The organism is Jutongia hominis (assembly GCF_014384965.1).
In the GTDB taxonomy this organism is placed as follows: domain Bacteria; phylum Bacillota; class Clostridia; order Lachnospirales; family Lachnospiraceae; genus Butyribacter; species Butyribacter hominis.
Genome location: NZ_JACRSW010000015.1, coordinates 1 through 57,671 on the forward strand (window position 1 = coordinate 1; position 57,671 = coordinate 57,671).

The following is a 57,671-nucleotide window of genomic DNA, read 5'->3' on the forward strand; positions in this document are numbered from 1 at the left end:
GCAGGTTAATAAGAAAGTGTTGAAGGTTGTAGAACGTGTCATGAGAAAAGAAGCTGTATATGGGATAGATGGATTTCCACCTGCGTGTTTAGGAATATGGCATCAGCCGAAACGTCCGAACATTAAAAAAAAATAAAAGGTTATTGAAAATAATGTTCAAATTGTTGTACAAAATAAGCTTAGAAAGGCGGGAATTGATATGAAAAATAAATTTATAACAACAGTGGTTGCGACAGCATTGGCATTAACAATGACATTTTCATTGGCTAATGGAATGGATGTTAAAGCAGCAGAAATCACAGAGGATTCTTTAGTCGCAGCAGAAGATACTAATGTTGGAAATGAATCGGTGGATATCCAGCAACAGGAACCTGTAGAAATTTCAGAATTGGAAACAACCGAAAATAATGACTTATCGAAATCGTCAGAAAGTATTACAGTAGATGAAAGTATTGCAGAGGATATTTTGGCTACACAAGCTGATACTGCGGTTGTAGTCGGTACGGTTAGTGACTATTTGACAGCAAAGGGCGATGCAAAACTTTATAATATTAATTTGCCAGCAGGGGTATATTTGCAAGCACAGTTAACAACGCCTGCTAATGCAGATTTGGATTACGATTTGTATTTATTGGATGCAGAAGGCAATATTTTAACGGGCTCAGATTATTATACTTATATTAATGGCACCGCAGGTACATTGCCGGAAGCGTTAGGCTATATAACATCAGGTGATACAGCAACATATTATTTGTATGTATTAGCATCTGAGGGCGGAAGTGTAAGTGAATCATTCACATTGGATTATTCAGTAAGTACAGCGTGTGATTCTTATGAGATTGACGAGTCTGTAAGACAGGCATTAGCATTTACATATGGAGCAGGAGGGGCTTATATTGAATCAAGAAATTTAAGTTCTCCGATTGATAATGATTGGTATGTAATTACAGTGCCAAGCAGTAGAATTTATGACAAATTAAAAATTTCTGCTACTACAGCTTCAACAAATACCTGTTCTGTAGAAGTATATCAGAATGTTGCATCAGAAGGGTATCAAATGAAACGAGTAGGCAGCGGAAACACTATTTCTGTTTCGTCAGGAAAATATTATATTAGAGTTTCCAATGCAAAAACTATGGAGAATTTTGATGATTTGGACATTCAGAATTATAAATTGTCTATTACTCCTATTTTGAAGGCTACAGGTATTGTTATAACTGATCTTAAAGGTTCAGAAGGGTTAAATAAGGTTGTTAATTATCCTGGATATGGAGCACATTTCAGAACGCAGGGATCTGGAACATTAACTGTTTATGGAGTGCTGACAGCAACAGACAGTTCGACGGGTGTAACGTATGCAGTTGGGGGAGAGCAGATTAACGGATTATATTATAGTCCGGCATGGGAGGCTAATAATACCTCTGCGAATGCAATAAGGCGAGGTACAGGCACTACAGATTCAAGTGGTAAATTTGAAATTGATATTTCTTTACCACCTGGAATTGGTGTATATTCGTATTATGGTTCAACATCCACTCATTATTTTGATATATGTGGAGTTTCTGTATCGCCAAGTGATGATAGTAGCATAAGTGCTTCAGAGACTATTTTCCATTTGGCATATACTATGTATCATCCGTTTTAATGTGTAAATTGTAACTAAGAAAATATAAAAATAGGTTGTCACACGATTTGGTGTGTCAACCTATTATGCAAAATACAGGAGGGTTAAAATGAAGATAGCTACCCAACATTATCAGGACAGCGTGATCACTCCGTATGGTAATAATCACTGGAATGGAAAAGAGAAAATTGATATTTCCAAGGAAAAAGATGATGCGGTTATTCTGGAAATAAGTGCAAAAGGTAAAAGAGCAATACAGCTAAAAGAGAAAAACGAATTTGAGCAGGATATTGTTCAAGTGGATAAAAGTGCAGATGATTTACCAGCATATTCAGGAATGTATGATGTTGACAAGACGATATCGTCTTCTCTTGAAAATTGTAGCAAAGAGGAACAGGGATTTGTATATGATATTATCCGCGAAAATTTTCTTATTGGAAATGGCAGCTCTATGAGTGAGGAGGAGCGTCAGGCTAATATATCATTAGGAATGAAAAAAGCGGAATATGCTGCAAATAATTTTATATCAGAAGATAAAAAAAGTTCCTTTTTGGATGCAATGGAATCTATAGCAAAGCTGGCAAGTGCCGGAAGGATGAATGCAGATGGAAATATGGATTACGGGGTAAAAAAAGGAAATTATTTAGGACATGGTAGTAATCTTGTTTACACTACAGATGGTCTTGATATGATGAGGTCAATGGATTCAGGTGCATATGATGAATATCAAAGGATCAGTAGAGAAAGTAGTAATTCTGATAGACAGCTTAACACTTTAAAATACTTGACAAATTGGTATTCTAATGCTGTAACGAAAAATCCGCATATGGTAGAGAAATATGAAGCTAAATCGGATGAGTATATTGAAAAAAATGTAAAAAATCAAAAAGTAGATTCAACTTTTTCGGATTTGAAAACAGAAAGTAAGTCTGCTTTTATTGAAAGTTTGAAAGCATTTCAAGCACAGAATCCTAATTTCTTATCCAATATCGTTAATAAGGAATTGTCAAGAAAGTATTGGGCATATGGTATTATCGCCTAAGGGTGAGGATAAATATGAGATGAAGTATGTTCCGGAAGATTTTGACAGGTATGATCAAGGATTTTTTGGAAGAGCGAAACCAGAATATATTATTGTTAAGGGAGAGTGTTTGGAAAAATTAAAACAGCAAGGGTATGAAATGGACTGTTGGCAAAAAGGTATTCCGTTGGCGATAAATAATAAACATCCTGATAGCATAAAATTAAAGGGATTTTGACAGAATATGCAAAATATTACACGAAAATGTCAAAGGATTACAGTTTACCAAAACCCATAATAGTTTCTGATATAATGCGATAAGTCAGAAAGGATGATGGGGCTATGGGGAAAAGAGAGCACATATACGAAATTATTGCAGAGAATATCAGAAAAGAACGCAGAAGGCTTGGAATTACGCAGGCAGAGCTTGCAGAACGGGCGGATGTATCATTGGATACTATCAAAAGTGTTGAAAATGGCAGAAGGGCAATGAGTCTTGATACATATTTGAATATTGTTCATGCATTGGAGTCATCGCCTACGGTTCTGATGAGCCAGCAGCACCCAGAAAAACACATTGAGCGTTTTGCATTTATGATGAATCGGTGTGACGAAAGAGAAATAGAATTTGCATTACATATGATTGAACAAATATTAAGAGGACAGGAAGATTATCTGAGTGAATAGACGGGTAGTTATCCTGTCCTTTGTCTATGACTCTTTTGCAAATTTTTCAGCGAGATGGTATATGATTTCTTCAATGGTGGGAGTTTCATTTTCACATGGAAAGTCTGTCCAGAAGCGTTGCATTTGTGGATCAGGGCTTTTTAAAGCAATAGAAACTGCCCGCCCAATTTCCTGTTGGACTTCTTCTTTTGTGATTCCTTCTTTTTCGGCAATGATTTTCAAATATTTATCAACAGAGTATGTGTTTTTATCATTCATAGTGTTGTTGTGAATCCTTTCTGAAAAGGGTATCTGCGGGCAAATTGTCAGGTGATTGAATTGTCCCGGTTGAATACCATAAAAGTAAAACAGATAATCCGTTCTATATTACATAATAACCTTGAGAGCTGTTTTCTATGCAGATTATGGCTATTTTCTATTCTATCATATACATACAGTATGGTGCATACACGCACCATATCATTATAGGACACTCTTGCGTAGAATACAAGGAGGAGGTCTTTGTAATGATAGTATATGACAGGTTATGGATTACACTCAAGAAGAAAAATGTTAGCCAGTATGCACTAATTAAAGATTATGGAATAGATAAAGCACAGTTACAGCGATTGCGAAAGAATATGGTCGTAAAAACGGTAATCCTAAACAGATTATGTTCCATACTTGATTGTAAGATAGAGGACATCATGGAGTTTGTGCCGGATGAGGATATTAAGTAAAGAGATATTTCCAAAATGTAATGAGAGTTTGGAAATATCTCTTTTTTAATCCGCAAATATTTATATTCTTGGTATTAAGGTGTACAATATTCCACCTGAAATAGCTGGTTTAGTCACTCTTACAAAAGATTCACTTACGGTACAATGAATACAGCTTAAGCAAATATATAAGGTGCCGGAAAAGAGTGGAAGGTGTACTACGATATTGTTAATAGTGGAGAAAGAATAAAAGAGTTGCGTGCGGCAAGAAGAATGACAAGACAGCAGCTTGCCGAGCAGATTGGATTGTCAGTGGATGCTCTGCGGAAAATTGAAGCTGGTGTAAATGGAGCAAAAATAGATACGCTGATTAGTATTGCTGAATTGTTTCATATAACGTTGGATTATCTTGTGTGTGGGTGTGAAAGAAAGGCAGAAGTCGATGATCTGCTGGTTGGTCTGAAGGAGAAGGAAGTACAGTTTATCCGGAATATGGTATTAAATGCCGTTGACAATATGAAGCTTCTGACAGAATAAAAAAGTCGGATTGCATTTTTGATAATGCAGTCCGGCTTTTTTTATAAGGATTTGGAACAGGTGGGAGTGTTACTCTTAGTTCAAAAGAGTGTCGGTTACTGTAGAAGATGCGTGGTGTCAGTTATACTTTGTTCAGGTTCTGAGAAAAGAACCGTTGAATATTGAAAACAGAATAGGACACGCATATCCCACGAGCTTATATCGCCTTGTCTATGACAGGGTGGCAGAATCCCATTTCGTGCGATGACTATCCTCAGAGCTGTAGCCGATTATGAGAAACGTAACAGCAGGAGCCTTTAAGGATAAGAGCAGAGGGTTGTGCCTACCGGGTTAGCAGCCGGAGGTAATGAGATAATAAGTGCACCTGAATTTCAGCAAAACGCATTTTCAGAGAGTGGCTACTTTCGTAAGTCCAGATGGGCAGGAAACTACGAAGTGATTGTGGCTGGCAAAGGATATGTTACCCGATACGGGGATGGTTAAGAAACCGGGAAGATAGTATTTTATCTTCCCACACAAACTGATTTATGGTCACCGACAGAAAAGAAATGTTTAGGTGTGATGGTGTGGAGAGTACAGATAAGTCAGCTTATGTGAGGAGATAAAGTGCGCACAGTATCAAATCAATATTATTTATAAGGAGATTTTAAGATGGAAAGAGCAATTATATATTGTGCAAAAACAGGATTAGAGGCTACAGATCATTTTGTGCCGGAGCTGCTTGAAAAGTATTGTAAGGATAATGGCTATGAAATTGTAGCTATGCTTTCAGAGCCTGCTTCTACAGAAGGAGTTTCATTTCCGATGAAATATGCCTTTATCGGTTTAAATATGGAGGAAGATGTTAATACAATCATAACACTTTCAAAGGATATGATTGGTGCAACAGATGAGACCGTTATTGATACACTTGGAAAACTCAGCGAATATGATATCTATGTGGAGGATATTAATGGAGAACTTGAAGAGTGTTATGAGATGATGTACAAAGAGCCTGTTCAGGAAAGTGATATAAGAGGGCTGGTGCTTGATACGGTATCAAAGTTCTATCATAACATCAGGGACGGCAGATAGGAGGCAATATGCAGGATTCCAGAGAAAAAAAGCAATGTCTGATATTTGTAAGGAATAATGCAAATGATACAGCTGACCGTATCGAGGCATATGCAAAAAAGTCCGGCATGAAAGTTGTTGAGACAATTTTTAATACAGATAAAAAAGCGGTTGAACGATTAAGATATTATATTGAAAGAGATGTCATTATCTGTGTGCTGGTAAGAGATGTGGTAGACATTTCAATGGAACTTAATGAGATTAAAGCTGTAATGACACTTGCAGCGGAACATGGAATCAGTATTAATGCAGAGAGCAGGGGCTATGAACCTGCTCTCATTTCTTATGAATGATATGACAGAAGAAAATAGAAAATTAAAACTGATTATATTTCCGGGCGAAACAGTAGTGATTGATGAATATGGGAAACGGATTGTTGCCTGTCCGACAGAGGATGAGGCAGAAGAATATATCAGGGAACAGGAGGAATGACATAGATGAAACTGAACAGGGGCGACATTGTTATTGCAAATCTGGAGTCAGTAAGTAAAGGGAGCATTCAGAAGTATACAAGACCTTATATTATTATCTCAAATAACAAAGCAAATCAGTATTCACCGGTTGTCACAGCAGTAGCCATGTCCACAAAAACATGGAAAAAGAAATATCTGCCAACCCACTGTCCAATACCGGCTGCAAAGGTAAAGGTTACTGACACAGATTTTGAGGTATTTGACAGTATGGCATTATGTGAGCAGATTGTATCCATTGATGTAAATGTCCAGATTGAGAGGGTAGTTGCTTCAATTTCAGATACAGAACTACTTGATAAGATTACAGAATGTGTAAAAATCCAGATTGGGGCATATGAAAAGTACAATTAAATATTACCGGGGCATTTGCTCCGGGTTACATAGCCACCTGTATTTTATGGGTGGCATTTTTACTGAAAGGGGGGATAGATTTTATGACAGCAGAAGAATACAGAGCACTATTAGATGTGGATTTTAACAATGTAAAAATAGAAGATCTGACTGATATTAGAAAAATTAAAATAGATAAAAATCAGCCACAGAGTAAGAGGCAGGCACAGTTCTTAAAACAGGTGGGAAATCCATATATGCTGCGTCGTGGAAGTATGATGATTAAGGTAAGCTTTGCGAATAATGGACTGTCGATGGAACAGGCATTTGAAAATCTGCTTTTGAATGTCTGAAAATTTGTGGTGGAATTTCAAAGTGATATGTGCTATGATGTTTTTGGTATAAAAATTCTAAATTAGTGCATATCACCTTATTGAAAAGTTATCTTCTAACTTAAACAACAATAGGAGGATGTGCATATGAGTCAGATAAGTCAGATCAAAAAGATCTATCATGCAGCCATCTATGTTCGTTTATCGAAGGAAGATGGCGCTGTTGCTTCACATGAAAAAACTGAGAGTAACAGTATCGCAAATCAGAAATCACTGATTAGAGATTTTCTCGAAAACAAAAATGATATTGAGGTTGTGCAGGAGTATGTTGATGATGGTTTCAGCGGCTCTAATTTTGAGCGACCGGCATTCCAGATGATGCTTGAAGATATTAAGAAAGGCAAAATTGATTGCGTTGTCACTAAGGATCTGAGCAGATTCGGAAGAGAATATATAGATTCAGGTATGTATATTGAGCGATTATTCCCTGCTATGGGAGTAAGATTTATTGCAATCAATGATGGTATTGATTCCGGAGAGGCAAAGTCGCAGTCAGATGAGATTATTATTCCATTCAAAAATCTTATTAATGATGCTTACTGTCGTGATATTTCAATTAAGATACGTTCACATCTTGAAATTAAGAGAAAGCAGGGAGATGTAATCACGGCATTTGTGCCATATGGATACAAAAAGAATGATAAAGATAAGCACAAACTGGAAATTGATGTATATGCAGCAAATGTTGTGAAAGATATTTTCAGAATGAAGTTGCATGGAAAAAGTCAGGATGCAATTGCATGTGAACTTAATTCATCAGGAATACTTCCACCGGCTGAGTATAAAGCAAGCACAGGAAGCAATTATCAGACATGCTTTAAGACAAAAGAAAAGTCGGAGTGGACTTCAGTCATGGTAAGGAGAATCCTTACAAATGAGGTTTATATAGGTAATCTCGTACAGGGAAAACAGACAACACCGAATCACAAGGTCAAAAAGACCATAATCAAAGAAAAATGCGAATGGATAAGGATTGAAAAGAACCATGAGCCGGTTATCACGGACAGGGATTTTGAAGTAGTACAGAGATTGCTTGCAATGGATACAAGAACATCACCGGACAGAGAGGAAGTTTATCCGCTGTCAGGGGTAGTTACCTGTGGCGGCTGTGGGATTCCCATGGTAAGAAAAACTTCAAAAGTGGGTGGTAAAACTTATGCCTATTATCTGTGTGCAACCCATAAGGATTCAAAGCAGTGCAGTTCCCACAGAATTTCCACGGATAAGTTGGAAGAAGTGGTGCTAGAGCTTTTACAGACACACATTGATAACATGATTGACCTTAAAAGAATTCTTTCTTTTATCGGCAACGTGCCGTTTCAGCAGCTTGATATGAAAAAGCTTGAGGAAAGGCGTGAAAAGAAACAGGCAGAAGTAGACAGATGTGCAGATCTCAGAGGAATGCTTTATGAGGATATGAAGGATGGTATTATTTCAAAGGAAGATTACAAGGAACTTCATGCAGCATATGAGCAGAGAAAAAAGAATGCTGAGATTGCTATTCATCAGATTGAATTGGAAATGGATGATGTGTTGAATCGTAAGAGCAAAGGCTTTGTATGGCTTGATTATTTTACGGAACATAAAAACATTGAGAAACTCACGAGGGAAGTGGTTGTATCTCTTATCCGTGAAATAAAGGTATTTGATAAGAATCACATTGAAGTAGTGTTTGACTTTGATGACTGCTACAAGGAATGTCTTGATGTAATAGAAAGTCAGGGACATTTTGTTGAAGTGGACAGTACGGGAAAACTGAATATCAGATTAAAGGAGGCTGTGTAGTATGGCAAGAAAGAGTAGAAAAAATACGCCGATTGCAGTTGCAGAGCCAACTGACAATCTGACAACAAAAGCAGTTTTAAGCCTGGATAAGGAGGCAAAACCATATCAGGTTGGAATCTATGCGAGACTTTCATTCGAATCAGAGGCGAATAAGGAAAGAGATACTGTAGATACACAGATTGCATATATCAGAGAGTTTATTAATGGGCAGGATGATATGGTAGAAGTTTGTGTGTATGCTGATATATCTGTTACAGGAACAACTTTTGAAAGACCGGAATTTGACCGTATGATTCATGATATCCGGGCAGGCAAAATCAATACTGTTATTACTCGTGATCTTAGCAGACTTGGCAGAAATTATGTGGAAGCAGGCAACTACATTGAGAGGGTATTTCCTTTTCTTGATGTGAGATATATTGCTATCACAGATGATTTTGATACTGCAAGACCGGGAACTGATTTATCCGTACCGTTTAAGAATATTGTGAACGAATATTATTCCAAAGACCTTTCAAAGAAAGTAGAGACCGGAAAGCATAGTATTTGGGCACAGGGCGGCTTCAGCGAGGGAACGCCACCATATGGATATTACAGGGCTACAGATGGTTCAAGAAAGCTTTTGATTGATGAAGAGGTATCTGACAATGTAGTTAGAATTTTTAATATGTTTTTGGATGGGAAGGGATATGCTGGTATTGCAAAGACTTTGCAATACGAAGGAATTCTTTCACCTCCGAAATACAGATTCTATAAGTCAGGAAAGATTGAACTTGCTGAAAAAGCAAGAGAATGGCACTATTCGCATGTAAAAGAGATACTCCAAGGGGAATATTACATTGGAAATATTGTTCATGGAAAGCAAAGGAAGGCTCTTGATACCGGGAGAAAGAATGTTAAAACAGATGCATCAACATGGCAGCGAATAGAAAATGTTCATGAACCAATAATTGATAAGGACACTTTCTACAAAACAAGGGAGAGAATGGAGCATATCAAAAAGAAGCATTTAGAAGCATCAAAACCTAAAGCTGATGTTCCAAATAAGCCGGATAATATTCTGGTATATAAAACAAAATGCGCCTGTTGTGGAGGCAGTGTATTGATTGGCAGGCATCACACTTATTCAGAAAAGTTCTATTATAAGTGTAAGAACCGTAGAAAATTAGCTAGGCTATGTGAAAATAAGTACTCTTATGATTATTCTGAGGTTATGGATAGTGTTTTTTCTGTTATCCGTCAGCATATGAGTTTGTGTGTTGAGAAAACAAAGTTTGTTCAGAAGATGAACAGCAGAAAAGAGAATGTTCTTCAATATGATATTTATACCAAGCAGATAGCAAAACTTCAAAATGATGTAAGAAGAATTACCGCTAACAAAAGTGGTTTGTATGAAGATTATAGGGAACAGTTAATCACTGCGGAAGAACTGTGCCAGTATCAGAGAGAATATGAAAGCAGAGTAAATGAGATTGAAGCGCAGATTACTGAATTGCTTCATCGAAGAAGTCTGTATGAAAAAGAATTTCATATTGATGAAGGATGGGAAGAAACTGTCAATAAATATATGGCTAAAAGAAAACTTACAAAGGAGCTTGTGGATGCTTTTGTATCGGAAATTGTTTTTTATGATGGCAATATAGAAGTTAAGCTCTTGTATGATGATTTCCTAAAGGAGTTGCTTAAAGTGGCAGAAGAAAGAGAGGTGAGCAGCAATGGATAAGACGATAGCTCTCTATATGAGATTATCAGATGAAGATGACAACTTGGCTGCTCATGAGGAAAGTAACAGTATTTCCCATCAGCGAAAGTTAATGCTTGATCATATCCAGAAACTGCCTGAACTAAAGGACTGCAACATAATGGAATTTTCAGATGATGGATATTCCGGAGCAGACTTTAGCAGACCTAATTTTGTAAAAATGATGGATCTGGTAAAGGCTGGTAAGATTCAGGTTATTGTGACGAAGGACTACAGCAGACTCGGACGAGATTATCTTGAAGTTGGTAACTATATGGAATGTATATTTCCGGTTCTTCAGGTAAGATATATCAGCGTGAATGATAATTACGATTCTGCTAACAGCTTTGGTTCAACCGGAGGTATGAGTGTTGCACTGAAAAATCTTGTGAATGCATTGTATTGTAAGGATGCATCAAAAAAGGTAAGAGCCGCTAAGGCAGTGTTGGCTAAGCAGGGAAAGTACATTGCTGCATTTGCTCCTTTTGGATACCAGAAAAGTGAAGATGATAAGCATATGTTAGTGCCTGACCCAGTAACAGCACCTGTTGTCCAGCTGATATTTGAACTGGCTATTAAAGGCATGAAATACACCGAGATTGCAAATTATCTGAATAATAATGGATATGATAGCATATTTGAGTATTACCAAAAGATTGGAGTTAAGAGATGTTATGAAAGGGATATTGGTGAGCACATGTGGAGTGCCAGTACAGTAATGGAGATTTTATATAATGAAGTCTATATTGGTTCTGTAATCAATAACAAGACGGCTGATAATATTGATACCGGTCATCAGGTTGTGCAGAGAGATAAAGAGGACTGGATAATTGTTGAAAACTGTCATGAACCATTAGTTTCTGTGGAAGACTTCAAGCTTGCTCACAAGATGATAGCAAGACGAGAAGTGACGAAGAGAAAACCAAATGGAAAGTGGCGTAAATCGTATATTCGCTGTGGAATATGTGGTAAGGGACTTTATAAATACGGAAATAAATCCTCATACAGATGCCACAACGGTCATGTGTCACGTATTAGAGGTGAAGAACTTGAGGCGACACTTCTAGACATTGCTAGAAATATGGCATTGGCTCAGTTGCAGGAATTTGAGTTGAAAACTGATGGCGGTAATTGTCCAGATAATCTTGAAAGGGAAATCGAATCACTTAAAAAGTCAAAGGCACACTATGCAAAGCTAAAGTTTGAGATATACGATGATTATACAAAAACAAATATCACTCGTGATCAGATGGCAAAAAAGACTGCAGAAGTTAAGCAGAAAATCGCAGAGATAGAAAGTCTGATTACAGAGAAGCAGGAAACACTTGATATGCAAAAGGATCTCTTTCTTGATGCAAAGCAGGAACAGCTAACAAAGCTTAGTAAGTTGGATGAGTTTGATGAAGAAGTAATCAGATATCTCATTGATTATGTGTTGGTGTATGATAATGAGCATATTGAAATCAGATGGAACTTTGATGACTTTCAGGCTGGATGATGGTATAATCAGTAGTAATAGCGAGAAAACAAAATTATAAAGAAGTAACATGGGGAATCTTGCTAAAGGTTCCCCATTGATAAAAAAAATTAATTTTTTTTTGTTTCTTACTTGACACGAGCAGAAGCTCATCACAGTTCTGCCAATACCTATCAAAAAGTAATGCAATATTTTAGACCACGTTTGTTTTTAGGTATGACGGCAACACCGGATAAGCGAACGGACAATGATGCAAACGATAATATATATGAAATATTTCATCACCAGATTGCTTATGAAATTCGTCTGCAACAGGCGATGGAAGAGGATCTGTTATGTCCGTTTCATTATTTTGGAATTACAGATTTATCGGTTGTGCAGGATACGAAAGCAAAGAATATTTTGGAAGAAGAGTTTAATAAACTTATATGTGATGAGCGTGTGAAACACATTATTGAGCAGTCAGAGTATTACGGATATAGTGGCGATCGCGTAAAAGGATTGATTTTTTGCAGTCGTAAACAGGAATGCAAAGAATTATCGAAGAAATTTAATGATCTGGGTTATCGCACAGTAGCACTTAGTGGTGAGGATTCAGAAGAAGTAAGACAAAATGCATTTGAGCGATTAGCAATGGAGGAAGGTGAACAGACGGATAAAACAAAACCGTTAGATTATATTTTCTCTGTTGATATATTAAACGAGGGTGTAGATATTGTTGAAGTAAATCAGGTTATTATGTTGCGACCAACACAATCGCCTATTGTTTTTATTCAACAGTTAGGAAGAGGATTACGTAAAGCAAATGGCAAAGAATATGTTGTAATCCTTGATTTTATTGGTAATTATAATAATAATTTTATGATTCCGGTAGCATTGTCAGGAGATCGTTCTTATAATGCCGATACGATTCGTAAATATGTGATCAGTGGAAATAGAACCATTCCAGGGGCTTCGACAATTCATTTTGATGAAGTAGCAAAGAATAAAATATTTCATTCGATTGATCGCATTAGAGGGATAAAGTCAATTATTCGTGAAAGTTATATTTCGCTTAAAAACAGACTTGGGAGAACTCCACGTCTATATGATTTTTATAGTAACAATGAGGTAGATCCATTGGTTATTATCAGGGAATATAAAACATATTATGGATTTTTAGAAAGTATGGAGAAAGCGAATTATTGTTGCACATTGACAGAACAAGAGAAGTTGATCCTTGAATATTTATCGAAAACAATATTAAGCGGAGTGCGTCCTGAAGAACTCGAAATCCTTCAACTGTTATTACATCAAAATGCAATTTCTATAGAAACTTTTCAAAAAATATATCAGGAAAAGTATCGTAAAAATATTATGGAGGATCAGGTTAATTGTGCACTAGGAGTATTACAGGGAAAGTTTGTAAGTAATGAGAAGGAGTATCAAAAATATGAAACTATAGATATGATATCGTGTGATCAAACAAGCCGGATTACCAGAGTGTCTAAGTATGGGGAACTACTTAGAAATGTTGAATTTAGAAGTCAGGTGGAAGATATTATCAAAGTAGGGTTGGCACGTTATCATGATAAATTTATGAATACAAATGAAGTTGTTTCACCATTTGTATTGTATGAAAAATATTCGAGAAGAGATGTAAGTTTGTTGATGAATTGTGGAAAAGATTTGTCATCCGTTATGTTTGGAATGAAGCGTATTCAAGAAGACGTTTTTATCTTTGTTACATATCATAAAGAGAAGGCAGAAGATGAACGCAATTATGTAGACGGTAAACCGGATTATGCGGACGTATTTGAAGATAATATGATTTTTAAATGGGATTCCAAAATCGGAATGGGTATGGAAAGTACTTATATGAAAGATGTCATAACAGCACCAAGAAAACATTTATTTGTAAAGAAAAGTGATGCAGAATCAAACTTTTATTATATGGGAACATTTGATATTATAGATGTAAAAGAAGCTCGTAAGGAAGATAACAAAGGAAAATTAAAACCAATCAGTAAGGTGGTTGCCAAGATGCATCATCCGGTAAGGGATGATTTACTATGTTATATGCAAAGTAATATCGAATAGAATCATACAGAGGACAAAAGGCGGGTAGCAAGGAAGCGATTTTGGCTATTCGTTAAGACCGAAATATTTTCGTTTCCCATATATAAATGCATCAGATAATAGAGCATTATTATAAGATAAAAGAAATGAATTGAGAATACACTACAAGGAGTATACGAAATGAAAACAATAAAGGTAGTTGCTGCAGTGATCCAAAGACAAAAGAATGATAAAAAAGAAATATTTGTAACCCAGAGAGGATATGGAGAATTTGCAGGCGGCTGGGAATTTCCGGGTGGAAAGATAGAGGAAGGTGAGACACCACAAGAAGCATTGATCAGAGAAATCAAAGAAGAATTGGATGCAGATATTCTGGTTGGAGATCTGATTGATGTGGTAGAATATGATTATCCAAATTTTCATTTATCAATGAATTGTTATTGGTGTGAATTGAAATCAGAGCATGTAGAGCTAAAAGAGCATGAGGATGCTAAATGGCTTGTAAAGGAAGAACTTACTACCGTTGATTGGCTACCGGCAGATATTACGTTGGTAAAGAAGATAGTACAAAGTAGAAAGGCATTCCCATGACAAACTCCACCCCTTCAAACCAACCCCTCCCCACCCCTTTCATCGAAGCCCTCTACTCCCAAGAATTCCCTGACACCATGTCCTTTGACGCTATTTCCGCAAAGCTGGATTCCATGGGATCACATCCTGCGATCGCGCAGCTAAGACAAAAATTTTGCTATCAAGTGGCATTTGTGCTGACAGATGGCTTTACGCAGTATGAGCAGATATCTTTGGAAATGGAAGAGGGCTCTTTGCCGAAATCGTTTTATGAAAATATCAAAAAGCTGGATGCAGTATCAACCGACAGCTTTTTTTTCGAGGCATTTTGGTCTTACTTGCAAAAAGAGTACAATAAGTGCAAAGACAATATTCATAAGCTTTGTCATGTGCAATGGAAGCAGGATATTTTAAAGGAAGATCAGGTGCTTGATTATCTTTTGGTTCCATTTCAAAATGCATCGGATGAAATCTGGAATTTTATCATGGATGAAGTAAATAGTATGCAATGTGAAGAAGGAATACCGGAGTTTTGCAAGGCGCTTTCTTTGTATTACCGCAGTCGTGACAATGATGTGATAATAGAGGGATTGCTTGCATTTATGCGGAAGTTTCCGAACTATCGTGCTCCAAATGAATTGCTTGGATATACATACTATAATATGGCAATGTGGAACAATGCAATTGCTTGTTTTGAAAGAGTGCAGCAGGAATATTATTTCTTTCACGAAGACATTTACTGGATGCTAGCCTGGTCGAATGGCAAGATTAAAAATTATGCAGACGAAGAGAAATATTATCGGATGAGCTATCAGCTTGCTCCTGATATTCCATTTACTTTGAATAATCTGGGATATTCTTTGTATAAACAGAAAAAGTATTTAGAAGCGAAAGAGCTGTTCGGACAGTGCCTGTATGCGAATAAAGATCTGCCATATGCTGCGAATAATTATGTGCGTGTTTTGATTGCACTTGGTAGAAATGCAGATGCAAAGAAATTCGTAAATTCTAAAAAATTTAAGATTGCAAAAGCGATTCAGGAGAGAGTAAAGAGACTGGATGATCACAATGTCCGGCTAAATAAAAAAGATCTGTCGGTCAAGTCCGATACAATTATAGAATCTGATTCCGATACTGCCGATCTTTTTGGAATAACTTCATCAGAGGATGAAATAAAACGTTGTCAGCAGCTTTCGAATGAAATGCAGCTAGAGGATAAAACAAAATACCAGCGTTTTTCTAATGAAAGATCACCATTAGAAGGTGAAATAAACCATCAACAGCATCCGAATGAAAGACAGTTAGAGAGCAAAACAAATCATCACCAGCCTTTGAATGAAAGACAATTAGAAGCGACAGCAAAACACCGGCAGCCTTCGAAAGAAGTGCAGTTAGAGGATGAAGTAAAACATCAGCGTTTTTCTAATGAAAGGTCATTAGAAGGTGAAATAAAACATTCCCAGCCTTTAAATGAAAGACAGTTAGAAGCTACAGCAAAACACCGGCAGTTTTCAAAAGAAAAACTGTTAGAAGAAGAGCTGACAGCTAGAATAGAAAGCGGGATGCAGGTATTTGGGAAACATCTTAAAGTCTATAAACGCAAAGGGGAATATGGACGACAATATAATATTCCTGTAGGAAGACTTGATTTATTATGCGAGGATGCAAATGGAAATTTATATGTTGTCGAATTAAAGAAGGATAGTGGATATGACGATGTGTATGAGCAGATTACACAGTATCTTGCATGGTTTGAACAAAGTGAAAAGTTCAAAGGAAAGAAAGTATATGGAATTATTTGTTTGAATCATCCGACACAGGAACTTCTTTCAAAAGTACATGCCGATAAAAGAATCAGAATATTTGAATATCAAATCTCGTATACAGAGTTATAATCTGATTCTTGTAACCGGTTCAGAAAAACAAGCTTCCCCGATTTATAAGAAACCTGAATATTTCACAGACAAAACATGAAGTATTCAGGTTTCTTAAATTTTTGGGATTTTTGCATTATAAAGCGTTACATTTGACACATTTTAGTGTATGGTAGATGAATACGATTATTATGTTTTATAGTGTATAGCAAAAGAGACAAAGAAAAGTTGACAGTATATTATTCAAAACTGATATAAAAGTATCAAACAAATATCCCCTACACTCCGGTAATTCATCCCGGCTGATAAAAATGATGGAAGGAAAAGGTATCTTTATAAGAAACTGTTAGATAAATGGGGGAATAGTCTGTTATAAGATACCGGGTAGAAAAATGAAGAAACATGTAAAACGCTTAGAAGCCATTATGCTTGGAATAACGATGCTTTTTTCTATGCCATTTTCCGGTACGGCAATGGCAGCAGGCAAGACAAGTGCGAACCAAATGACAGGCAAGACACATACTGCTCAGACAACAGCAGTTGAAGATGCAGAATCACCAAAAACAACATTTCCGGTTCATGTGATCCATAAGACAGGAAATGACAAGGAAAATTTTGTCATTGTGATCATGGGGGACGGATATACGGCACAACAGCAGGACCAATTTGTGAAAGATGCGACTCAAAAGGCACAGGGAATGCTGACATGGTCGCCTTATAAAGAATATTCTGATCGTATCAATATTTATGCAATACAGACCGTTTCAAACGAAACCGGGATAAGCGAATATGGCGGAAAGAGTGTAGATACATATTTTCACCTTCGGCTATTTGGAAAAGCGATTGGATTTTCCAATGGTGGTGATCAAAAAGCGAAAGATTTGAGGGAGGAAATGGAAAAAAAGTATTTAGACGCAGGAGCCAGTGTTGGAACAATTCATATACTTTCCAATACAAATGGCGATTTTGGAGCATCGATCAATTCACTTTTTTCATTTTCAACGAATTCAGAAGATAACAGCAGTGGTACTGCTATGACTCATGAGGTTTCTCACAGTATTGGCGGTCTGGGAGATGAGTATGAGCGATATACCAATAAGCCAAATACTTCTGCCACTTCTGACGCAGATAGTATTAAGTGGAGTAAATTGCTGGGCTTTCGGGGAACCGGGATCACAATGGCCGGAACCGAGACAGCGTTTGCACCAAGTCGTGAATGTATGATGAGATGGGCAGGACAGCCTTTTTGCGAAGTATGTAAAATGGAGCTGGCAAGAAAATTAAATAATACGGATTATGTCAGTTGTCCTCAGAAGTTATATGTAGCTGATCCGGAGATTTCAACCCCGCATAGTCGAACCGGTACACTGGATCGTGATAGCGAAAAATACAGGATTAGTGAGAAAAACATTACAAAAGCAAATGAAAAAGATTTGGAATTTCGTACTGTTGTGCAAAATATGGTCAATCAGGAACAACATCTGAAAATGAGCTTTAGTATTAAAGATGCAAATGGTATTACGATCAAATATCAGGAAGAAAAAGAATTTACAATACCGGCACTTAGTAATTGGTATGATCCGGATGCAGCGCGAGAGTCTCTTTCCATTGTTTTTAGCAATGTCTCAGGTTTGGTCAAAGGTGATATATTAGAGGGAAAAGTGATTGATATTGATACAGGAAAAGTATTGGCCACAGATAAAACAGCCGGGCAGACCTGGAATACAGTCAATATTCATTATCAGTTGAAGAATGCAGATGGAACAAGCAGTGTGATCCCGGATGCAGCAACAGCTATGGTATATGTACCTGCAAATACAACATATGTTTTAAGAAAACCGGATCTGTCGGATTATACTTATGTGGGAAATAGTGTGAATCAGGACCGGATTACTGTGACAGAAGCAGAAACCGATGTTACATATTATTATCAGAAAAAGAAAGATTCACAGGTAACACCAGGCGAGAATCCGACTGTGTCCCCAACAATTGCACCAAGTGCTAGTACAGTACCGACTACATCACCAATGGTTACACCGGGAGAGACAGCACCGCCTGCATCCCCAACAGTCACACCGGGAGAGACAGCACCGCCTGCATCCCCAACAGTCACACCGGGAGAGACAGCACCGCCTGCATCCCCAACAGTCACATCGGGAGAGACAGCACCGCCTGCATCCCCAACAGTCACACCGGGAGAGACAGCACCGCCTGTATCACCAACGGCTACACCGGGAGAGACAGCACCGCCTGCATCCCCAACAGTCACACCGGGAGAGACAGCACCGCCTGCATCCCCAACAGTCACACCGGGAGAGACAGCACCGCCTGCATCCCCAACAGTCACACCGGGAGAGACAGCACCGCCTGTATCACCAACGGCTACACCGGGAGAGACAGTTCCGACCGTATCGACAAAAGCCACAGAGCAATCTAAGGATGGACAGAGTGTAACAATATTGGCAAATAAGAATACGTCACAAAAGAAAGCAGAAATCCTTGTTATAATAAAGTCTTCTTTTGCAAAGAAATATGCAAAGAATAATTATAGCTTTGTAAAGAGAGCGATTGAAAAAGTAGAAAAGGAGACTGCGAAGCAGAGAAGGAAGGTTGTTATAAAAGTTAGATTTAAGATGCAAAACAGAAAGAATCTGAGATGCAGATTAGATCGCGCAACATTGCATTATTTGACAGATAAAAAGATCCGGGAACTACAATGGGACAATGGAAATATGCGACTCACACTGGATTTAAAGGCTTTGAGAACGATTAGGAAACAGACCGCAAAAGAGGTGTCCTTGACCCTTAAAAAGATAGGTTCTAAAAAAATTCTGTCAAAGATAAAGAAAACCAACAGAAAACGTTTTGCGTATGAGTTTTCTATTATAGATGCAAAGAAGAAAAAAATAAGTAGTATCAAAAAAGGGAAAATTACGATAGAACTCGGTTATCAGCGATCACATACAGATAAAAAAAGTAAGATGTACGTATATCAAATGAATAAAAACGGATCTGCTGTTAATATATTAAAATCACACAATGATGTTAAAAGAAAGAAGATACGATTTTGGGTAAATCATCCCTGTAGAGTTGTGATTGGTCGTAAGATATAATGTTTTAGCAATAAAAGAAAAGGTATCATGAGGCAGTAAAAACGATTCATGATACCTTTTTTAAAAGACGGATTTTATATCATAATGGCAGAAGTGCCATAAAAGTGACCGATGAAAGATTAGACATTTAGTGTTGTCAGATCTTTTGTCATCTGGTCAAGTTCTTCAATGATTCGACCAATCTCGGCAGTTGTTTTTGTGTTTTCGGAGGTGATTTCATAAGTTTCGTTTGAATGAGCAGTAACTTCTTCTGTAGCTGCCGATATTGTTTCTATACCGGAAGCAATAATATTATTTGCGTTAGTAAGTTCTGCAACAATGGATTTCATTTGTGCTGCTTCTTCATACACCATTGTGGTTTTATCTGCGATGGCTGAAAAGCTCTTTGCCGTGTTGCTTGCAGCTTTATTTTGCTCCTTTGCATTTTCAATCATTTGAGCAATAACACGAATCACTTCTTCTAATTCTTTAGAAATATTTTCAATTAATGTAGTAATATCAACTGTTGCATCTTGTGTTTGAGTAGCAAGATTTGAAATCTCGGAAGCAACAACGGAAAATCCCCTTCCTGCTTCTCCGGCTCTGGCTGCTTCAATACTTGCATTTAATGCAAGTAAGCTGGTTTGTGTAGTGATATTATCGATTAATTCAATGATAGAGTGCATTTGAACGGTATATGTGTTAAGTTCTTCAAGCTCTTTTGAAACATTTTCATTTGCATCATTAGATATCTTTGTGCGATCAATTAGTGTATCAATATTTTCACGGGAAGAATTTAATTCAGCACGCGTATCCTCTAACGCTTCTGTCATAACAGAAGATCTGTTTTTGACTTGTTCTATTGTATTCTGAATCTGATTTGTTTTTTCCAGCTGTAATTGGATCGATTCAGCAGTGTCTGTTGTTCCTTGCGTAACTTCCTGCATTGATGCCATTGTATGATTGGTAGATGCTTCCAGTATATTCATCTTTTCGGAAACAATCCCTATACTTGTTGCAAGTTGTTTTGATGCAGCCATGAGCTGATTCATCATATTTGAAATTTGCTCTTTATCCTGCTCCATGGTTTTTAGTTTTTTATCATTAGAGGTATTGATATTGTTTGCACTCACGATCAGATAAAGAGAAAACAGAAGATAAGATGCAATTCGGATTTCAATATTCGGCAAATCATTAGATGTGTAATGATTGGTGAAAAAGCCATATACAATCTGAACAATATTAGCAAGAAATGTTGCTGACATATAAAGTGCACTCAATCGGGGACTGCCATAACAGATTAACAATGCTGCTATAAGCAGAGAATAGACATATGCTACCGGTGAAAATGTTGTAAAAATGATAAAACAATAAAAAATACCAAAGCCGATTGGCAACATGATCTTGATCTTTTCAGATTCCGGGTTGTGTTTGTATTCTACAACGGTTACAAGAAAAGGAAGTAACGCTAAAATACAGAAAATAATATAATAGGAAATGGTACGGCTGCCTTTTAGAACTTCTAGCAGATAACATATGACAAGAATAACATTCATTAATCCATAGCCTAGCAATATAGAAATATTAGATCTTTTGATATCAGAATAGTTTTGAAAATTTGAAATATGCATTTAAGTGCCTCCTCCTTATATAAATAAAATTTTTATAAATTATATCATATCGAGAAAAAAGACACAAGGTAATCTCTTGAGGATAGTGTTTTTATTGAATTTATGACGCGTAATATGCTATAGTTTAATTAGGATAAGAAGGTTAGCCTGTAATAGGCATATCAGAGTATGAATAGCAAAAAAATGGAGTAAGCAGAAAGGAAGAATGTTATGGCTGATTATATTTTAAGCTGTTGTTCTACAGCAGATCTGACAAAGGAACAATTCGAAGAGATGGATGTAAAATATATTTGTTTTCATTATGAAATGGATGGAAAACAATATGCAGACGATCTCGGTCAGACGATGCCGTTTGACCTGTTTTATCAGAAAATGGCACAGGGGGCAGATACAAAAACATCACAGGTCAACGCAGAAGAGTATGAGGAATATTTTGAAGGTTTCTTAAAAGCTGGAAAAGATGTGTTGCATTTGTGCCTGTCTTCCGGCATTTCCGGTACGGTTAATTCTGCAAATATTGCAAAAGAAAAATTGTCAGAGAAATATCCTGACCGCAAGATCTTCATTGTAGACTCGCTCGGAGCTTCTTCCGGTTATGGACTGCTTATGGATACACTTGCTGCAATGCGTAAGGATGGTAAGACGATAGAAGAACTATATAACTGGGCAGAAGAATATAAGCTCAATGTGCATCATTGGTTCTTTTCTACAGATCTTTCATTTTATATCAAGGGTGGCAGAATATCAAAGACCGCAGGTGCGATCGGATCGCTTCTAAACATCTGTCCGCTGTTAAATATGGATTATTTGGGAAGATTGATCCCAAGATTTAAGATCCGTACCAAGAAAAAAGTTATTCGTGCGATCGTTGACAGGATGGAAGAAAATGCACAGGATGGACTGGATTATTCCGGAAAATGTTATATTTCACAATCTGCCTGCATTGAAGATGCCAAAGAAGTTGCAAGATTAGTCGAAGAAAGATTCCCAAAGCTTAATGGCAAGGTAAAGATCAATTATATCGGTACAACGATCGGAAGTCATACCGGCCCGGGAACGGTTGCGTTGTTTTTCTGGGGAAAGAAACGGGAAGATTAGAGAGCGTTTGGGAGATAGAAAATTTCAGAACATAAGTTTTACTTGCGAGGTGTTTTTATTGGACTCCTTATTTTTTATAATACAATTAAATAAAAAAACAAGAGAGAAATTGCTTATATGAGGATTGGGGGTCGTTAACATGAAGAATAATTCAGGAATGCCGGTATTTTTAGGATTGATAGGAATTATTGTAATGATAGCTGTGTTCAGTGCGATCGGAGACGCAGATAGAGAAAACTCAAAATGCCTTTACACAGGTTGCGATAATGAACGTGCGGAAGATAGCATTTATTGCTATCGGCATAAATCGTCAGGTAAAACGTATTCTGATCATCATTCATCTTTCCAAAGCAGTCCGTCTCCATCTGCTCAGCCAACAGAATCTCCTTCTTATGGAAGTGCAAGAAATAACGGCAGTTCATATAGCAAGTCATATTCCGGAAAAGGAAAAAACAGCATTAATTCCGATATGTATGATTATGATAATCCGGACGATTATGCAGATGATTATGCTGAAGATTATGCTGAAGATGAATTTGGAAATGATAAAAGTGAATCTGCTTATGATTATGGATATGATGAAGCCTATGACGACTGGGAAGACGAAATGGATGATTAGTCTGACAAAGTAATCATCGTTGAGGTGTTTTCATTTCTCAAAACGAAGAGAAAAAGATGCATCTTTTGAAAAGTGAAGAACTTGTAGAAGATAAAGTCGGATAAGAGAAATGAAAAATGGAGGAGATTATGGCAAAAAGTACGAATCAGAAATTAAAATTACTATATTTAATGCAGATCATGCTGGAAAATACCGATGATGAGCATGGTTTGAGCATGGCAGAGATCATTGACAAATTAGCAGCGTATGACATTAGTGCGGAGCGAAAAAGTATTTATTCGGATTTTGAATTACTGCGGTTTTATGGGATCGACATTCAGCGGGAACAAAGAGACCGTACTGTGTACTACTATGTTGGCGCACGAGAGCTGGAACTTGCAGAACTTAAGCTGCTTGTAGATGCAGTACAGTCATCAAAGTTCATTACAGAGAAAAAATCCCGCCAATTAATCAAAAAATTAGAGCGATTTGTCAGCAAATATGATGCACAGAAACTGAACCGACAGGTCTATGTGCATGGCAGGATCAAGACGATGAATGAAAGTATCTATTATAATGTTGACATTATACATAGTGCAATTGATAAAAATGTGATGATAGAGTTTCAATATTATCAATGGAATGTGGATAAAGAAATGGAATTGCGTCATGATGGGGCATTTTATCAGATTTCACCGTGGGGGCTTGTCTGGGATCATGAAAATTATTACATGGTTGGTTATGATAGTGTCGCCGGTATTTTGAAACATTTTCGTGTTGACAAGATGATCAGGATCGGACTGCTTACAGAACCAAGAAAAGGACGTGCGCAGTTTCAAAAGATGGATATTACAGCTTATACCAAGAAAAGATTCAGCATGTTTGATGGAGAAGTGCAATCTGTCACGATGATCTGTGAGAATCAATTTGCCGGAGTGATATTAGATCGCTTTGGAAGAGATGTGCAGATGCGAAAAGAAGATGACAGCCATTTCAGAGTAACTGCAGATGTTGCCGTCAGCAATAATTTCTTTGGCTGGCTGATCGGATTGGGAGCAGGAATTAAGCTGATCGAACCGGAAGATATTGTAAAGAAAATGCAGGACAGAGTATGTGAACTGTACCGGGAATATGTAGAAGAGTGAAAATCATTGTGTATTCTAATCAAACATGGTAGAATGAAAAGAGCAGTTAAGCACTGACAAATATGGAGAAAAGGACAGGATTATTATGTTATTAGAAGAATTAAGACAAAAAGTCGTTGAGTATGGAAACAAGCTGATATCATCAGGACTTACGATTGGTACAGCAGGTAATATCAGTATGTATGATCCGGAGAGCGGATATATGGTGATCAGTCCATCCGGTGTGCCTTATGCACAGACGAAAGCAGAGGATGTTGTTGTGATGGATCTTCAGGGAAATGTGGTTGACAGCAAATGTAAGCCATCAAGCGAAAGCGGACTTCATGCAGCATTTTATTTAGAGAAACCGGATGCACGTGCAGTTGTTCATGCACATTCTATGTATTGTACAACACTTGCCTGTGCAGGAGTGGATCTGAAAGCAACACATTATGCGATCGCAGATGCAGGTGTTGCAACGGTTCCAACCGTTCCGTATGAGACATATGGTACACCGGAACTGGCACAAAAAGTTCGTGATTGTCTCCGCAAGTCTGACAGCAAGGCACTTTTGATGGCAAATCATGGTATGGTAGCATATGGTGATTCTTTAGAGAAAGCATTTGCAGTTGCCCTGACATGCGAATGGTGTGCACAGGTTGAATGGCGTGCGATGGCGATCGGTACTCCGAATGTTTTATCGGATGAGCAGATGGCAGAAGTCATTGAACATTATAAGACATACGGACAGGCAAAAGACAGTGACAAACAGTCACAGGGTTATTTTGGTTAATTGCTGCGAGTTGCCTTGTTTATTATTCACTTGAATCATAGAATACATTAGAATATAAGGTGTCAGAAATTTTAGAAGATAAGCTGTATCATTTGGAAACAAAGGTTTTGCAAAAGATTTTGTTCTGTTGTAAAACCTTTTCCGAAGCGAAATCGGATATTTGAAAAAGTTTTTGACACCTTATATTTTTTATAAGATGTACCCACGGTATCTTCTCAAAATGAATTTTTCGGCAGTATATCAAAAATCCATCTTGAAACTTTTCGTTCAGAAGATTCCGAGAGTATATTAAGTATATTGGGGGATCAACATGAAAAGAACGTATAAGGAAAAACGGAAAAATAAGCATATCATAGCTGTAATCGGTCTTATTTTTGCAATGTGTATTGGAAGCGGAATGTTTGGCATGTCCGGCACGGCAGCAACAGCCAGCCAGATGAATGCAAAGACGCCTCTTGCCCGGCATGGCAGGCTTTCTGTCAAAGGGGTGGATCTAGTCGATCAGTCGCAAAAGAAATTTCAACTGCGTGGAGTCAGTACGCATGGCATCAACTGGGATGTTGGCTCGCCTTATGTGAACGAAGCGGCTTTTCGTACACTTCGTGATGACTGGGGAGTTAATGCAATCCGTCTTGCTATGTACACCTCTGAATACAACGGCTACTGTTCCGGCGGAGACAAAAAAGCCCTTCGGACAAAAGTGGAAGAGGGAGTACAATATGCGACAAAGCTTGGTATGTATGTGATCATTGACTGGCATATCCTGAGTGATGGCAACCCGAAACAGCATATCAAAGAAGCAAAGCGTTTCTTTGCAACAATGGCAGCCAAGTACAAAAAGCAGAAAAATGTTCTTTATGAGATATGCAATGAACCAAACGAATGCAGTTGGAAAACGATCCGGTCTTATGCGCAGTCGGTGACTAAAGTGATTCGGAAAAAGGATGCAAAAGCGATCGTGATCGTAGGAACGCCTACATGGTCACAGTTAGGATCGGATGGCACGCATGTGGAGGTCGCAGACAGTCCACTCAAAAATGTAAAAAATGTGATGTATTCTTTGCATTTTTATGCAAATGAATGGAGTCATAATAAATATCTGCCTGCTAAGTTAGATCTTGCGAGAAAAAAGGGGATTCCCGTGATTGTCACGGAATTTGGTATGACAGCAGCAAGTGGAAATGGTGCAATCAGTACAAGTTCCACCAGCCGCTGGCTTACAAGACTGGATAAAAGAAATGTCAGCTATTTTTGCTGGAGTCTGTCGAATAAAAATGAATCCAGCGCATTGCTTCGGCCGGGCTGCAAAAAGACCGGTGCATGGACCAAGAAAGACTTGTCGAAAGCCGGACAATATATCCGTAAAAAATACCGTCAGAGAAGATAGGAAACTGCTTGTACAGTAGTGGCACATAGAAAACTGCTCGTACAGTAGTGGCACACCAACAAGAATTGCTATTGCAATTCTTGCAAAGTTTAATGTTCCATTAAACTTTTGACAAAGTGCAGGCTTTGCACTTTTTTAGTTCCTTTTTTCTTTCTTTTCTTTTTCGTACAGTTTTAATTCATTTAAAGCTTTACCACCAAGTGGATACAGGATTATTACATTAAAGATGGTCATTAATCCGATTCCGACATCTCCCAGATCCCAGACAAACGTATAGGCGGCAAGTCCACCGATAAAGAGCATGATCAAGGCAAGAACCTTATAGGCAGTCTGCCAGATCCATTTGTCACCAAATAAATAAGAGACATTGCTTCTGGCGTAGAAAAGAATGCCAAGGAACGTCGACAGACTAAACAGAAATAAGGTTGCGGCAATAAAAATAACACCGAAATCTCCAAGATGGTATTTCATTGCAGCCTGTAAAAGATCCATGCCCTGTAATCCTTTGACGAGTTTTTCGGGGGCAAGAAGCATGATCATGGCAGTACAACTGCAAATAACGATCGTATCGATAAAAACACCGAGAGCCTGTACCAGTCCGGCTTTGACCGGCTGGTCACATTCTGCTGCGGCTGCGGCACAGGGAGCAGAACCCGAACCGGCTTCATTAGAAAAAAGTCCTCTCTTAATACCATTCATCAAAACTGCACCAAAACCGCCGGCAGCTACCTGACGCAGGCCAAAAGCCTCACGGATAATCCGCGAAAAGATACTTGGGAGCAGATGAATATGCAAAACGATGATCAGAATCGTGATCGTAAAATAACAAACTGCCATAACAGGAACCATCATATCTAATACTTTTACCGTTGCATTTTTGCGAAGGACAATGATGGCTGACAGGATCACCAATACAACAATAGTGTAGATTGGCGGAATCGAAAATGCATTTTTGAAAGAAGATACAACCGAATTGCTGATAACCTGGCTGATACCGCACCAGCAGATCAGACCGGAAATCGCAAACAGTACAGAAAGCAGATTTCTTTTCTTATGCCGTTTCTGTTTTTCTTCTATAAAAGCATGGATATAATATGCCGGACCGCCCCGGTATCCGCCATATAAAGGATCTTTTTGTTTATATAATTGTGCTAACGTTGCTTCTATAAATGCAGTCGAAGAACCGATCAAAGCCGTGATCCACATCCAGAATACCGCACCTGCGCCACCTGCAGAAATTGCGGCAACCACACCGACAAGATTTCCCATGCCGACACGGGTAGCCGTTGAGACTAATAGCGTTTGCAAAGAAGACAGACTGCTTTTGTCCGCTTTCTTTTCCAGCAAAGATTTGATCATATCAGGAAATAAACGGATCGGTAGAAATTTTGTACGGATCGTAAAATAAATGCCGGTTGGGATCAATAATAGGATTAAAAGAGAAATGCCGAGTGCTCCACCACCAGGTAATGGCAATGTGAACAGATCTCCCCAAAGAAATGAATACACTTTTTCAATAATTGTAATAACCATAAATAAAAAATACCTTTCTGTTTTTTGTGCAGCATATTCTCTTATTATATAATTGATTTTGCATTCTGTACAGAAGAATTTGTAATCATTGCTGTAAATTGTATTAAAAATGATTACTATTTCAAAAAGCAATAGAATAACTGATTACTGTTTCAAAAAGCAGCAGAATATTTAAAAATCTATTGCATGAAAAGAACCAGATTGTTTTACATGATACTGTAATAAAAGATCAAAACATTTAAAAATCCATTTCGTCAAAAGAATCCGTATGCAGCAAAAAATGATTTCTATGACAGATAATGATCTGTTCTTTTTGCATCTTGCTGAGTTCATTAGACAATGCGCTGCGGTCCAGATTCAGATAATCCGCAAGCTGCTGGCGGTTAAATGGAATGTCAAAAGAAAGACTTCCCTGTCTGGAAGCTTCGTATGACAGATAGGAAAGCAGTCTTGCACGTATGGTTTTGGCAGCAGTATGAAAACTTCTGCGGGAAAGATGCAAATTTTTTTGTGCGAGGATCGCTAAAAGGTTACGGATCAATTTGTTGTGATGCGGGCAGGAACGTTCGCAGGTTGTCAGTAAATGAAGCATATTCAGGCAGAGAATACGACTGTCTTCTATCGCGACGATATTGACCATAAGCGGTTCACCGGGTACACAGGCATACGTTTCGGCAAAAATGTTTCCGGGGGTGATCATGCTGAGAATCGTTTTGTTACCCCAGAGATCATCATGCTCAATCGAAAGTTTTCCTTGCAAAAGGACTCCGAGAGAGGAGATCGGATCGCCCATCCGATAAACAAATTCCCCTTTTTTAATAAATTTTTCTTCTGACCGAAGGCAGGGTAAAATGGCTTCGATTTCTTCTTCTTTCAGCCCTTTCCAGAGAGGGGTTGTCATTAAAAAATCAATGTTTTTCATAAAAATCTCCTGTTTGTTGTTATAACAACATTCTTGTTGTAAGAATTATGACATAATGCAGCTATCAAATCAATCACATTTTCATGCGAAAGACAGATCAGACAACAGATCAGGCAAATTCTACCTGACGTTACAAAAGCGGATGAAACACTGCTTTTGTAAAAAGTGAAAGAATAAATGCTTTTTAGGGCATGATACTATTTGTCAAAGCATGAATCCAAAGAAAGGATAGAAAAAATGGAAAAAAAGATGTTTTGTTTTCAATGTGAACAGACAGCAGGATGTACAGGTTGTACCGGCAGTGCTGGAGTTTGTGGTAAAGATGCCAAAGTAGCAGCGTTACAGGATCAGTTGACGGGAGCCATGATCGCCTTAGCAAATACTTGCAAAGGATGTCCAAACGAACCGGAGACAGACCGCCTGATCATTGAGGGACTTTTTACAACGATCACAAATGTGAATTTTAATCAGAATACCATATTTGAAATGATCCAAAAGGTCCACAATAGGACACAGGAGCTTGCAAGTCAGTGTGGCTGTATGTCAGCTACGGATTATGATATGAAGCAGATATGGGATGCCGATGAAGATATTCGTTCCCTGAAATCCTTAATTTTATTTGGAATCCGTGGTATGGCTGCGTATGCTTATCATGCAGAAATGCTTGGATACCGGGATGAAAAAGTCAATGCATTTTTCTATAAAGCATTACAAACGATTAGTCAGGAGTTTGGCATGGAACAGCTTTTGCCGGTTGTTCTCGAAGTAGGAGAAGTCAACTTGCAATGTATGGCATTGCTCGATCAGGCAAATACCACCAGCTATGGAACACCTGAACCGACCAAAGTAAGTTTACAGATTGAAAAAGGACCGTTTATTGTGGTAAGTGGTCATGACCTCAAGGATTTAGAACTGCTTTTAGAGCAGACAAAAGGAAAAGGGATCAATGTGTATACACATGGTGAAATGCTGCCGGCACATGGTTATCCAAAACTGAAAAAATATGCTCATTTGAAAGGGAACTTTGGAACAGCATGGCAGAACCAGCAGAAAGAATTTGCAAATGTACCGGGTGCATTTCTGTTCACAACAAACTGTCTGATGCCAGTCAAACCAAGTTATGCGGATCGTGTCTTTACTACAGAAGTAGTATCATATCCTGAGATCGTACACATTGATGATAAGAAAGATTTCACACCGGTCATTGAAAAAGCATTAGAACTTGGCGGATATCAGGAAGATCAGGAACGAAGCGGTATCAATGGCGGTAAATACGTGATGACAGGATTTGGTCATGGCACAGTGCTTAGCGTTGCTGATAAAGTCATCGAGGGCGTAAAAGCCGGAGATATCAGTCATTTCTTCTTAGTCGGTGGCTGCGATGGTGCAAGAGCCGGAAGAAATTATTATACAGACTTTGTCAAAGAGACACCAAAAGATTCGATCATTCTGACTCTGGCATGTGGAAAATATCGTTTTAATGATCTGGATCTTGGCGAGATCAATGGTCTGCCACGCATTATGGATATGGGACAGTGTAACGATGCATACAGTGCCATTCAGGTTGCAATCGCACTTTCGAAGGCATTTGAATGTGATGTCAATGAACTGCCACTTTCGATGATCCTTTCCTGGTATGAACAGAAAGCAGTTTGTATTTTGCTGACACTGATTCATCTCGGAATCAAAAATATTTATCTGGGACCGACACTTCCGGCATTCCTGTCACAAAATGTGTTGCAATATCTAGTAGAGCATTATGCAATCTCGCCTACCAGCACACCACAGCAGGATCTGAAAAAGATTTTAGGATAGAGCAAAGAGAAAAAAAGATAGGCTAAAAGTATATAGGCTGAACATGACAGACCGGAAAACAAAAGTATTGACAGCCGGGAGATCGGATTACAGGGCTTCCTGAAAATAGATTACGGCAAAAAGAAAGTAATCGGATAAAAAGTATTTAAAATAACCAAAATAAGGAACAGACTTTTCAATGTTTTCTGTAGCAGGCAGAATGATATTGGCGGTCTGTTCTTTTTTTGAGAAAGGATATTGAGCAGTTCAAATTTACAAAGACGAACAAAAAATGTATACTATATAGGATAAAAAGCAATAGAAAATCGCAACGATTACAATGTCTGGGAGAACAAGATGTTTAATATAGAAGAAGAGTTAAAAAAGCTGCCGGCAAAGCCCGGTGTTTATCTGATGCATGATAAAAAAGATGCGATCATCTATGTCGGGAAAGCGATCAGCCTCAAGAACCGCGTGCGACAGTATTTTCAAAGCAGCCGTCGTGTTACACCAAAGATTCAGCAGATGATCTCGCATATCGATCATTTTGAATATATCATCACCGATTCGGAAGTGGAAGCTTTGGTATTGGAAAATAACCTGATCAAAGAACATCTGCCAAAGTATAACACAATGTTAAAGGATGATAAAACCTATCCGTTTATACGGGCAACGGTATATGAAGATTATCCGCGCCTGATCTATTGCCGCCAGCAAAAAAAAGACAAATCACGTTATTTCGGACCGTTTACCAGTCAGGGGACGGCCAAGAATGCGATAGAAATGGCGCAAAAGATCTATCATGTGCGTACCTGTAACCGGGCATTGCCAAAAGATGAAGGAAAGCAGAGACCTTGCCTGAATTATCATATCAAACAATGTGATGCCCCTTGTCAGGGCTATATTTCCAAAGAAGAATACCGCAAAAATTTTGACAAGGCACTCAAACTGTTAGAAGGAGATTATCGCGAAGTGATCGAAGTCTTACAGGAGAAGATGCAAAAAGCTTCCGAAAATCTGGAGTTTGAGGATGCAGCGAATTATCGTGATTTGATCGAAAGCGTGAAAAAAGTAGAGATTCGCCAGAAGATTACAGACTTCGGCGGTGTAGACCGGGATATCATTGCCGTTGCATCTACGAATGAAGAAGCAGTCGTACAGGTTTTCTTTGTCCGGGAAGGAAAAATGATCGGCAGGGATCATTTTTATCTGAAGGGAATCGGTGGGGACGGCAATGATGAGATCTTGCAGGCATTTGTCAAGCAGTTTTATGCCGGAACACCTTTTATTCCGCGTGAAGTCATGGTAGAATATGAGATACAGGATAGTCATCTGATCGAAGAATGGCTGACACAGCGAAGAGGAAGTAAAGTCAGCGTGATCGTTCCACAAAAAGGTCAAAAAGAGCGTTTGATGGAGCTTGCACATAAGAATGCGGCAATGGTTCTGACACAAGACAGCGAAAAGATCCGTCGGGAAGAAGAGAGAACCTCCGGTGCAATGGCACAGATATGCGGCTGGATGGGCATAGAAGAAGTCTTACGTATTGAATCGTATGATATTTCTAATATCAATGGTTTTCAGTCAGTCGGTTCGATGGTAGTCTTTGAAAACGGCAAACCAAAGAAAAGCGATTACCGGAAGTTTCGAATTAAGACCGTACAGGGCCCGGATGATTATGCAAGTATGGAAGAAGTGCTGAGTAGACGTTTTCAGCATGGTTTGGAAGAAAGGAAGAATCTCAAAGAGAAAGACTGGAACACCGATCTTGGAAGCTTTACACGTTTCCCGGATCTGATCATGATGGATGGTGGAAAAGGCCAGGTGCACATTGCACAGCAAGTATTAGACAAACTTGGGTTAGCAATTCCTGTTTGTGGTATGGTAAAGGATGACAAGCATCGTACCAGAGGATTGTTCTTTCAGGAAAGAGAGATCCCGATCGAGACTGACAGCGAAGGATTTCATCTGATGACCAGAATTCAGGATGAAGTACATCGTTTTGCAATCGAATACCATAGGTCGTTACGAAGCAAAACACAAGTCAGATCAATCTTAGATGATATTCCGGGAATCGGCGAAAAGAGAAGAAAAGCCCTGATGCGCTATTTTAAGGAATTAGAAAAAATCCGCGATGCATCGGTAGAAGAGCTGGCACAGGTGGATACCATGAATGAACGGGCTGCAAAGCAGGTGTATGAGTTCTTTCATAATAACAGACAGAGTAGTGCTTTTATTGAGGAAGAAAAATAAAAACACGCAGATCAAAAGCCGATGAAGGACAGCAAAAGCAGGGCATGCCAAAAGCAGATACAAGAACAGCAAAAATAAAGCATGCCAAAAGCAAGATCAAAGAAAAAAGAATAAATTTACAAAAAAAAGAAATAATGCGTTACCGGAATCTTCTGAATAGAAAATTCCGAGAGTACATAATAATGTACTTTCGGTATCTTCTCCAAACGAACCCTTTCGGCTGGATTTTCGATATACTGCTTCCATTTTCTCGTCGTACACACCGTGTACGCACTGCAAAAATGTCATTGTATAACAAAAATCCATCTCGAAATATTTCGTTTAGAAAATTCCGAGAGTACATAATAAAAGAATGGAGGAAAGATTATGCAAGGTAGTGGATATAATGTAACATTAAAGGAATTAGCAGACAAATTAGAGTTAGAGAATTGTACACCGGATCTCGATATCGATCATGTCAAGATCACACAGACAGAAGTCAATCGTCCGGCATTACAGTTAGCAGGTTATTTTGATTATTTTGATTCCAGCCGTATCCAGATCATCGGTCATGTAGAACATACTTATATGCAAAAGATCGGTATTGAACGAAGTGTTGAGGTAATGGAACGCATTATGTGTGGCAGTGAAGAATCACCAAAGCCTCCATGTATCATTTATTGCCGTGAGATCTGGATCGAAGATGAGATCGTCGAACTGGCGAACAAATACAATGTACCGCTTTTGAGAAGCCGTAAAGCAACTTCTCCGTTTATGGCAGAACTGATCCGCTGGCTGAATACAGAACTTGCACCAAGATGTTCGGTACATGGTGTATTGGTTGATATCTATGGTGAAGGTGTTCTGATCATGGGTGAAAGCGGTATCGGTAAATCAGAAGTCGCATTAGAGCTGATCCATCGCGGTCATCGTCTGGTATCGGATGATGTTGTTGAGATCAAGAGAGTCAGCGACAGTTCTTTGATCGGAAGTGCACCGGATATCACAAGACATTTTATTGAATTACGAGGTATCGGTATTATTGATGCCAAGACATTGTTTGGTGTAGAAAGTGTAAAGGATGAGCAGGAGATCAATCTGGTCATTAAACTGGAAGAATATGACAAAGAGCAGGAATATGACAGATTAGGACTGGAAGAGCAGTATATTGAATTCTTAGGCAATCAGGTCGTATGTCATTCGATTCCGGTTCGTCCGGGACGAAATATCGCAGTTATCTGTGAATCGGCAGCAGTCAATCACAGACAGAAAAACATGGGATATAATGCAGCATTGGAACTTTATAACCGTGTTACGAGCAATTTGCAGGAGAAAAGGTCTGAAAAGGAGTAAGGGAAGCATATGTTATTTATAAAATCGGATGAATTGAAAACAGGGATGCGCCTGGCAAAGCCCATTTATAATAAAAATGGTGTTATGCTGTATGAACGTAATTCGAAACTGACCAGACAGGGGATTGTCAGCATTCAGAACTTTGGATTGATCGGTGTCTATATTCTTGAGCCTGCAGAGCCGGTTCCGCCAATGAGTGAAGATGATATTGAGTTTGAGCGTTTTCAGGCAATGGCGATCTTTACAATACGTGATATCCTTGATGATGTGGCAGCACAGAAAGAACCAAAGGGGATGTATCCTTTTGCGAATCAGGTGATCAAGAAATACGGTTCTTTATATCACAAGATTAATTTTGTACAAAACTTACGCAGTACAGAAGATTATGTTTATAAACATGCATTGAACACAGCTATTTTATGTGCATTGATCTCGAAAAAGATGGAACTTGATTTTAAAGCACAGCTTGATGTGGTCGTTGGAGGTATTCTTCATGATATCGGTGAACTTATGATGCCGCTTGCACTGCGCAAGATCAAGAAAGAAGAGAGGTCAGAGGAGGATGAAAAGAAGATCAATACCTATTATTATGCAGGATATCAGTTGATCAACAAAGATTATGAGCTGGATGCAGGGGTAAAGAGAACAACAACACTTGCGATGCGTGATCTGTATCAGATTGGAGATGCAGATGTTATTCAAAATACCAAAAAGATCAATGAGGTAGAAATCTTAAAAGTAGCTTCCGTATTTGATACGATGACAGCGATGAAGTTTGAAGAAGAACCGATGTCAGAGATTACGGCACTTCGTTACCTTTTAGACGGAGCAAACGGATACGATCAGCTCGTTGTGCAGGCGTTGGTCGACAGCATTAATGTGTTGCAGCCGGGTGTCTGTGTTGATCTGAGCAATGGAGACAAAGGTCTGGTAATTACAGAAAATCCGACCGATATCTTACATCCGTTTGTATTATCATTCCGTGACAACCAGATCTTAAATCTTGCAGACAGTTCGGTTGCCAGTGGAGTACATATTGTAGATATCATGAAAACAATGGATAACCGTCATATTGTCGATCATGAAGCTTTAGCAAAGTATAAAGGTGAAACCGTACATTTAGGTGAAGCCCGTACTAATAAACATTATTAGTGACCTGGTATAAAAGCAGCACTACAAAGTATAAACACAAGAAACAGTAGTGCCGGACAGAAACGGCATGGTACATAACCGGAACACGGTATGACGAAACAGTTAGCAGAATGGAGAACGAAGATGTATATCATAGTGGGACTTGGAAACCCGGAAAGTAAATACAATGGAACAAGACACAATATTGGTTTTTCTGCGATCACAGCGTTAGCAGATGCAAACAACATTTCACTGGATATGAAGAAGCACAAAGCACTTTGCGGCAAAGGTGTGATTGCCGGTCAAAAGGTGCTTTTGGCAGAACCATTGACCTATATGAACCTGAGTGGGGAAAGTGTCAGAGAGTTGGTTGATTATTATAAGGTCGATCCGACCGATGAGTTGATCATTATTTATGATGATATCAATCTGGCTCCGGGAAAGCTTCGTATCAGAGAAAAAGGAAGTGCAGGCGGTCACAATGGGATCAAGAATATCATTGCACATCTGGGAAGTCAGGAATTTCCGAGGATCCGCATCGGTGTGGGAGAGAAGCCAAAAGGCTGGGATCTTGCCGATTATGTTCTGGGGCGTTTCGCCAAAGAAGAAGAACCGGTGATCCGGGAAGCATTAGAAAAAGTAGTACAGGCGTGTGAAGTCATGATCACGGAGGATACCCGTACCGCCATGAACCGGTTTAACGGATAAAGAGGGGAAAAATGAAAACGTTATTACAGCCTTTACAGGAGATAAATGCATATAGCAGTGCCAAAGAATGCATAGACAGAGAACGTCTGCCTATGCATATTTCAGGTTGCATGGATTCGCAAAAGGCACATTTTATTTACGGACTGTCAAAAGAAAAAGGATGGTCTGTTATTGTCGTGCAAAATGAGATCAAAGCCAGAGAAATGCTTGAAGACTATAAGATGTTTGATAAAAATGTATTGTATTTTCCGGCAAAGGATGTGATCTTTTACAGTGCCGATGTACATGGAAATGCAATCACGGTCGAACGTCTGAAAGCGATACAGGCACTTTTGGCACAGGAAAATGGAACGATCATCACAACAATGGATGCTGGAATGGAGCATCTTTTCGACCTATCGGTTTATCAGAGAGCCATGCAATTTGTGACGGAAGGCGATACGATGGATCTTGAAAATTTTATTGTCCGAATGATCGACATGGGATACAAAAGGCAAAGTCAGGTCGAAAATCCCGGTGATTTTTCTGTGCGTGGTGGGATTGCGGATATTTTCCCAATTACGGCAGACTGTCCTTATCGTGTAGAACTTTGGGGAGATGAGATTGACACGATCCGTTCGTTTGATGTCGAAAGCCAGCGTTCGATCGAAAGGATCGAGAGCCTTATGATCTTTCCGGCTTCTGAATTTATTGTGACAAAAGCACAGATCACAGAAGCATTTGCAGCAATGAAAAAGGATCAGAAAAAGAATATCGAGCATTTTCGACAAGAGAAAAACCATGAAGCCGTCAACCGATGCAATGAGATGATCAAAGCGTTAGAAGAAGAGTACCGGGAATATGGACAAAGAGATGGCTTAGAAAGCTTTGTTCCGTATTTTTCAATCGGACAGGGCAGTTTCTTTGATTACTTTGATCGTCAAAATACACTGTTCTTTGTTGATGATGTACAACTTTGCATGGAGAAAGCAGAAGCAATTGAAACGGAATTTCGTGAGAGTATGGAAGGCAGACTTGAAAAGGGATATATCCTGCCAAAGCAGATGGAACTGTTATATAGTGCAGAGTCGGCACTTGCTATGTTAGAACAAAAAAGAACAATTTATCTGACCATGTTAGACACACTGCCAAAGAAGATCAAAGTCAATGAAAGTTATGCATTGCATGTACAGACGATCGGTTCTTATAATAAACATTATGATCTTTTGATCGAAGATCTGAAAAAATGGAGTGAGACCGGTTATCGTGTTGTCGTTCTTTCGGCTTCCAGAACGCGTGCGGAGCGTATGAGCCGTGACCTGAATGCAGAGGGAGTGGCATCTTTTTACCGGGAAACACTGGATACGACCTTGTCGGCAGGACAGATCATGGTATCGTATGGATATCTGCGCAAAGGTTTTATTTATTCGACAGCAAAATTTGTTATCGTAACAGAAGGAGATGTCTTTGGCGCAAAGACCAGAACGAAGAGAAAACGCCAGAAAAAATATGACGGCAAAGTGATCCAGAGTTTCCATGATCTCAACATTGGTGATTATGTCGTACACGAGAATCATGGACTGGGCATTTACAAAGGAATTGAAAAAGTACAGGTTGACCGTGTGGCGAAAGATTTTATTAAGATCGAATATGGAGATGGCGGTAATTTGTATGTTCCGGTATCTGGTTTGAATGTGTTACAGAAGTTTGCAAGCCAGAGTGCGAAAAAGCCTAAACTAAACAAGTTAAATTCAAACGAATGGAAAAAGACAAAGTCGCGTGTGCGCACCGCAGTACAGGAGATCGCCAAAGACCTGGTGCTTTTGTATGCCAAGCGACAACAGATGCAGGGTTATGCGTTTAGTCAGGATACACCGATGCAAAATGAGTTTGAAGAACTTTTTCCATATGAAGAGACACAGGATCAGTTAAAAGCGATCGAAGATACCAAACGGGATATGGAAAGCACGAAGATCATGGATCGCCTGATCTGTGGTGATGTCGGTTATGGCAAGACAGAGATTGCGCTGCGAGCTGCGTTCAAAGCAGTCAATGACAGCAAGCAGGTCGCTTTTTTGGTTCCGACAACGATCCTTGCACAGCAGCATTACAACACCTTTATGGAACGACTCGGTGATTTCCCGATCACTGTGGAGATGCTGTCACGTTTCCGTACACCGGCACAGCAAAAGAAAGCATTGGAAAGACTCAAAAACGGAGAAGTCGACATTATCATCGGAACACATCGGCTTTTGTCAAAAGATGTTACATTTAAAAATCTCGGACTTTTGATCGTGGATGAGGAACAGCGTTTTGGTGTGACGCACAAAGAAAGAATCAAGCAGATGAAAGGAAATGTCGATGTTTTGACATTGAGTGCGACACCGATTCCGCGTACTTTGCATATGAGTCTGGTCGGTATTCGTGATATGAGTGTATTGGAAGAACCGCCGATCGATCGTCTGCCGATCCAGACATTTGTTATGGAGCATAATGAAGAGATCATTCGTGAAGCAATCAATCGTGAATTAGCCAGAGGCGGTCAGGTATATTATGTATATAACCGTGTCAGAAATATTGACGAAGTAACAGCAGAGATCATGAAAATGGTACCAGATGCTAATGTAGCGTTTGCACATGGTCAGATGAGTGAGAGAGAACTCGAAAATATTATGATGGCATTTATCAATGGTGAAATTGATGTGCTTGTCGCAACGACGATCATTGAAACCGGTCTGGATATTTCGAATGTTAATACGATCATTATAGATGACGCGGACCGGATGGGATTGTCACAGTTATACCAGCTTCGCGGACGCGTAGGACGATCGAACCGTACTTCATATGCATTTTTGATGTATAAAAGAGATAAAGCACTCAAAGAAGTCGCACAAAAGAGACTTGCAGCGATCCGTGAGTACACCGAGCTTGGTTCGGGTATTAAGATTGCCATGCGTGATCTGGAGATACGAGGAGCAGGCAATCTGCTTGGGGAAGCACAGTCCGGTCATATGGAAGCAGTTGGTTATGACCTGTATTGTAAAATGTTAAATGATGCAGTCCGTCGTCTGAAAGGTGATCCGACGATTGAAGAAGAATTTGAGACAGAGATCGATATTCAGGTAGAAGCTCTGATCCCGGCTAAATATATACCGAGCGAATATCAGAAGTTAGATATGTATAAAAAGATCGCAGAGATACAGAATGAAGAAGATTATCGTGATATGCAGGAAGAACTGATCGACCGTTTCGGTGATATTCCGAAAGTGACACAGAACCTGTTATATATTGCAAGGATCAAAGCAAAAGCACATCAGACAGGGATTGAGCAGATTATACAAAAGCCAAATGGAATCCGGTTCTTTTTGCATGAAAGCCGTGTTGTGGATGGGCAGAAAGCAGCAAAGATGTTAAAAAGCTACAAAGAAAAGCTGCGCTATATGCCATCCGAAAAGCCGTATTTTATTTATCTGATCGACCAGAATCAAAAGAAAATGCCACGGACTACCCGATATACATCGGGGGTGGCAAAAGTGCAAAAAGTAAAAGTTAACACAACGCAGGAACTTTTTGATATGATAGAGAAAGTTATAGAAGACATAGGAGGAATTTATGAGAAGAACGAATAGAATAGTCGCGTTGCTTTTAGCAGGCGTTATGGTGGCAGGAAGTATCACAGGATGTAGCGGCTCAATAAAAAAGAAGAGCGCAAAGTTAGAAAAAGGAGATATTACGGATAGCTCCATTGTGATCACAGTAGGAGATCAGGGGATCAAGTACAGCGAAGTGAAAAATTATTGTTATTTTTTAAAGAACCAGTATGAAGGCAGTTTTGGAGAGAAAATCTGGTCATATTCCGTTGGAAAAGATACAACGATCGGAGATGAGGCGAAGGAAGAAGTTATTAATATGGTTACACAGCTCAAAGTGATCAAAGCAGCAGCCGAAGAACAGAAAGTCAAGCTGACTAATGATGAAAAAGACGAAGCAGTCCAAAAAGCCGAAGAGATGATCCAGACCGCAACACAGCAGGATAAACAGGAATACTATCTCTCTGTACAGAGCTTATCGGACATTTATGAAGAAAATGCACTGGCAGATAAGATGTTTTATGTTGCAACAGATGATGTGGATAATAATATTTCCGATGAAGAAGCAAAGCAGATCAAGATCCAGTATCTTGAAGTGATCACAAATGGTACCAATGCATCAGGTAAAAAAGTGGAGTTGAATGAAAAGGAAAAAGTTACGGCGTTAAAGAGAGTACAACAGTTAAAAACACAGCTTACACAGGCAGACGATTTTCTGACTTTTGCGAAAGCTAATACCGATGCAGCAGATGCAGAGCTTACGATCGGAAGAGATACGACGAAGCTTTCGAAAGAAGCCATCGATGCAGCTTTTGCATTGGAAAAAGGACAGATGAGTGATGTGATCACAGGTTCCGATGGATATTATATTATCAAATGTATCGAAAATAATGATACCGATGATACGCAGGCAAAGAAAGAAGAGATTATTGCCTCACGACAAACAAAAATGTTTAAGAAAAAATATGCACAATGGCTTAAAAATTATGATATAAAAATAAGCCAAGCATTTTGGAAAGTTTTACAAATCTAAATTTTTTCTAATAAAGACAGTTGTTGGAGAAATTATTGGTATTATAAGTTTACAGCTATTAGGAGATTTGTTATACTATTATGGTATCTGCGTATAGACAAAAGAAAAGAAACATGTGGATATATATCATAGTGAAGCAGTAAAAATCGGCTGCAAAGTCTTTTATACTGCTTTTTGCGTTAGAATGCATGAATGTAAATGTACTGGGAAGGGAAGGTGATATCGTGAAGGCGGAACATATCAACCCATTCATAATATCAGTCTGTAAAGTGATGAAGGATATGTGTATGTTGGATCTTAAAATAGGTAAACCGTCCATGTCGAATGGATCATATCCTGCGGAGACATCGATCATTAAGCTTGGCATTGTAGGAAACCTCGAGGGCGAAGTTGTTTTGAATATTGATCATCCAACCGCATTACAGATTGTATCAAAAATGATGATGGGGCCGGTAGAAACGATTGATGCGTTAGGACAGAGTGCGATATCAGAACTTGGTAATATGGTAGCCGGCAATGCGGCAACTGTATTTGCAAACAGTAATATTATGATAGACATTACACCGCCAAGTTATTATGCGGGAGCAGATTACAAGGCAACTGTACCGGAGTGGTTTAGTATTCCGTTCAGCTCGGATGCAGGCAATCTCTCTATTGATATTTATATCAAAGAATAACAAAGTAACAAGTGCAAAGTCATCGCCTTGCACGCTGGAAATGGTGAAAGCAGATCTTGTTATAATACAAATACGAGAGGAGACAGTTTCCGGTTTATTAAAAAGGCGTGTTAAGTATAGAAGAAACGATTGGGCAAAACTTTAGTTTTGCCCTTTTTTGAAAGAGTCATATAAGCATTAGAGAAAGGAAGAAAGCTATGGCAACCTATAAAAGATATCGAAAAGAAGATCAGGTATCCTATTCTTTAGGCATCACTTTGACTTTTGAATTGCTCAAATTCAAGAAAGAAAGTGTAACAAGGGTATTTATTCATTCAGGAATGAAAAAAGGGGATACACTTGATAAGCTGACCTTGCTTTGCAAAGAAGCTAACGTGGAAATGGTCTATACGGATAAGATCTTTCATGTATTGTCGCAGAAAGAAAACTGTTATGTGATCGGCGAATTCCATAAGTTTACATCAAAACTTTCAACACAGAGAAACCATATCGTGCTTGTCAATCCATCCAATGCAGGTAACATGGGAACGATCATGCGAAGTGCATTAGGTTTTGGAATGAACCAGATGGCGATTATCCGCCCGGCTGTTGATGCATTTGATCCGAAAGTCGTCAGAGCATCTATGGGAGCGATATTTTCAACCGATTTTGTATATTTTGATTCATTTGAAGAATACCAAAAGGTGTATGGTGAAAGAGAATTATATCCATTTATGCTGGATGCGAAGTGCAGCTTGCATGATGTCCGCCCGAAAGGACGTTTCTCATTGATCTTTGGTAATGAAGCAACAGGACTTCCTGCAGAATTTTCAAAGATCGGACAAAGCGTGATCATTCCACATTCAAATCGGATTGACAGCTTGAATCTTCCGATCGCGGCAAGCATTGCGATGTATGAGGCAACCAAAAAAACTATATTAGAAATTTGACAAGTTTGATATATCATGAATTCGCAATGCAAGAGAGCTAGTTTTAAACTCACAAATACGCTCCTGCGGAGCTTTCCATTCTGCTACGCAGAATAATTTGTTCGTTAATTCGCCCAGAAAAGCAAATGCCGGCTTTGCCGTCGCTTGCTTTTCTCATTGGCTCATTATATCATGAATTCGCAATGCAAGAGAGCTTGCTTTCTTGCACCGAATTCATGAACGACAAAATCGTGAAGCACAGAGTGCGGCAAGTGCGAAGCACTTGGATTTTGGAGTTAATTACTAGAAATTTGACAAGTTTGATATACTATATATATGCAGAAAATAATTAAAATGATCATAGAAAGGAAGAAAAACAATGGCAAAAATTGATATTATTTCAGGTTTTTTAGGAGCAGGAAAGACAACTTTGATCAAAAAGTTAATTGCAGAGGCTTTTCCGGGAGAGAAACTTGTGCTGATAGAGAATGAATTTGGTGAGATCGGTATTGATGGCGGATTTTTGAAAGAAGCAGGTATTCAGATCACAGAAATGAATTCCGGCTGTATTTGCTGTTCTTTAGTCGGTGATTTTGGCAAAGCATTAAAAGAAGTTTTGGAAAAATACACACCAGACAGAGTAATCATTGAGCCATCAGGTGTCGGTAAACTTTCTGATGTCGTAAAAGCAGTACAGGATATCGGTGATTCTGTAGTGATCAACAGTACCGCAACTGTTGTAGATGCATCAAAGTGCAAAATGTATATGAAGAATTATGGTGAGTTTTATAACAACCAGATCGAATATGCCGGAACGGTTATTTTAAGTCGTACACAGAATATCTCAGAAGAAAAGCTTGAAACCGTTTTGAAAATGATACGTGAAAAGAATGATGAAGCATCTGTGATCACAACTCCGTGGGATCAGATCAATGGTAAGAATATCTTAGAAGCCATGGAAAAGATCAATTCGTTAGAAAAAGAACTTGTAGATGAGCATGAACATCATCACCATCATCATGATGGTGATAAATGCTGCTGTGGACATGACCACGACCATGAGCACCATCACGATGAAGAATGCGGACATGATCATCATGACCATGAGCACCATCACGATGAAGAATGTGGATGCGGACATGACCATCACGACCATGAGCACCATCACGATGAAGAATGCGGATGCGGACATGATCATCATGACCATGAGCACCATCACGATGGAGAATGCGGATGCGGACATCATCATGAACATGGACATCATCATGCAGATGATGTATTTACGAGCATGGGAATTGAGACGGCTCACAAATTCACTGAAGACGAGCTGTCTGCGATCATTGATCAGTTAGCAAAAGACAAGAAGTTTGGCGAAGTACTACGTGCGAAAGGAATCGTGCCGGCAGCAGAGGGAGAGTGGTTCCATTTTGATCTTGTCCCGGAAGAGACAGAAGTACGTCGTGGTGCGGCAGACTTTACAGGACGAGTTTGTGTGATCGGTTCTAATCTGGAAGAAGATAAGATCAAGGAATTATTTAAAGTATCATAATAAATGACCAAAGACAGCTTTTTAGCTGTAACAGAAATGGAAATGAGGTTATCTATGTTTGGAAAGAAAAAAGAAGAAATGATGGTATATGTCATCATGGGATTTTTAGAGGCAGGAAAGACCAGCCTGATCCGTGACCTTTTGACGGATGATATGTTTGATGATAAAGCCAAGACATTGATCCTTGCGTGTGAAGAAGGCGAGGAAGAGTATGAAAGTGCGATGTTAGAGAAAACAAAAGCGGCCTGCGAGTATATCGAAGACGAGGAAAGCTTCAATGGCAAAGTAGTCGAGAAGTTTTTGAAAAAACATCGCCCGGACCGGATCATTATTGAATACAATGGAATGTGGCCGACAAAGCATATCCCGGAAATGTATGACGAGTTAGAAGAAATCTGCTTTGACAGAGAAGTTATCTTTCAGACGATTGATGTAGCAAATGATGAGACATTCCAGATGTATATGAAGAATATGCCATCTATGATGGTAGATCAGTTCAGAATGGCAGAAATGATCATTATCAATCGCTGTACACTTCAGACAAATAAAAATGCGATCCGTGGAAGCATAAAAGCGGTCAATCCAAGAGCACAGATCGTATATGAGTCAGAAGACGATGCATTCTATGAGATGAAAGATGAAATGCCATTTGATATCAATGCAGATATTATTGATATTTCGGAAGATGATTTTGGTATCTGGTATATTGATATGTTAGATCATCCTGAAACTTACACCGGCAAGACCATGCGTGTGTCCGGTATGATCCAGAAGCCACCGGGACTTCCAGGCGGCTTTGCGGTCTTTGGACGTATGGCAATGACATGTTGTGCGGATGATGTGCAATATATGGGATTTTTGTGTAAAGCCGATGACTGGGCACCATATAAGAACCAGGAATATGTAACCGTAGTTGCAAGACTCGAATTCAAATATATGAAAGAATATGGTGAAGAAGGACCGGTCTTTTATGCGGAATCGGTTGAGAAGGCGCAGAAACCAAAAGAAGAACTGGTATACTTTAATTAATAATGAATAATAGGAACACTGCTAAAAGCCTGTACAGATAACAGCCTTTTGGCAGTGTTTTTTGCTGAACTAAGAAAATGTCCGGTCAAGTCAACAAGAGATGAGAATTAAGAAAATGTCCGGGCAAGTCAGCAAGAGTTGAGAATTAAGAAAATGTCCGGGCAAGGCAGTAAGAGATGAGAATTAAGAAAATGTCCGGGCAAGGCAGTAAGAGATGAGAATTAAGAAAATGTCCGGGCAAGACAGCAAGAGTTGAGAACTTAGAAAATGTTCGCATAGGACAGCGAGAAATGAGAATATACGATCAGGGGGAAGCCAGCTGTAAAAGGGATCGGATCAGGACTAAGGATAACGGACCGAGTAAGATCCCGCCGATACCAAAAAGCTCAATTCCGATAAAGATTGCAGCTAACATGACAAAAGCATTCAGATGCATACCATCTCCAAGCAGTCTGGCTTCTAAAATCTCACGGATCAGTAAGGTGATAATGTAGGCAGTAAAAAGAATGGATGCATTCAGATATTCTTTTGAAAGGAATAGGAAAAAGCCCCATGGCAGCAGGAACATACCGCTTCCAAGAACAGGAAAAGCATCTAAAACAGCGATCGCAACGCCAAGCAGCAGAAAGTATGGGTTGTGTATCAGGAAAAAAGCAAGAGAGCAGACGATACCATTTAACAGAAGAATGATCCCTTCGGTTTTCAGGTAAGTAAGTCCGCTCTCTTTTACGTTTGTCAGTACAAAATGAACCGGAGTAAAATAGCGGCTTTTTCGAAACATATCATGTAAAGGTTTCATTTCCCGTACCAGAATGATCATCGAAACGCATACAATGATAAGAAAAGCAAATATATGAAACGATTGCGACAGCATATAATAGAGGCATTTCCATATGTTGTTATTCATAAATTTTGTTGTGTTTTTTCCGATTAAAGCCATTTGCTCGTATAAAAAAGTCTTTGCCGTGCCAAAATGTAAGTTGAAATGATGATCAATGCAGCGGCCAAAAGAAGCACAACGTGTTTCAAAAAAGGAAACTGCAGTCTGATGATAAACAGGTATATTGGTGAACAACAACCGGATCTGTGTATATAACTTGTAAATAACCGCACCAAAGAAAGCACTGATTCCACCAAAAAAGAGGATAAGTGTACCATAATGTGAAAAGAAACGCGGAAATTTGCATACATTGTGCAAATATTCCATGACAGGCCAGAGCATACGCATCAAAATATAAGCAAGCAAAAAAGGGAAGAGATAAGGCAGAAGAAATGTCATAAAAAGGTATACGGCAACTGAGATGCCAACCGTTATCATAAAATGACGAAAAAGAGATGTAGTATGCATAATGACCTCATTTCCTGTTGCGGATTAACAAAATGCTTCTTTTTTTAGTATGTAATCTTTTGGGGTTCATTATGTAATAGAGAAGCTGGAAATAGATAACAGAAAAATAAAAAAGAGACGATTCTTATCAACATATTTTGTTCTACAGTTCCAAAAAAGACAATATAAAAGGACCGCCGGGGAAGCGATCCTAATAAGGAGAAGGTATGAAAAAAATTTAAGCACTTATCAAATGTTTTCTTCATCTGATAAATTCATTATATAGAGCAAATGTGAACTCTCAATGATACACTTATGAAGAAAATGTAAACGATTTACGTTTATTTGTGAACGATATCACACCTTAAAGCGGTATCCAACACCCCAGATAGTTTCAATGTATTGAGGCTTCGATGTTGTTTTTTCAATTTTTTCACGGATCTTTTTGATATGAACCGTAACCGTTGCAATATCACCAACCGATTCCATTTCCCAGATCTCTTTGAAAAGTTCTTCTTTTGAGAATACATGGTTTGGATGTTCGGCAAGGAATGTCAGCAGATCAAACTCTTTTGTCGTAAAGATACGTTCCTCGTCATTCAGATAGACACGACGGGCAGTTTTATCAATCTTTAAACCACGGATCTCGATGATCTCGTTTTCCTCTTTGCCGGAAGCTGTCAGTCTCTTATAACGTGCCATATGTGCCTTGACACGGGCAACCAACTCACTTGGGCTGAATGGTTTCGTAATATAATCGTCTGCACCAAGTCCAAGACCATGGATCTTATCAATATCATCCTTCTTGGCAGACACCATAATAATTGGTGTGTTTTTCTTATCGCGGATCAGTTTGCAGATCTCAAAGCCATCCATATTTGGAAGCATCAGATCCAGCAGGATCAGGTCAAAGTCCTCATTTAATGCAAGTTTGGAACCTTCCAGTCCGTCATTACAGATCGTAACTTCAAAGTTACTTAATTCTAAATAATCTTTTTCTAATTCAGCGATCGCTGTTTCATCCTCAATGATCAATATCTTGTTCATAGGCACCTCCGTTATTTTTTGTATCTTTCCTTAATGTAAAATAAAAGCAACTTCCGATTCCTTCTGTACTGTCAACCCATACCTTTCCACCATGGTCGGAAATGATCATCTTAACGATGGCAAGTCCTAAACCACTGCCCCTTTTTGAAGAGTTGCGGGAAGTATCTGCACGAAAGAAACGGTCGAATATATGCGGTAAATCCTTTTTGGCTATGCCAAGTCCATTATCTTCAATCTGAATCTGTATATATTCAGGTCGTATGGTTGGGAATTTATCGGTTCCATCCTCATTTATCTGACGATAAAGAGGTTGTTTGCTGTTTTGCACAGGCACATCTTTAATATGGATCGTAATATGCCCATTTTCTTTTTTGCTGTATTTGACAGCATTGCTGATCAGGTTGTTGATCACACGTTTGAGCTGTTCGGGATCGGCAATGATCTGTGTATTCTTATCTGTATCGTTGATGTAATCCAGATGGAAATTCTGCGATTCAAGGTCAAGAGAAAACTCATCAATGCAATCTGTAAAGTAGTTTTCCAGATTGACGGAAATAAAATTATACGGCAGAGAGTTTTGCTCTACTTTGGAATAGACCGACAACTCATCGATCAGATAAGTCATATCATTGGCTTTTGCGTAGATTGTCTGCAAATATTTCTTTTGCTTATCCGGTGTATCTGCGACACCATCCAGTATTCCTTCGGTATATCCTTTGATCGCAGTAATCGGTGTTTTAAGATCATGCGATATACTACTCATGATCTCGCGGGTATTATCTTCAGACTGGATTCCTTTGTTGACGATCTCTTTTAAATGGATACGCATCTGTTCAAGGTCTTTACGAAGCTGACCAATCTCATCCTGCGATGTGACCGGAACCGGATCTTCAAGATTACCAAGCCCAATCTGGGCGGTTGCGAGCCGCAGCAGTTCAATCGGGCGTAAGATACTTTGCTGGATCCAGATGGTTGTAAACGTTGTTGTAATCAGCATGATCAGCAGAAAAGCAAGGCAGATCTGTTTGAAGAAATGGTGAAGCCAGTTCTTCGTAACAGAACAGTCGGTAAGGAGTAATGCCCGCCCTTGCGCACCATCCGTAAAAGTAAAACGACACTCACGGATAATCTGACTGGAAGTTGTATCGGCTGATAGCCTGCCGGTATTATTTGAAAAACTGACTGTATCTGTTCCGGCAAGTTCTTTGAATTGTTTTGTGTTGCCAATATAGTAAGGTGTTTCATTGTAAAGTACAACAAGACTTGTTTTGGCATTAATGAGATGCTGCTCTATATTTTTACAATCTTTTTTACCGATAGTAACGGTATCTGATGTATTTAAAATTTTCAAGACTGTATCATAGTCATATTCTGTCAACTTTTGATAAAATGCCAGCGGATCGCGGATCAGCTCATAGCTTTGAAGCTTATGATCCGATAGACAGAATTCTTTTTCGAATGCAGTTGTCTGTTGTTTTAAAATAACAGTAATGCAAAGAAACATGATCACAATCGGAAATGTGGTTACAATCAGAAAGACCACAAGCAGTTTGCTGCGAATTTTCATATATCTTCTCCGATCTAATAAGCATTTTTATTTACTTTTCTGCCAAAGAAAGTCAGGAAAAGTATTTTAAAATCCAAAAACAATGTCCAGTTCTCTACATAATAAAGGTCGCATTCAATTCGCTTTGTGATAGAAGTGTCTCCACGATAGCCATTGACCTGTGCCCAGCCTGTCATGCCGGGGCGAACCTGATGCTTGATCATGTAACGAGGAATCTCTTCCTTAAAACGGTCTACGAAGAAAGGACGTTCCGGTCTTGGCCCGACCAGACTCATATCTCCTTTTAATACATTAAAAAGCTGTGGAAGTTCATCCATATTGGATTTACGCAGGAATCTTCCGATTGGTGTAATGCGTGGATCGTTCTGAGTTGTCCAGGCTTTCTTCTCTTCATTTTCCTTTTGCACACGCATTGATCGGAACTTGTACATATTGAATTCATGGTTATGCAAACCGATACGTGTCTGTTTAAAGATCAAAGGGCCGGGATCCGTGATCTTTAAGATACAGGCAATAATGAGCATCGGAATTCCAAAGATTATTATTGCTACTAATGAACCAAAGATATCAACGCATCGTTTAATCGTAGAGTTAAAGGAGCTGCTTAAAGGAACATGCCGTACATGGATGACAGGCAGTCCGTCAAGATCCTCTGTATAAGGTTTGGTAGGGATCACATGATTATAATCAGGAATAAACTTTGTATGCACACCGGATTTCTCACAGATCGAAACAATATGCTCCAGTTTTGAATATTCATTGATACTTAATGTGATCGCAATTTCATCATATTCATTTGTTGCTAAAAGGTCTGCCAGACGATTCGTTGATCCGATTACTTCAATATTACGGTAAGTCGTGCCGGTACCGGCATGATCATCCAGAATACCATGGATTTTATATCCCCATTCAGGATGGGAACGCAGACGGTCGATATAACCCTGTGCAGTACGGCTGAAACCAACTAAAAGAATGTGTTTTAGATTTTTACCGGAGCGTCGCATTTGTTTTAAGATACGAAGAACGCAAAGCCGGAAGATATAATCTACGACTAAATTGGTTCCTGCAAAAATGATCAGAAATAATCGTGCGATATTTGGCTCTTTTAATAGGTAGAGAGCCGCAACACAATAAACAACGCCGAGGACATTTGCTTTGATCAATGCCCATAGTTCGGCACGTCTGCCGTTTGTACGCTTAGGATCGTACATCCCAAATAAACGATACATGACCAGATAACACGGGATGATCAATATGAGCATTCGCAGATAATCACCCCAGGGCCGCATATAGCCGATCGGTGGTGAAATGATATGATGCTTGATCAACGGGCTCCATGTATCATCAAATCGAAGATCGTAAGCAAGTAAAAAGGATGCTGCAATGATGACAGCATCAATCACCAGTTGTAAAATATTTAACAGTTTTTGATTTTCTTTGATCAATGTTTCACCTTCTCTTTTCACGTAGAATGATATTTGTTCTGCCGGATACCGGAAAAATCCCCCTCGAACTTAATATCATATTTTATAAAAAATGTGATAGCTTTCTTTCTGATTTCTATTCAATATAAAATTTATTTGAATATATTATATCGGTTTACGGAATAATTCGCAATATATTCTTTGATCTTTTAGGCTCTTTTAGGCATTTGCAAAACAAAATGCATCCCCCTGAAACCATCCTCCCAAACAAAATGGAATGCGTCATATTCGTGTTTTTGAATTGTGTTTCTATTTCTTTTAATTTTAGGACAGACGCGACAGCTGATTAGAATTTTTGATTTTTTATTCTTTTTTGCTGATTGGGCGCGGGTCATAACTATAGGGGCGACTCAGCCTGAGTAGCATTGTTGTTTGGGACACGCTCCCGCTTCGCAAAGCCACGTAGCGCACACATAGACTGCTAAAAAACAGCAGCCAAGTGGCGACGGTCTTTGAGATTCCCAAACAGCAATGTACATCAGGACTGGCCCTGCCCCCTATATCAGATGAGAGCGCCCATAATCAGGGCAAAAAAGAAAAAAATCTTAAAAATTCCTATCAGCTGAAACAGTGCGCTTAAAATTAAAAGAAATAGAAACACAATCTGATCCGTTAAGATGTGACGCATTTCCGGTTTTGTTTGGGAGGATGTTTGGCACAGTACAGGAATTTGTTTTGCGAATGCCGGCATGTTTTTATAAATGAGGAAATTTCACAACTTATACACATTTCATTGTTACACTATCTAAGAAAGAAAATTCATTACTGTATATTGCCCTGAATAGTTGACTTTGCAACGGATAAGAGGTAATGTAACTGTAGTTTTAAGTCGCTTGTGCTTTATATGCAAAATATATTTTTTGCATGAACGGTTGCAAAAAGAATATAGGGCAGAGCAAAAACAGTAGAAATGGAGGTCTTACGCAATGGATGAAAATAAAGAGGAAAAGAGTACGCAGTATACCGGCGAATATGGCAATTCGGTAGAAGGAAATTATCAGGAAGAAGGATCATCGGTGTATAGTTATTCTTATAATAATAAAAACAGCGAAACAACACATTCCGGTGATTATTACGAATCTAAGAACACAGCAGACAGCCAGAGCACGCAAAGTGCTGCAGGAAATGAGCAGGCAGGTTATCAGAAAAGTGGTTATAATCAGAGCAATAACGGACAGACAGGCTATCAGCAGGGTGGTTATAACCAGAGCAATAACGGACAGACAGGCTATCAGCAGGGCGGTTATAACCAGAGCGGTAACGGACAGACAGGTTATCAGCAGGGTGGTTATAACCAGAGTGGCAACGGGCAGACAGGCTATCAGCAGAATGGGTATGATTCAAATGGAAACGGATCAGGTTACCGGCAGGGGAATTATTACCGGTCGGGCAATTTCCAGAACAACGAAAATCCGAAAAAACCAAAGAAAAATAGAAAGCCAAGAGAGAAAAAGCCGCTTACTTTTGGAAAAAAAGTCGGTCTTGTTGCGGCAGCAGCTGTTTTGTTTGGTTTAGTAGCCGGTATTTGTTTTAATGCAGTGAATTATGTATCAAACCGGGTTTTAGGTGATAACGGTTCGACTTCCGGTACTTCAATTGCTACTACTTCTACAGGAAATGTAGCAACAAACAGTGCAATTGGTACAAATGATGTATCAGCGATCACGGAACAGACGATGCCGGCAGTTGTAGCGATCACAAGTACAACAGAGGGAACAGCCTATTATGATCTGTTTGGCCAGTATAACAAAGGACAGGATTCAACCAGTGCAGGTTCCGGTTTTATTGTAGGTCAGAATAAAAAAGAGCTTTTGATCGCAACAAATAATCATGTAATTGATGGTGCCAAGACGATTTCTGTACAGTTTATTGATGGTGAAGTATATGAAGCAACAGAAAAAGGTGCGGATTCATCAAATGATCTTGCCGTTGTTGCTGTAAAGACTTCTAAAATGAAGAAATCAACGATGGACAAGATCAAGATTGCAGACCTCGGTTCCTCTGATGATATCAAGGTTGGTGAAATGGTTATTGCAATCGGTAATGCTCTCGGATATGGCCAGTCAGTTACCGTTGGATATATCAGTGCGAAAGACAGAGAGATTACGGAATCTTCTGAAACGAGTTCAAAAGAAAACAAGATCAAAGCAATTCAGACAGATGCAGCAATCAATCCGGGTAACAGCGGAGGAGCTTTGATCAATATGAAAGGACAGGTTGTCGGTATTAATTCTGCCAAGATCGCATCTTCTTCTGTAGAAGGTGTCGGTTATGCAATTCCGATCTCCGTTGCGACACCGATCATTGATGAATTAATGAATCGTGAGACTTTGAACGATTCACAGAAAGGATATCTCGGAATTACAGGAAGTACCGTATCAGAAGCTGCTACAGCTTATAATGTACCATATGGTGTTTATGTTAAGGAAGTTGCCAAGGGAGGAGCAGCAGACAAGGGTGGAATCAAAGCCAACGATGTCATTACAGCTGTAAATAAGATGGAAGTCACAACGATGGAAAGTCTTCAGGAAAAGGTCAACAGCTATAAGAAGGGTACAGAGATCACGATCACCTTACAGCGAAGTAACAACGGAAAATATACGGAAAAGAAAGTAAAAGTTACTTTGCAGGGAAAAGAATCTTTAGACAGCTTGTCAACAGATGACAGTTCAAGTGCTGATAATTCACAGGATAGTCAGAATAATAACGGTCAGAATGGATACAACCGGAATAATGGTCAGGACAATGACCAGAATGATGGTAACTCAGATAGCGGAAGTCTATGGGATCAGTTCTTTAACTAATCAAATCAAAAGATCAGAATGTCGAAAAGATTGAGAGATCTTTGACAGAATCGAGAGTTTTTTGTCAGAAAACGAACTTTTTGCTGACTTGAATCGTAAGATAACAAATAGAGCATCGGAAAAATCTTCCGATGCTCTTATTTGTAGATACTTTATGTTGTAGTTATAAATTTATCTTTTGCAATTTTGTTGATGTACTCCGGTTCCTGTAAATTTATTTTTTACAATTCTGTTGATGTACTCCGGTTCCTGTAAATTTATTTTTTACAATTCTGTTGATGTACACTGTTTCTTGCAAATTTATCTTTTAGAATATTACTGTTGCAATCTGGCACTTGCAATATTTTTGTAAATATGTTTCAAGATAGTACTTTGGATATTTATGCGTTGTTTTTTTCTGCTTCATATGCTTCGCGGACAGCATGTGAAAGCTGGTCTACACAGGAAGTACCACGCATACCGCATTGAATGCCTTTTAAGCGGTCTTCAATCTGTGTGACGGTCAGGCCGTCAACCAATGAGGCAACGCCTTGTGTATTACCATTACATCCACCTGTAAATGCTACATTTGTAATGACATCGCCATTGATATCAAAATCAATCTGGCTGGAACAGGTTCCTCTTGTTTTATAAGAATATCTCATAATAAATCCTCCCATTTTTGTATAAATTCTTCTTTAACGTTTTTTTATTGTTTCATATTATATTACTAAAGTTCTGTATAAGTGATCCGGCTAAACTTTATTTTGCTTTGTACATGATCTGTTTTATGCTGTGCGATGTGTGTTGTGTCACATATCGCCTGTTTGGAAATTATGCAGAGGGGTGTCTTTTTAAAAGTTCATCGACAGCCGTTTTCATCACCTCGCCGATACTATCGTGAATGACAAGGTCTGCTTTTGAGTCAGCTGAAGTTGTACTTTTATTGATCAGGACAAGATGTTTTCCGTGAAAATAATCGATCAGACCGGCTGCCGGGTAGACAACTAAAGAAGTGCCGCCGATGATCAGTGTGTCAGCATGGCTGATCGCCTGAATGGTATTTTCAATTGTTTGTTCGTCAAGACTTTCCTCGTAAAGAACGACATCCGGTTTAACACGTCCGCCACAGACAGGGCAGACCGGGATATCCTTGGAAGCAAGTACGAATTTCTCATCATAAAATGCATGACAATCCATACAATAGTTTCGAAGAACAGAACCATGTAATTCATAAACTGTTTTGGAACCGGCTGCCTGATGCAGACCGTCAATATTTTGTGTAGCGATCGCTTTCAATTTTCCGAGCTTTTCAAGCTGTGCTAAAGCGATATGGCAGCCGTTCGGTTTGGCATCCGGATAGATCAGATTCTTTTTATAAAATGAAAAAAAATCGTCTGGGTAACGCATGAAAAAGGTATGAGATACCAACTGCTCCGGTGTAAAATTTTGTCCGAGTTTCCGGCTGTATAAACCATTAGAACTTCTAAAATCCGGGATGCCGCTTTCACAGCTGCAGCCTGCGCCGCCAAAGAATACAATGTTGTCGCTTTGATCCAATATATCCGTTAATTGTAACCATTCTGCTTTCAAAATAACCCCTCCCTGTAAAAATAAGGCTGAATCCCGATCATGATCTGATCAGAATTCAACCTTATGTAATCTAAAAAATTATTTTGTAATACCAGCAATCTTTGCAAGTTCTTCAATAGACTTCTTAGATACTTTAAGACCATGATATTCGATCAGGTCATCGGTTTCGCCGGTGAAAATGTCTTCCGGCTGGTATTTCTTTAATACGATACGATCATCATCCACAATGATCTCTAATGGTGCTCGATCTAAAATTCCCATAGAACGACGTAACTCTATTGGTAAAGTGATTCTGCCTAACTCATCTAGCTTTCTTACAATTCCGGTACTTACCATAATTAAATCTCCTCTCAGGTCAAAAATAATAATGTCTTGAAAAATAGTACGAAATACATCTGTAAGCGTAGAAACAGTACAATTTTTCAAGTGTTACTTTATCATATTGCTTTTCGTTTCGCAATGAGCGTATGGGTAAAATTTGTAAATTTATCATTTTTTAAGAAAGTATTATTTTATTTCAACGTGTTTTTTTAGAAAAAGAATAGAAAAGAAGAGGGAAAAATGGAGAAAATAGGATATTGACGTATATTTTTTAAAACTATATAATAAAAAGATAGGAATGTTGCGTCGTATTTTTGCAGGATGACAAGACAGACAGTATCTGTACGTCGACATATGAATGAATATATAAAAAGAAAAGAGAATGTTATGGTCAAACAGGGACAGAATGCTAAGACGATTTCCTGTATCAAAGCAGATACAAAAGAACCGGTTGCCGGCAGAAACGGACATTATAAAAGAGTGCCGGTGGATACTATACTTTTGCGGGAAATGGATTATAAAAAGGAACAAAAAGCAGCCATCCATTTTGCAAAATATCTGAATGTACAGAAAGCAGTAAGCACAGAGACCAAATACCGGAAAGTAAAAAAGATATCCGGTCAGGAGACTGCATATCAGCCGATAAAGAAAATATCCGGTCAGGAGACTGCATATCAGCCGATAAAGAAAATATCCGGTCAGGAAATTGCTGATCAAAAGATAATAGACATACAGAAGAATAGAGAGATGACACTTGGCAGTCTCTTTTCGAACAAATAAAAGAATTGCAAAAGTTTATATGCAATGAAAATTCAGGAAGAATCTGTCAAAGAAGATAACGGAAAATAAGCTCACAGAAGGAAACAAAGGAGGGAATGTCATGGTAGAAAGTATTTCTTATTTAAATATCAAGCCGTATGAGACATATACAGATGGAAAAGCACGCCAGACAACTCTTACCAGTTTTGAAAATGTACTCCATAAAGAGGAAAAAGGAACCGTCGCTTCAAAAGAGCAGACGGATACAGAGAAGACAGACACAGACAAAACAGCGAAAATCGATGACAGCGCAAAGCAGGTTGTTTTTGTGAATCCTGCGAATGGTCAGAAAGTGATTTATGAAGATGTTGCAAAGGAAGCAAAAAAAACAGCAGCTTCATCTAATACTACGACAGCAGATTCGATGAAAACGACAAAATACGATTCGATCTTTAAAAAAGCGGCAAAGAAATATAATGTATCGGAAAGCCTGTTAAAAGGCATTGCAAAAGCAGAGTCAAACTTTAATGCAAAAGATGTATCAAGCTCGGGTGCAATGGGCGTAATGCAATTAATGCCGGAGACAGCAAAAGGTCTTGGTGTATCGAATCCTTATGATCCGGAAGAAAATATTATGGGTGGGGCAAAATGCATCGCACAAAAGATCAAGGAATTTAATGGAGATATCCGCTTAGCATTGGCTGCGTACAATGCAGGAAGCGGTGCCGTAAAGCGAAACGGTGGTATCCCTTCTTATTGTAAATCATACGTTTCTAAAGTATTAAGTTATAAGAAGGCATTTGAGACTGCAAAATCTGCATCATAAAAAGTTCGTACATAATTATATATGCTGGTAATAAAAGACAGCAAGCTGTGTGCGGTCACGCAGTTCTAATTTTTCTAATATATGACTCAGATAGTTGCGGACAGTTCCTTCACTTAGAAAGAGCTGAGCCGCAATTTCTTTATTGCTGAGTCCGTCAGCAATCAATTCAATGATCTGTAATTCCTTTTTGGAAATAGCATATGCAGAATAATCAAAAGAAGATTTTTGTTGTAAAAAGTCAGGCAGCTTGGAGATTACTTCTGTTCCAAAGACACTCTGACCGCTTTTGACGGCTTTTAAAGCAGGATAAATGCTGTTATAATCCTGCTTTAATAAGTAACCTTTCGCACCGATCTGTAATGCTTTGATAATATATTCATCATCATTAAAAGTAGTCAGAAGAAGTATTTTGGCATCTTTGTCCTGTTTTAAGATTTCTTCGGTGGCTTGTAATCCATCAACTTCTTTCATCTGAATATCGGTTAATAAAATATCGGGATGGTATTTGAGGTAAAGAGCAATAGCATCTTTGCCATCCTGTCCGATTGCTGCAACTTCAATATCGTCATTGCTTTCTAAAATTGTTTTTAATGCTGTCGTTACAAGAATATCATCATCTACGATCACGATCTGTATCATTTTTTTCCTCCTTTTTCGGTATTGAAATGAAAATGCGAAAACCATTCCTGGCAGTAATCTGTATCATACCATTGGCATTTTGTACCCGTTCCTGCATATTGATCATACCGATTCCGGAAGTGTGGTCAGACCATTTTTGTACATTTTCACTGCTTCCGTTATCCTGTGTGATCAACTGATAGAAAGCCGGATGTTCCCGCAATGAGATATCAATACGGGTTGCATTGCTGTGTTTGGCGGTGTTTGTAAGAGCTTCCTTTACGATCGACAGAAATGTATAGCGGATATTGGCAGGCAGCTCCGATTCGATATCATATTTCAAATTTACTTTACAAAAAGTATAATTCTGAATCAGACTATGTAAGCTTTTTTGCAAATCAATCGAGTTGTCATGCAGGTTATGTACACTCGATCGGATATTATCCATTGTCTGCGTTAATGTATCTTCTAAAAGAGTCAGGGAATCCGTTATCTTCTGATCCTGATTTATCGTTTTGACCGCACCAAGCAGCAGAATCGCTCTGGTCAGCATATGCCCGACGTTATCATGGATCTCGCGGGCAATGCGGTTTCGCTCCTGCAAGGTGGCATTATGGATCTCATAATTCTGATTTTTAAGCAAAGTCTGGTTTCGCTCTCTTAAAAGAATATCGTGCTCAGTTGTATCGTCGCGAAGAGAAAAGTATTGCTGTTGTAATCCTTCGAGTTTTCTTATCAATATAGCGATCCAGAAAGCGGTTCCGTTTTGTAAAAGGGAAAGAAACAGCAGGAGAGAATCGGCATG

The 57,671-nt window shown here is 38.9% G+C and carries 51 protein-coding genes (1 of these 51 running past the window's edge); 38 read left to right on the plus strand and 13 right to left on the minus strand.

Translation table 11 applies throughout. The annotated features are described in order from the left end of the window. The first annotated feature begins 16 nt into the window (after nt 1-16). The 5 genes from H8700_RS12410 (at nt 17) to H8700_RS04450 (ending at nt 3,332) form a co-directional block, all read left to right on the plus strand. Nucleotides 17-136 carry an AgrD family cyclic lactone autoinducer peptide gene (locus H8700_RS12410; RefSeq protein ID WP_408610847.1) on the plus strand — a complete coding sequence of 40 codons (120 nt, stop codon included), beginning with the start codon at nt 17-19 and terminating at the stop codon, nt 134-136. Nucleotides 137-199: 63 nt separating this feature from the next. Next, nucleotides 200-1,645 (plus strand): hypothetical protein, encoded by a 1,446-nt coding sequence (locus H8700_RS04435; protein ID WP_006859580.1) that lies wholly within the window; start codon nt 200-202, stop codon nt 1,643-1,645. Nucleotides 1,646-1,733: 88 nt separating this feature from the next. After that, nucleotides 1,734-2,666, plus strand: a complete 933-nt coding sequence (locus H8700_RS04440; protein ID WP_055195968.1) for a hypothetical protein — start codon at nt 1,734-1,736, stop codon at nt 2,664-2,666. A 19-nt stretch (nt 2,667-2,685) separates the two neighbouring features. Then, a complete protein-coding gene (locus tag H8700_RS04445) occupies nt 2,686-2,883 on the plus strand; it encodes a hypothetical protein (protein WP_226947687.1) in 198 nt (65 codons plus the stop codon). A gap of 104 nt (nt 2,884-2,987) precedes the next feature. Next, nucleotides 2,988-3,332, plus strand: coding sequence for a helix-turn-helix domain-containing protein (locus H8700_RS04450; protein WP_006859583.1), 345 nt, complete (start codon nt 2,988-2,990; stop codon nt 3,330-3,332). A 24-nt stretch (nt 3,333-3,356) separates the two neighbouring features. Here the strand turns inward: H8700_RS04450 and H8700_RS04455 are convergent, their stop codons facing one another. Next, entirely contained in the window at nt 3,357-3,590 is a 234-nt protein-coding gene (locus H8700_RS04455) for a hypothetical protein (protein ID WP_055195970.1), read from the minus strand. Between the two features lie 248 nt (nt 3,591-3,838). Here H8700_RS04455 and H8700_RS04460 point away from each other — a divergent pair, with 248 nt between their 5' ends. The 14 genes from H8700_RS04460 (at nt 3,839) to H8700_RS04525 (ending at nt 19,493) form a co-directional block, all read left to right on the plus strand. Next, nucleotides 3,839-4,051 carry a helix-turn-helix domain-containing protein gene (locus H8700_RS04460; protein WP_118507328.1) on the plus strand — a complete coding sequence of 71 codons (213 nt, stop codon included), beginning with the start codon at nt 3,839-3,841 and terminating at the stop codon, nt 4,049-4,051. 192 nt (nt 4,052-4,243) lie between these two features. Continuing rightward, entirely contained in the window at nt 4,244-4,567 is a 324-nt protein-coding gene (locus H8700_RS04465) for a helix-turn-helix domain-containing protein (protein ID WP_005602820.1), read from the plus strand. Between the two features lie 651 nt (nt 4,568-5,218). Next, complete coding sequence (locus tag H8700_RS04470; protein ID WP_021923717.1) at nt 5,219-5,641, plus strand: hypothetical protein; 423 nt, start codon at nt 5,219-5,221, stop codon at nt 5,639-5,641. An 8-nt stretch (nt 5,642-5,649) separates the two neighbouring features. Then, nucleotides 5,650-5,973, plus strand: coding sequence for a hypothetical protein (locus H8700_RS04475; RefSeq protein ID WP_055225167.1), 324 nt, complete (start codon nt 5,650-5,652; stop codon nt 5,971-5,973). Then, nucleotides 5,945-6,112: a hypothetical protein gene (locus H8700_RS04480; RefSeq protein ID WP_156337705.1), complete on the plus strand. Its 168-nt coding sequence runs from the start codon at nt 5,945-5,947 to the stop codon at nt 6,110-6,112. The genes H8700_RS04475 and H8700_RS04480 overlap by 29 nt, the downstream gene beginning before the upstream one ends. A 5-nt stretch (nt 6,113-6,117) precedes the next feature. Then, on the plus strand, nt 6,118-6,504 hold the full coding sequence (locus H8700_RS04485) for a type II toxin-antitoxin system PemK/MazF family toxin (protein ID WP_006859319.1): 387 nt from the start codon (nt 6,118-6,120) through the stop codon (nt 6,502-6,504). An 83-nt stretch (nt 6,505-6,587) separates the two neighbouring features. Further along, nucleotides 6,588-6,836 (plus strand): DUF6870 family protein, encoded by a 249-nt coding sequence (locus H8700_RS04490; RefSeq protein ID WP_021923722.1) that lies wholly within the window; start codon nt 6,588-6,590, stop codon nt 6,834-6,836. A 126-nt stretch (nt 6,837-6,962) separates the two neighbouring features. Further along, complete coding sequence (locus H8700_RS04495) at nt 6,963-8,660, plus strand: recombinase family protein (RefSeq protein WP_055195972.1); 1,698 nt, start codon at nt 6,963-6,965, stop codon at nt 8,658-8,660. A 1-nt stretch (nt 8,661) separates the two neighbouring features. Next, nucleotides 8,662-10,383: a recombinase family protein gene (locus H8700_RS04500; protein ID WP_055195973.1), complete on the plus strand. Its 1,722-nt coding sequence runs from the start codon at nt 8,662-8,664 to the stop codon at nt 10,381-10,383. Continuing rightward, complete coding sequence (locus tag H8700_RS04505) at nt 10,376-11,899, plus strand: recombinase family protein (RefSeq protein WP_007889590.1); 1,524 nt, start codon at nt 10,376-10,378, stop codon at nt 11,897-11,899. The genes H8700_RS04500 and H8700_RS04505 overlap by 8 nt, the downstream gene beginning before the upstream one ends. Before the next feature lie 111 nt (nt 11,900-12,010). Further along, the gene (locus H8700_RS04510) at nt 12,011-13,957 is read left to right on the plus strand and encodes a DUF3427 domain-containing protein (RefSeq protein WP_330606292.1); all 1,947 of its coding nucleotides are present in this window, start codon (nt 12,011-12,013) and stop codon (nt 13,955-13,957) included. A 159-nt stretch (nt 13,958-14,116) separates the two neighbouring features. Beyond that, nucleotides 14,117-14,527: a (deoxy)nucleoside triphosphate pyrophosphohydrolase gene (locus tag H8700_RS04515; protein ID WP_249303742.1), complete on the plus strand. Its 411-nt coding sequence runs from the start codon at nt 14,117-14,119 to the stop codon at nt 14,525-14,527. 113 nt (nt 14,528-14,640) lie between these two features. Then, entirely contained in the window at nt 14,641-16,401 is a 1,761-nt protein-coding gene (locus tag H8700_RS04520; protein WP_249303765.1) for an endonuclease NucS domain-containing protein, read from the plus strand. Between the two features lie 371 nt (nt 16,402-16,772). After that, entirely contained in the window at nt 16,773-19,493 is a 2,721-nt protein-coding gene (locus H8700_RS04525; protein ID WP_249303776.1) for a M64 family metallopeptidase, read from the plus strand. Nucleotides 19,494-19,612: 119 nt separating this feature from the next. Here the strand turns inward: H8700_RS04525 and H8700_RS04530 are convergent, their stop codons facing one another. Then, entirely contained in the window at nt 19,613-21,103 is a 1,491-nt protein-coding gene (locus H8700_RS04530) for a methyl-accepting chemotaxis protein (RefSeq protein ID WP_249303783.1), read from the minus strand. Between the two features lie 210 nt (nt 21,104-21,313). Between H8700_RS04530 and H8700_RS04535 the strand changes: the two genes are divergently transcribed. The 5 genes from H8700_RS04535 to H8700_RS04555 all read left to right on the plus strand — a co-directional run bounded on the left by H8700_RS04535 (nt 21,314) and on the right by H8700_RS04555 (nt 26,103). Then, nucleotides 21,314-22,201, plus strand: coding sequence for a DegV family protein (locus H8700_RS04535; RefSeq protein WP_249303788.1), 888 nt, complete (start codon nt 21,314-21,316; stop codon nt 22,199-22,201). Between the two features lie 139 nt (nt 22,202-22,340). Beyond that, nucleotides 22,341-22,820 carry a hypothetical protein gene (locus tag H8700_RS04540; RefSeq protein WP_249303795.1) on the plus strand — a complete coding sequence of 160 codons (480 nt, stop codon included), beginning with the start codon at nt 22,341-22,343 and terminating at the stop codon, nt 22,818-22,820. 128 nt (nt 22,821-22,948) lie between these two features. After that, on the plus strand, nt 22,949-23,944 hold the full coding sequence (locus H8700_RS04545) for a helix-turn-helix transcriptional regulator (RefSeq protein WP_249303806.1): 996 nt from the start codon (nt 22,949-22,951) through the stop codon (nt 23,942-23,944). An 85-nt stretch (nt 23,945-24,029) separates the two neighbouring features. After that, nucleotides 24,030-24,716, plus strand: coding sequence for a class II aldolase/adducin family protein (locus tag H8700_RS04550; RefSeq protein ID WP_022141064.1), 687 nt, complete (start codon nt 24,030-24,032; stop codon nt 24,714-24,716). A gap of 310 nt (nt 24,717-25,026) precedes the next feature. After that, complete coding sequence (locus tag H8700_RS04555; protein ID WP_249303808.1) at nt 25,027-26,103, plus strand: glycoside hydrolase family 5 protein; 1,077 nt, start codon at nt 25,027-25,029, stop codon at nt 26,101-26,103. Between the two features lie 135 nt (nt 26,104-26,238). Here the strand turns inward: H8700_RS04555 and H8700_RS04560 are convergent, their stop codons facing one another. Together H8700_RS04560 and H8700_RS04565 are read right to left on the minus strand one after the other, a co-directional pair. After that, nucleotides 26,239-27,636 carry an alanine/glycine:cation symporter family protein gene (locus H8700_RS04560; protein WP_249303810.1) on the minus strand — a complete coding sequence of 466 codons (1,398 nt, stop codon included), beginning with the start codon at nt 27,634-27,636 and terminating at the stop codon, nt 26,239-26,241. 238 nt (nt 27,637-27,874) lie between these two features. Next, entirely contained in the window at nt 27,875-28,558 is a 684-nt protein-coding gene (locus H8700_RS04565) for a Crp/Fnr family transcriptional regulator (protein WP_249303812.1), read from the minus strand. 237 nt (nt 28,559-28,795) lie between these two features. Between H8700_RS04565 and hcp the strand changes: the two genes are divergently transcribed. The 11 genes from hcp to H8700_RS04620 all read left to right on the plus strand — a co-directional run bounded on the left by hcp (nt 28,796) and on the right by H8700_RS04620 (nt 44,541). Next, the gene (hcp, locus tag H8700_RS04570) at nt 28,796-30,373 is read left to right on the plus strand and encodes a hydroxylamine reductase (protein WP_249303814.1); all 1,578 of its coding nucleotides are present in this window, start codon (nt 28,796-28,798) and stop codon (nt 30,371-30,373) included. Nucleotides 30,374-30,709: 336 nt separating this feature from the next. Next, nucleotides 30,710-32,605 carry an excinuclease ABC subunit UvrC gene (gene uvrC, locus H8700_RS04575; RefSeq protein ID WP_249303816.1) on the plus strand — a complete coding sequence of 632 codons (1,896 nt, stop codon included), beginning with the start codon at nt 30,710-30,712 and terminating at the stop codon, nt 32,603-32,605. A 366-nt stretch (nt 32,606-32,971) separates the two neighbouring features. Further along, on the plus strand, nt 32,972-33,937 hold the full coding sequence (gene hprK / locus H8700_RS04580; protein ID WP_022141059.1) for an HPr(Ser) kinase/phosphatase: 966 nt from the start codon (nt 32,972-32,974) through the stop codon (nt 33,935-33,937). A gap of 9 nt (nt 33,938-33,946) precedes the next feature. After that, nucleotides 33,947-35,089, plus strand: coding sequence for an HD-GYP domain-containing protein (locus tag H8700_RS04585; RefSeq protein ID WP_249303818.1), 1,143 nt, complete (start codon nt 33,947-33,949; stop codon nt 35,087-35,089). Nucleotides 35,090-35,212: 123 nt separating this feature from the next. Further along, nucleotides 35,213-35,776, plus strand: a complete 564-nt coding sequence (gene pth / locus H8700_RS04590) for an aminoacyl-tRNA hydrolase (RefSeq protein WP_249303906.1) — start codon at nt 35,213-35,215, stop codon at nt 35,774-35,776. An 11-nt stretch (nt 35,777-35,787) separates the two neighbouring features. Then, nucleotides 35,788-39,384: a transcription-repair coupling factor gene (gene mfd / locus H8700_RS04595; protein ID WP_249303820.1), complete on the plus strand. Its 3,597-nt coding sequence runs from the start codon at nt 35,788-35,790 to the stop codon at nt 39,382-39,384. Continuing rightward, nucleotides 39,368-40,378: a peptidyl-prolyl cis-trans isomerase gene (locus H8700_RS04600; RefSeq protein WP_249303827.1), complete on the plus strand. Its 1,011-nt coding sequence runs from the start codon at nt 39,368-39,370 to the stop codon at nt 40,376-40,378. The genes mfd and H8700_RS04600 overlap by 17 nt, the downstream gene beginning before the upstream one ends. A 224-nt stretch (nt 40,379-40,602) precedes the next feature. Then, nucleotides 40,603-41,055, plus strand: a complete 453-nt coding sequence (locus H8700_RS04605) for a chemotaxis protein CheX (RefSeq protein ID WP_249303829.1) — start codon at nt 40,603-40,605, stop codon at nt 41,053-41,055. Between the two features lie 197 nt (nt 41,056-41,252). Further along, nucleotides 41,253-41,984, plus strand: coding sequence for a TrmH family RNA methyltransferase (locus H8700_RS04610; protein WP_022141053.1), 732 nt, complete (start codon nt 41,253-41,255; stop codon nt 41,982-41,984). Nucleotides 41,985-42,342: 358 nt separating this feature from the next. After that, complete coding sequence (locus tag H8700_RS04615; RefSeq protein ID WP_249303831.1) at nt 42,343-43,512, plus strand: CobW family GTP-binding protein; 1,170 nt, start codon at nt 42,343-42,345, stop codon at nt 43,510-43,512. Between the two features lie 54 nt (nt 43,513-43,566). Continuing rightward, entirely contained in the window at nt 43,567-44,541 is a 975-nt protein-coding gene (locus tag H8700_RS04620; RefSeq protein WP_249303832.1) for a TIGR03943 family putative permease subunit, read from the plus strand. A 304-nt stretch (nt 44,542-44,845) separates the two neighbouring features. On the opposite strand, the gene H8700_RS04625 is transcribed toward H8700_RS04620, so the two are convergent. The 4 genes from H8700_RS04625 to H8700_RS04640 form a co-directional block, all read right to left on the minus strand. Next, the gene (locus tag H8700_RS04625; protein WP_249303834.1) at nt 44,846-45,889 is read right to left on the minus strand and encodes an AI-2E family transporter; all 1,044 of its coding nucleotides are present in this window, start codon (nt 45,887-45,889) and stop codon (nt 44,846-44,848) included. Between the two features lie 336 nt (nt 45,890-46,225). Then, nucleotides 46,226-46,915, minus strand: coding sequence for a response regulator transcription factor (locus H8700_RS04630; RefSeq protein WP_022141049.1), 690 nt, complete (start codon nt 46,913-46,915; stop codon nt 46,226-46,228). After that, entirely contained in the window at nt 46,893-48,482 is a 1,590-nt protein-coding gene (locus H8700_RS04635; RefSeq protein ID WP_249303836.1) for a sensor histidine kinase, read from the minus strand. Before H8700_RS04635 ends, H8700_RS04630 begins: the two co-directional genes overlap by 23 nt. A 14-nt stretch (nt 48,483-48,496) precedes the next feature. Then, entirely contained in the window at nt 48,497-49,927 is a 1,431-nt protein-coding gene (locus tag H8700_RS04640) for an undecaprenyl-phosphate glucose phosphotransferase (protein ID WP_249303838.1), read from the minus strand. A 965-nt stretch (nt 49,928-50,892) separates the two neighbouring features. Here H8700_RS04640 and H8700_RS04645 point away from each other — a divergent pair. After that, nucleotides 50,893-52,770, plus strand: a complete 1,878-nt coding sequence (locus H8700_RS04645) for a S1C family serine protease (protein WP_249303841.1) — start codon at nt 50,893-50,895, stop codon at nt 52,768-52,770. Between the two features lie 380 nt (nt 52,771-53,150). Here H8700_RS04645 and H8700_RS04650 read toward each other — a convergent pair whose 3' ends face one another. The 3 genes from H8700_RS04650 to H8700_RS04660 form a co-directional block, all read right to left on the minus strand. Then, a complete protein-coding gene (locus H8700_RS04650; protein ID WP_022141045.1) occupies nt 53,151-53,414 on the minus strand; it encodes a TIGR03905 family TSCPD domain-containing protein in 264 nt (87 codons plus the stop codon). 169 nt (nt 53,415-53,583) lie between these two features. Then, complete coding sequence (locus H8700_RS04655) at nt 53,584-54,342, minus strand: NAD-dependent protein deacylase (protein WP_249303843.1); 759 nt, start codon at nt 54,340-54,342, stop codon at nt 53,584-53,586. Nucleotides 54,343-54,420: 78 nt separating this feature from the next. Then, nucleotides 54,421-54,678 (minus strand): AbrB/MazE/SpoVT family DNA-binding domain-containing protein, encoded by a 258-nt coding sequence (locus tag H8700_RS04660; protein WP_022141043.1) that lies wholly within the window; start codon nt 54,676-54,678, stop codon nt 54,421-54,423. A 306-nt stretch (nt 54,679-54,984) separates the two neighbouring features. On the opposite strand from H8700_RS04660, the gene H8700_RS04665 reads away from it, so the two are divergent. Together H8700_RS04665 and H8700_RS04670 are read left to right on the plus strand one after the other, a co-directional pair. After that, nucleotides 54,985-55,443, plus strand: coding sequence for a hypothetical protein (locus H8700_RS04665; protein WP_249303845.1), 459 nt, complete (start codon nt 54,985-54,987; stop codon nt 55,441-55,443). 100 nt (nt 55,444-55,543) lie between these two features. Further along, nucleotides 55,544-56,248 carry a lytic transglycosylase domain-containing protein gene (locus H8700_RS04670; protein ID WP_249303850.1) on the plus strand — a complete coding sequence of 235 codons (705 nt, stop codon included), beginning with the start codon at nt 55,544-55,546 and terminating at the stop codon, nt 56,246-56,248. 15 nt (nt 56,249-56,263) lie between these two features. On the opposite strand, the gene H8700_RS04675 is transcribed toward H8700_RS04670, so the two are convergent. Beyond that, nucleotides 56,264-56,884, minus strand: coding sequence for a response regulator (locus H8700_RS04675; RefSeq protein ID WP_249303909.1), 621 nt, complete (start codon nt 56,882-56,884; stop codon nt 56,264-56,266). Continuing rightward, nucleotides 56,862-57,671, minus strand: the 3' portion of a protein-coding gene (locus H8700_RS04680; protein WP_249303853.1) for a sensor histidine kinase. Its footprint extends 294 nt past the window's final position; 810 of the gene's 1,104 nt are visible here — the last part of the coding sequence; the start codon falls outside the window, past its right edge; it ends in the stop codon at nt 56,862-56,864. Before H8700_RS04680 ends, H8700_RS04675 begins: the two co-directional genes overlap by 23 nt.

Coding starts and splice junctions, on each gene's coding strand:
- H8700_RS04435 (WP_006859580.1), top strand. CDS start 200: ATGAAAAATAAATTTATAACAACAGTGGTTGCGACAGCATTGGCATTA.
- H8700_RS04440 (WP_055195968.1), top strand. CDS start 1,734: ATGAAGATAGCTACCCAACATTATCAGGACAGCGTGATCACTCCGTAT.
- H8700_RS04445 (WP_226947687.1), top strand. CDS start 2,686: ATGAAGTATGTTCCGGAAGATTTTGACAGGTATGATCAAGGATTTTTT.
- H8700_RS04450 (WP_006859583.1), top strand. CDS start 2,988: ATGGGGAAAAGAGAGCACATATACGAAATTATTGCAGAGAATATCAGA.
- H8700_RS04455 (WP_055195970.1), bottom strand. CDS start 3,590: ATGAATGATAAAAACACATACTCTGTTGATAAATATTTGAAAATCATT.
- H8700_RS04460 (WP_118507328.1), top strand. CDS start 3,839: ATGATAGTATATGACAGGTTATGGATTACACTCAAGAAGAAAAATGTT.
- H8700_RS04470 (WP_021923717.1), top strand. CDS start 5,219: ATGGAAAGAGCAATTATATATTGTGCAAAAACAGGATTAGAGGCTACA.
- H8700_RS04475 (WP_055225167.1), top strand. CDS start 5,650: ATGCAGGATTCCAGAGAAAAAAAGCAATGTCTGATATTTGTAAGGAAT.
- H8700_RS04480 (WP_156337705.1), top strand. CDS start 5,945: ATGAACCTGCTCTCATTTCTTATGAATGATATGACAGAAGAAAATAGA.
- H8700_RS04485 (WP_006859319.1), top strand. CDS start 6,118: ATGAAACTGAACAGGGGCGACATTGTTATTGCAAATCTGGAGTCAGTA.
- H8700_RS04490 (WP_021923722.1), top strand. CDS start 6,588: ATGACAGCAGAAGAATACAGAGCACTATTAGATGTGGATTTTAACAAT.
- H8700_RS04495 (WP_055195972.1), top strand. CDS start 6,963: ATGAGTCAGATAAGTCAGATCAAAAAGATCTATCATGCAGCCATCTAT.
- H8700_RS04500 (WP_055195973.1), top strand. CDS start 8,662: ATGGCAAGAAAGAGTAGAAAAAATACGCCGATTGCAGTTGCAGAGCCA.
- H8700_RS04505 (WP_007889590.1), top strand. CDS start 10,376: ATGGATAAGACGATAGCTCTCTATATGAGATTATCAGATGAAGATGAC.
- H8700_RS04515 (WP_249303742.1), top strand. CDS start 14,117: ATGAAAACAATAAAGGTAGTTGCTGCAGTGATCCAAAGACAAAAGAAT.
- H8700_RS04520 (WP_249303765.1), top strand. CDS start 14,641: ATGGGATCACATCCTGCGATCGCGCAGCTAAGACAAAAATTTTGCTAT.
- H8700_RS04525 (WP_249303776.1), top strand. CDS start 16,773: ATGAAGAAACATGTAAAACGCTTAGAAGCCATTATGCTTGGAATAACG.
- H8700_RS04530 (WP_249303783.1), bottom strand. CDS start 21,103: ATGCATATTTCAAATTTTCAAAACTATTCTGATATCAAAAGATCTAAT.
- H8700_RS04535 (WP_249303788.1), top strand. CDS start 21,314: ATGGCTGATTATATTTTAAGCTGTTGTTCTACAGCAGATCTGACAAAG.
- H8700_RS04540 (WP_249303795.1), top strand. CDS start 22,341: ATGAAGAATAATTCAGGAATGCCGGTATTTTTAGGATTGATAGGAATT.
- H8700_RS04545 (WP_249303806.1), top strand. CDS start 22,949: ATGGCAAAAAGTACGAATCAGAAATTAAAATTACTATATTTAATGCAG.
- H8700_RS04550 (WP_022141064.1), top strand. CDS start 24,030: ATGTTATTAGAAGAATTAAGACAAAAAGTCGTTGAGTATGGAAACAAG.
- H8700_RS04555 (WP_249303808.1), top strand. CDS start 25,027: ATGAAAAGAACGTATAAGGAAAAACGGAAAAATAAGCATATCATAGCT.
- H8700_RS04560 (WP_249303810.1), bottom strand. CDS start 27,636: ATGGTTATTACAATTATTGAAAAAGTGTATTCATTTCTTTGGGGAGAT.
- H8700_RS04565 (WP_249303812.1), bottom strand. CDS start 28,558: ATGAAAAACATTGATTTTTTAATGACAACCCCTCTCTGGAAAGGGCTG.
- hcp (WP_249303814.1), top strand. CDS start 28,796: ATGGAAAAAAAGATGTTTTGTTTTCAATGTGAACAGACAGCAGGATGT.
- uvrC (WP_249303816.1), top strand. CDS start 30,710: ATGTTTAATATAGAAGAAGAGTTAAAAAAGCTGCCGGCAAAGCCCGGT.
- hprK (WP_022141059.1), top strand. CDS start 32,972: ATGCAAGGTAGTGGATATAATGTAACATTAAAGGAATTAGCAGACAAA.
- H8700_RS04585 (WP_249303818.1), top strand. CDS start 33,947: ATGTTATTTATAAAATCGGATGAATTGAAAACAGGGATGCGCCTGGCA.
- pth (WP_249303906.1), top strand. CDS start 35,213: ATGTATATCATAGTGGGACTTGGAAACCCGGAAAGTAAATACAATGGA.
- mfd (WP_249303820.1), top strand. CDS start 35,788: ATGAAAACGTTATTACAGCCTTTACAGGAGATAAATGCATATAGCAGT.
- H8700_RS04600 (WP_249303827.1), top strand. CDS start 39,368: ATGAGAAGAACGAATAGAATAGTCGCGTTGCTTTTAGCAGGCGTTATG.
- H8700_RS04610 (WP_022141053.1), top strand. CDS start 41,253: ATGGCAACCTATAAAAGATATCGAAAAGAAGATCAGGTATCCTATTCT.
- H8700_RS04615 (WP_249303831.1), top strand. CDS start 42,343: ATGGCAAAAATTGATATTATTTCAGGTTTTTTAGGAGCAGGAAAGACA.
- H8700_RS04620 (WP_249303832.1), top strand. CDS start 43,567: ATGTTTGGAAAGAAAAAAGAAGAAATGATGGTATATGTCATCATGGGA.
- H8700_RS04625 (WP_249303834.1), bottom strand. CDS start 45,889: ATGCATACTACATCTCTTTTTCGTCATTTTATGATAACGGTTGGCATC.
- H8700_RS04630 (WP_022141049.1), bottom strand. CDS start 46,915: ATGAACAAGATATTGATCATTGAGGATGAAACAGCGATCGCTGAATTA.
- H8700_RS04635 (WP_249303836.1), bottom strand. CDS start 48,482: ATGAAAATTCGCAGCAAACTGCTTGTGGTCTTTCTGATTGTAACCACA.
- H8700_RS04645 (WP_249303841.1), top strand. CDS start 50,893: ATGGATGAAAATAAAGAGGAAAAGAGTACGCAGTATACCGGCGAATAT.
- H8700_RS04650 (WP_022141045.1), bottom strand. CDS start 53,414: ATGAGATATTCTTATAAAACAAGAGGAACCTGTTCCAGCCAGATTGAT.
- H8700_RS04660 (WP_022141043.1), bottom strand. CDS start 54,678: ATGGTAAGTACCGGAATTGTAAGAAAGCTAGATGAGTTAGGCAGAATC.
- H8700_RS04665 (WP_249303845.1), top strand. CDS start 54,985: ATGACAAGACAGACAGTATCTGTACGTCGACATATGAATGAATATATA.
- H8700_RS04670 (WP_249303850.1), top strand. CDS start 55,544: ATGGTAGAAAGTATTTCTTATTTAAATATCAAGCCGTATGAGACATAT.